We start from the raw sequence: 56,765 nt of genomic DNA, 5'->3' as shown, positions 1-56,765 counted from the left end.
AAAAAATTTACATAACGCTGTAGCGCCCGTCATCCGTACGCTCTGCTTTTTACTTTGAGCTACATCAAAAAAAGTTCAAACATCCTTGATGCAAAGCACTATATATAGACTTTAAAATGCGTCCCAACCCAATATGTTGTATTAATCGACTATAATTGCTACTACAGCTCCCCACGAAAAAGGTGCGGCGTTGTGGATAAGCGGATGGCGATTGCGGAAAGCACCGGAAAACGAAACGAAAAAACCGGAAAACGCCTTTCCCAATTTCTGTGGATAACCTGTTCTTAAAAATATGGAGCGATCATGACACCGCATGTGATGAAACGAGACGGCTGCAAAGTGCCGTTTAAATCAGAGCGCATCAAAGAAGCGATTCTGCGTGCAGCTAAAGCAGCGGAAGTCGATGATGCCGATTATTGCGCCACTGTTGCCGCGGTTGTCAGCGAGCAGATGCAGGGCCGCAACCAGGTGGATATCAACGAGATCCAGACCGCAGTTGAAAACCAGCTGATGTCGGGTCCATACAAACAACTGGCTCGTGCTTACATCGAGTACCGTCACGATCGCGACATTGAACGTGAAAAACGCGGTCGCCTGAACCAGGAGATCCGTGGTCTGGTCGAGCAGACCAACGCCTCGTTACTCAACGAAAACGCCAACAAAGACAGCAAGGTGATTCCAACCCAGCGCGACCTGCTGGCCGGGATCGTGGCTAAACACTATGCACGCCAGCACCTGCTGCCGCGTGACGTGGTGCAGGCACATGAGCGTGGCGATATTCACTATCACGATCTCGATTACTCGCCGTTCTTCCCGATGTTCAACTGCATGTTGATCGACCTGAAAGGCATGCTGACCCAGGGCTTTAAAATGGGGAACGCCGAGATTGAACCGCCGAAGTCGATCTCTACGGCAACCGCGGTAACTGCGCAGATTATTGCTCAGGTCGCCAGCCATATTTATGGCGGCACCACCATTAACCGTATCGATGAAGTGCTGGCGCCGTTTGTTACCGCCAGCTACAACAAACATCGCAAGACCGCAGAAGAGTGGAACATCCCGGACGCCGAAGGCTACGCAAACTCTCGTACCATCAAAGAGTGCTACGATGCCTTCCAGTCGCTGGAGTACGAAGTAAACACCCTGCACACCGCCAACGGTCAGACGCCGTTTGTAACCTTTGGTTTTGGTCTGGGCACCAGCTGGGAATCGCGCCTGATTCAGGAATCTATCCTGCGTAACCGTATCGCAGGCCTTGGTAAAAACCGTAAAACTGCGGTGTTCCCGAAACTGGTGTTTGCGATTCGCGATGGCCTGAACCATAAAAAAGGCGATCCGAACTACGACATCAAACAGCTGGCGCTGGAGTGCGCAAGCAAGCGCATGTATCCGGATATCCTGAACTACGATCAGGTAGTGAAAGTCACCGGTTCGTTTAAAACCCCGATGGGCTGCCGCAGCTTCCTCGGCGTGTGGGAAAATGAAAACGGCGAGCAGATCCACGATGGTCGTAACAACCTCGGCGTGATCAGCCTGAACCTGCCGCGTATTGCTCTGGAAGCAAAAGGCGATGAAGCCACCTTCTGGAAGCTGCTGGATGAACGTCTGGTGCTGGCACGTAAGGCACTGATGACCCGTATCGCTCGTCTCGAAGGCGTGAAAGCGCGCGTCGCCCCGATCCTCTATATGGAAGGTGCTTGTGGCGTACGTCTGAATGCTGACGATGATGTTTCTGAAATCTTCAAAAACGGTCGTGCGTCTATTTCGCTGGGTTACATCGGCATCCACGAAACCATTAACGCGCTGTTCGGCGGCGAGCATGTTTACGACAACGAGCAGCTTCGCGCGAAAGGTATCGCCATTGTTGAACGTCTGCGCCAGGCAGTGGATCAGTGGAAAGAAGAAACGGGTTATGGTTTCAGTCTCTACAGCACGCCGAGTGAAAACCTGTGCGACCGCTTCTGCCGTCTCGATACTGCTGAGTTTGGCGTGGTGCCGGGCGTGACCGATAAAGGTTACTACACCAACAGTTTCCACCTCGATGTGGAGAAGAAGGTGAACCCGTACGACAAGATCGACTTTGAAGCGCCTTACCCGCCGCTAGCGAACGGTGGTTTCATTTGCTACGGCGAGTATCCAAACATTCAGCACAACCTGAAGGCGCTGGAAGATGTCTGGGATTACAGCTATCAGCATGTACCGTATTACGGCACCAATACACCGATTGATGAGTGCTACGAGTGTGGCTTTACCGGTGAGTTCGAGTGCACCAGCAAAGGCTTCACTTGCCCGAAATGTGGTAACCATGACGCCTCCCGTGTGTCGGTGACTCGCCGCGTGTGCGGATATTTAGGTAGCCCGGATGCACGTCCGTTTAACGCTGGTAAGCAGGAAGAAGTTAAGCGCCGCGTTAAACATTTGGGGAATGGGCAGATAGGTTAATCTTCACTCTGCGCTAAGCAAATGCCGGATGCGGCGTAAACGCCTTATCCGGCCTACATTTGGCAACGGCTCCAGGCCTGATAAGACGCGACAGCGTCGCATCAGGCATTGATTACCGGATGCAGCCTACACGCGGACTGATAAGCCAGGCGAAATAATGAATTATCATCAGTACTATCCTGTCGACATCGTCAACGGCCCCGGCACTCGCTGCACCCTGTTTGTCTCCGGGTGTGTTCATGAATGCCCCGGTTGCTATAACAAAAGCACATGGCGGGTAAATTCTGGTCAGCCATTTACCAAAGCAATGGAAGACAAGATCATTAAAGATCTGAATGACACTCGTATCAAACGCCAGGGGATTTCCCTCTCCGGCGGCGATCCGCTGCATCCGCAAAACGTGCCGGATATTCTGAAACTGGTAAAACGCATCCGCGCCGAGTGTCCGGGTAAAGACATCTGGGTGTGGACAGGCTATAAACTCGACGAACTCAACGCTGCGCAAATGCAGGTTGTTGATTTGATTAACGTACTGGTCGACGGCAAATTTGTGCAGGATTTAAAAGACCCTTCCCTGATCTGGCGCGGCAGCAGCAATCAGGTGGTGCATCATTTGCGATGATAAGTTCCCTGTTACCTGAGTGCAGGCAACAGGGAAATGAGGAATTAACGATACTTCTGGTGATAGGCGTTGCGGGTCGTTTTCAGTTGCTCTGCAGCAGCCTGCGCTTCTTTTACTTTACCTTCATTTGCCAGCTTCAGCGCGTCGTCAATCTGACCGACCAGAATGTCGAAACCGTGGCGGAAATCTTTCATTTCCGGGCTGTCCGGTGATTTATCTTCGAGCTTCGGCGGCGTTGCTTTTTGCGCATCCAGCGCTGCGGCGCGCATCTTCGTTAACGCGTCTTTGACTTGCGCCGCGTTATCCGCTTTTTCGATCACTTTTAAATTGTCGTTGAGGGTTTCCATATTGTCTTCAAGATCAGCGGCAAACGACGCAGAACTGAATACCAACGAGGAGACTGCAAGAATAGCTAACAGGCTTTTACGCATTGCTCACTTCCTTTTTTATTTACACTTCATCCTTCACACTGCCTCATCGACGGCTACGCTCATTCGCCCGGGTCACGTACTGCGAGTACGCTCCCCGGCCCTCATTCACTTTCCGTCTCGATGCAGTGCGAATGATTTTGTGTAATTTTTTAGTTTATAGCGCGGCAGGTCGCGCCAGTTTTTTACTGCCCGGCGATTTTCATCTCCGGCAACAGCACAGAACCACACTGTATATTACTGCGTGTTTCAATATCGTTACCGACGGTGACAATATTGCGCCACATATCTTTTAAATTACCTGCGATGGTGATTTCACTAACGGGATACTGAATTTCGCCATTCTCTACCCAGAAGCCCGCTGCACCACGGGAATAATCACCGGTAATGGCACTCACGCCCTGGCCCATCAGCTCCGTCACCACCAGCCCGGTGCCCATCTCTTTGAGCATTTGTTCGAAGCTTAGCCCTTGTCCGGCAATCCGCCAGTTGTGAATACCGCCCGCATGTCCGGTGCTTTTCAGCCCCAGTTTCCGCGCCGAGTAGCTGGTCAGCAGCCACTGAGTCAGGATGCCATCTTTAATAATATCGCGACGCTCGGTGCGCACACCTTCGCTGTCGAATGGCGTCGACGCCAGCCCTTTCAGCAGATGCGGATGCTCTTCAATGGTCAGCCAGTCCGGCAGAATTTGTTTACCCAGCGAATCCAGCAGAAAGGTAGATTTACGGTAAACCGAGCCACCCGCTATCGCCCCCACCAGATGGCCAAAAAGCCCGGTTGCCACTTCATTGGCAAAAATGACTGGCGCTTTCATGGTGGAGAGTTTACGCGGTGACAGGCGCGATAAAGTACGGCGAGCACAGTCGGCCCCAACCCACTCTGGCGTTTGCAGATCGCTCATCGCACGACCAATGGTGTAGGCGTAATCACGCTCCATATCGCCATTTTCTTCGGCAATTACACAGCTGGAGAGTGAATGACGCGTAGAGCAGTAACCCTGCAACATGCCGTGGCTGTTGCCAAAAACTTTGACACCGTAGTGGCTGTTAAAACTGCCGCCTTCGGTATTGGTAATGCGTTTGTCCGCCTGCAATGCCGCCTGTTCTGCGCGGGCCGCCAGTTCAATGGCTTCATCCGGGGAAACTTCCGCAGGGTGGAACAAGTCGAGATCTGGTGCGTCAAAGGCCAGCAGCTCTTTGTCTGCCACGCCGGCACAGGGATCTGGCGAGGTATAACGGGCAATATCCAGCGCCGCCTGTACGGTGCGGGCAATGGCCTGCGGGCTTAAATCGGTGGATGATGCGCTACCTTTGCGGTTCTGGTGATAAACAGTGATCCCCAGCGCGCCATCGCTATTGAATTCAACATTCTCCACTTCACCATAACGCGTGCTTACGCTAATGCCGGTGGTCTTGCTGACGGCAACTTCCGCACCGTCCGATTTGCCTGAGGCCAACTCCAGCGCAGTGGAAACTGCTTCTTCCAGAATCTTGCGCTGCGCTTCAACTTGAGAGATTACTTTCATTGCAAGTGCCATAATGTAGAGAGTTTCTCTGAAGTCTAACAGAGAACCGTTTTTCAGTGCGCATCTTAACTGGTAACATTAGCCTCTTTTTTTAAGGAGCCTGAGATGACTAAGCAGCCCGAAGACTGGCTCGACGACGTTCCCGGTGATGACATCGAAGACGAAGACGATGAAATTATCTGGGTCAGTAAAAGTGAAATTAAACGTGATGCCGAGGAGCTAAAACGCCTTGGCGCGGAAATTGTTGATCTGGGGAAAAACGCGCTGGATAAGATCCCGTTAGATGCGGATCTGCGCGCGGCTATTGAGCTCGCCCAGCGTATTAAGATGGAAGGTCGCCGCCGCCAGTTGCAGCTCATCGGTAAGATGCTGCGCCAGCGCGACGTAGAGCCTATTCGTCAGGCGCTGGATAAGCTGAAAAACCGTCACAACCAGCAGGTGGTGCTGTTCCATAAACTGGAAAACCTGCGCGATCGTCTGATCGATCAAGGTGATGACGCCATCGCTGAAGTATTGAATCTGTGGCCCGATGCCGATCGTCAGCAGCTGCGTACTCTGATCCGTAACGCGAAGAAAGAGAAAGAAGGGAATAAGCCGCCGAAATCCGCACGCCAGATTTTCCAGTATCTGCGCGAACTGGCGGAGAATGAAGGGTAATTTTCGTTGTTGATGTGAGTATGGTTTGCCGGATGCGGTGCACCTGTAGGCCGGATAAGACGCATCAAGCGTCGCATCAGGCACTATGCTCAAATGCCGGATGCGGCGTAAACGCCTTATCCGGCAATGCTATATCAGGCTGAAGCCGAATTACTGCGCAGCTTCCGCCTTCTTCGCCAGACCATCCAGCAGTTTCTGATGGATCCCACCAAAACCGCCGTTGCTCATCACCAGAATATGGTCGCCAGGCTGAGCGGTTTTCACCACCATATCTGCCAGCGTATCCACATCGCCACTCCAGTGTGCAGGCTGAACGCAGGCTTCTGCCACTTCTGCCACCTGCCACGGAATATGCGCCGGTTGCAGCAGGAAGACTTCATCGGCACGACCTAATGAAGGTGCCAGATCGTCTTTGCAGATCCCCATTTTCATGGTATTCGAGCGCGGCTCCAGCACAGCAATAATGCGCGCCGTACCACCAACTTTGCCACGCAGCGCCGCAAGCGTTGCCAGAATTGCCGTCGGGTGATGGGCAAAATCGTCATATACCGTCACGCCATTCGCTTCACCACGCAACTCCAGACGGCGACGAGCGTTAATAAACGAACCCAGCGCGTTAGCGGCATCTGCAGGCGCTACACCAACATGGCGAGCCGCCGCAATCGCCATCAGGCCATTGTGCATATTATGTTCGCCCACCAGCGACCATTTCACTTCGCCCACTTTTTCGCCATCCAGCAAGACTTCCCATTCAGAAGCGTCAGTGGTCAGCTTTTTCGCCTGCCAGTGACCCTGCTCACCCACCAGCTCCTGCTCGCTCCAGCAGCCCATCGCCATGGTCTGTTTCAGGTTGATGTCATTTTCCGGCCAGATAATACGGCCCTGCCCCGGAACGATACGCACCAGATGGTGGAACTGTTTCTGGATCGCTTTCAGGTCGTCAAAGATATCGGCGTGATCGAACTCAAGGTTGTTGAGGATCAGCGTACGCGGGCAGTAATGGACAAATTTAGAGCGTTTGTCGAAGAAGGCGCAGTCATACTCATCCGCTTCGATAACAAAGAAGTCGCTTTCGCCCAGACGCGCCGAAACCTCAAAGTTCCCCGGCACACCGCCGATCACAAATCCCGGTTTGTAACCGCACTGTTCCAGAATCCAGGTCGCCATTCCCGCGGTGGTAGTTTTGCCGTGTGTACCGGCAACGGCCAGCACCCAGCGGTCGCGCAGCACAAAATCGTGCAGCCACTGTGGACCTGACATATAAGGGATGTTTTTTTCCAGTACCGCTTCCACACACGGATTTCCACGGGTCATGGCGTTGCCAATAATCACCAGATCCGGCTGCGGATCGAGCTGGCTGGCATCGTAACCCTGAATCAGCTCAATGCCTTGCTTCTCAAGTAAGGTGCTCATCGGCGGATACACATTGGCGTCCGAACCCGTTACTTCATGGCCTAACTGGCGCGCCAGCATCGCCAGACCGCCCATAAATGTGCCACAAATTCCTAAAATATGAATGCGCATACGTCACTATCCTTTTTTAATCTGCCGCTCATTTTACGCATATGTCGGGCAAGTGAGAAACGCATTTCAGGATAATCCGCAATTTGCTGGCGCGATTCACCTGAGCGCAACATTGAGATTATTTGTTAAGATTGTTGCGGTCGCTTTACTCCATAAACATTGCAGGGAAAGTTTTATGAAAACGTTAGGTGAATTTATTGTCGAAAAGCAGCACGAGTTTTCTCATGCTACCGGTGAGCTCACTGCTTTGCTGTCGGCAATAAAACTGGGCGCCAAGATTATCCATCGCGATATCAACAAAGCAGGACTGGTTGATATCTTGGGTGCCAGCGGTGCTGAGAACGTGCAGGGCGAGGTTCAGCAGAAACTCGACTTGTTCGCTAATGAAAAACTGAAAGCCGCACTGAAAGCACGCGATATCGTTGCGGGCATTGCCTCTGAAGAAGAAGATGAGATTGTCGTCTTTGAAGGCTGTGAACACGCAAAATACGTGGTGCTGATGGACCCCCTGGATGGCTCGTCCAACATCGATGTTAACGTCTCTGTCGGTACCATTTTCTCCATCTACCGCCGCGTTACGCCTGTTGGCACGCCGGTAACGGAAGAAGATTTCCTCCAGCCTGGTAACAAACAGGTTGCGGCAGGTTACGTGGTATACGGCTCCTCTACTATGCTGGTTTACACCACCGGATGCGGTGTTCACGCCTTTACTTACGATCCTTCGCTGGGCGTTTTCTGCCTGTGCCAGGAACGGATGCGCTTCCCGGAGAAAGGCAAAACCTACTCCATCAACGAAGGAAACTACATTAAGTTTCCGAACGGGGTGAAGAAGTACATTAAATTCTGCCAGGAAGAAGATAAATCCACCAACCGCCCGTATACCTCACGTTATATCGGTTCACTGGTTGCGGATTTCCACCGTAACCTGCTGAAAGGCGGTATTTATCTCTACCCAAGCACCGCCAGCCACCCGGACGGTAAACTGCGTTTACTGTATGAGTGCAACCCGATGGCATTCCTGGCGGAACAAGCGGGCGGTAAAGCGAGCGATGGCAAAGAGCGTATTCTGGATATCATCCCGGAAACCCTGCACCAGCGCCGTTCATTCTTTGTCGGCAACGACCATATGGTTGAAGATGTCGAACGCTTTATCCGTGAGTTCCCGGACGCGTAATCTCCTGCGCCTCTCCACACGGAGAGGCGTTTTTATCGCTGCGCAATGTTGACTCTTGTCACTGGCGAACTCTGACGATTCTCCCACAGCACCGTTAATCCACGCTGTAAGGCAATAAAAATGAACAGCAAAATGCCGATGGCGATTTTCGTCCACCAGGAACTCAGCGTACCGTCAAAGTTGATATAAGTCTGAATTAGCCCCTGAATCGCCACGCCAAAAAGCGTCCCTAATACCGTTCCAACGCCACCGCTCAAAAGCGTACCGCCAATTACCACTGAGGCGATAGCATCCAGTTCCACACCTACGCCCGCCAGCGCATATCCGGCCTGGGTATAAATCGAGAAGACAATCCCCGCCAGCGTTGCCAGTCCGGTGGAGAGCATATAAATGCGAATAGTGGTGCTGCGGGTAGAAATCCCCATCAGGTTTGCCGACGTTGCGTTGCCGCCAATGGCGTATACCTGATTACCAAAACGGGTACGATGCGCGAGGAATATGCCGATAACCACCACCGCCAGCATCAGCAGTCCCATCGCACTTAAGCGACCGCCGCCAGGGATTTTCCACGCAAGGCTTGAGAGCGTGTCATAAATGGGATGGTTTATCGGGATCGACTCTTCTGAAACGAGATAGCTGACGCCGCGCAAAAAGAACATTCCTGCCAGGGTAATGATAAATGCCGGGATCTTCAGGGCGTCGATCAAAAGCCCCATAAATGCGCCAAAGGCACAGCCCATCACCAGCACTAGCGGAAACGCCAGCAGCGGCGAGAGGCCGAAATCGCCAATCACTTTTGCCAGAAACACGCCAGTAAAGGCGATCACCGAACCGACGGAGAGATCGATACCGCCAGAGAGGATCACAAAGGTCATGCCAACGGCGATTATCCCAAGAAAGGCGTTATCGGTCAGGATATTGCAGATCACTCTTGTGGAAGCAAAACCGGGAAACTGGGTCAGGCAGTAGAGATAGCCCAGCACAAAGACGCCGATGGTGATCATCAGCGGCAAGTTACGTTTTATCATGGCTACGTACTCCTTTAATCAGACTGATAAAGCGTTGCGACTGAACAATCAGCACACAAAGCACCACCACCGCTTTTACGACCTGGTTCATCTCCGGCGGAAAGCCAGAAAGTAAAATTCCGGTGTTCATCCCCTGAATAATCAGCGCCCCCACGACTGAGAGCAGCAGGTTAAAGCGCCCGCCCATCAGCGATCCGCCGCCAATCACCACCGCAAGAATGGCGTCCAGCTCCAGCCATAACCCGGCGTTATTGGCATCGGCACCGCGAATATCCGCCGCCACGATAATGCCCGCAATCGCCGCACACAGCCCGCTCAACACGTAGGTGAGCATGACGATGATCCGCGTGTTTACCCCGGCATTTTTTGCCGCCCGAATGTTGATACCAACGGCTTCGATAAACATCCCCAGCGCCGTTTTGCGGGTCAACAGCCAGAACAGGAGAAGCGTCAGCACCGCGATAATGACCGGCGTTGGCAGGAACAACAGCGATCCGCTGCCAAACCATGAGAGATCCGGCGAGTTAAACGTGACGATCTGCCCGGCGGTGATCAGTTGCGCCACGCCGCGCCCGGCGACCATCAGGATCAGGGTGGCGACAAACGGCTGAATTTTGAGGATCGCTACCAGTATGCCGTTCCACAATCCCGCCAGGATGCCGGTGCCCAGGGCGCTTAACAAAACAATCGGCAGGCTGAATCCCGCGACCGTCATCGCAGCCGTTGTGGCTCCGGCGATAGCCATCACCGCCCCTACGGAGAGATCAATCCCACCGGTGGCGATCACCAGCGTCATACCAATCGCCAGTAACGCAACGGGAGCTGCACGGTTAAGAATGTCGATAGGGCTACCGAACAAACGCCCATCCTGAAGCACCACCTGCCAGAAATGCGGGGCTACCAGGCTATCGACCAGCAGCACCAGCAATAGCGCCGCCAGCTGCGGCATTCCCGTTGGCCAGCGAAAGCGCCTTTTCGGCGGCGTAGTGTCCGGGAGAGATTGAGGCATCACACTATTCTCCTTACGCCGCAATGGCGTTCATGATCGCCGGAACGGAAAGCTCTGCCAGCGGGATCTCCGCCACCTGTTTGCGATCGCGCATGATGATCACCCGATCGGCATAGCCCACCAGCTCTTCCAGTTCGGAGGAGATCACCAGCAGCGCCAGACCATCGGCGCATAGCGTTTCAATCAGGCGGATGATCTCGGCGTGGGCACCAACATCAATGCCGCGGGTTGGCTCATCGAGGATCAGAAATTGCGGTCGGGTCAGTAGCCAACGTGAAAGCAACACTTTTTGCTGATTGCCGCCAGAGAGAAATTCAATCGGTTGTTCAGTTGAAGGTGTGCGAATGCCAAGCTGGCGGATAAAGCGTTCGGCAATCTCTTGCTGCTCTTTGCGGGAAATGGGTCGTAGCCAGCCGCGCTGGGCCTGGAGAGCGAGGATGATATTTTCCCGTACCGAGGCGGCGGCGATGATGCCATCGGTTTTCCTGTCTTCCGGGCAGAAGCCGATACCCAGTACCGAAGCCTGATGTGGCGATCGCAGGTTTTGCTGTTTGCCTTTGATCAACGCCGTGCCGCTGTCAGCAGGTTTGATACCGAAGATCACTTCGGCGGTTTCGGTACGTCCGGATCCCAGCAAGCCAGCCAGACCGACGATCTCGCCGGGGCGAACTTCGAGATCAAACGGTGCTATCGTTCCTTTTTTGCCGTAATTTTTGAACGCGGCAACGGGTTTGTCGCTCAACAATGTTCGCCCGGCACGCTGTAGCGCGTGGGTATCCAGCTCGCGCCCCAGCATCATTTTTACCAGTTCGATCTGCGGTAGCTCGCGCGTTTCCCGACAGCCTACGAAACTGCCGTTGCGTAAGACAGTGATCCGATCGCTGACCTGATAGACCTGATCGAGAAAGTGAGTGACAAAGATCAGGCTGACGCCGCGATCGCGCAACTGACGCATCAGGACAAATAATAGCTCCACTTCCTGGGTGTCGAGGCTGGCGGTGGGTTCATCGAGGATCAGCACTTTGGCGGAGAGAGCGATAGCCCGGCAAATGGCGACGATTTGCTGCATCGCCACCGAAAAACGGTTAAGCGGTTCACGCACGTCGAGGGAGAAACCGTAAGATGTCATCAGTTCGGTGGCACGCTTTTCCATCTCTTTGCGGCGTAGAAAGCCGAAACGTTTGGGTTCGCGACCTATGAATAGATTATCAGCGACCGACATATTGGGTAGCAGGTTGACTTCCTGATAAACGGTTCCGATGCCGAGTTGTTGTGCATGGGCGGTATTTTTCGGTGAGATAGCCTGGCCTTCCAGCCAGATGGTGCCGCGATCGGCGTGGTATACACCGGTTAATGCTTTGATTAGCGTCGATTTTCCCGCCCCGTTTTCACCGAGCAGCGCCATGATTTCGCCACGGCGCAGGCTGAAATCAACGTTGTCTAACGCTTTGACGCCGGGGAAAAATTTACTTAATCCTTCGGTGCGGAGGATTTCCTGGTGTTGGTCGGTCGTCATGGTTTCCCCCTTAGCCACGCTCTAAAAGTCTGGGAATAGATCGTGCCTGATGTTAAGAGCTGCGCCGTTTGTCCCCCTCACCCTAACCCTCTCCCCGAAGGGGCGAGGGGACAGATTGTGCACGGTGTTAAGTCCGGTGTTGCACCACTGCCGGATGCGGCGTGAACGCCTTATCCGGCCTACACAGAGCACCGAACTCGTAGGCATGATAAGACGCGGTAAGCGTCGCATCAGGCTTCAGCGCACCACCGCCGGATGCGGCGCGAGCGCCTTATCCGGCCTACGAATCGGCATCAGGCATAGCAACCCTCAATACCCCATATTTTTCTTCTTCTCTAACTCTTCTTTTGCGGTATCAGGCAGATAAAGGGTGGATTTGGTCAGCGTCAGCTTTTCAGGCATGGTGCCGTCTTTTTTGTATTTCTCCAGCGCGTCGAAGGCGGGACCTGCCATATTCGGCGTCAGTTCAACACTGGCGTTCGCTTCGCCATCAATCATCGCTTTGTAGATATCGGGTACACCGTCAATGGAACCCGTGAGGATATCTTTGCCCGGTTTCAGGCCCGCTTCTTTAATTGCCTGAATTGCGCCAATCACCATGTCATCGTTATGGGCGTAAACCATGCAGATGTTTTTGCCGTTGTTTTCCGCTTTGATAAAGCTCTCCATAACTTCTTTGCCTTTACTGCGGGTGAAGTCACCTGACTGCGAGCGGATGATTTTGATATTTGGCGCATTCTTAATGGCTTCGGCAAAGCCTTTCTTACGGTCAATGGCGACGCTGGCCCCAACGGTGCCCTGCAGCTCCACCACGTTGCATGGTTTGCCATTCACTTCTTTTACCAGCCAGTCACCGATCAACTTACCTTCGAGGATGTTGTCGGCAGTAACGGTGGTCATATAGAGAGATTTGTCTTTCACATCGATGGAACGGTCGAGCAAGAAGACCGGGATTTCGGCATCTTTCGCCTCTTTTAATACCGGTTCCCAACCTGTCGCGACCACCGGAGCGATAAAGATCGCATCCACCCCTTGTGCAACGAAGGAACGTACCGCTTTAATCTGGTTTTCCTGCTTTTGCTGACCATCAGCAATTTTCAACGTAATTCCGCGTTTTTCGGCCTCACTTTTCGCTACATTGGTTTCTGCAGCGCGCCAGCCGGATTCCGATCCGACCTGCGAAAATCCTACGGTTAATGGAGCGGCCAACGCCATAGACGACATGGCTGCCGAGACTGCAGAGACTACAAGTAAGCGTTTCCACATAGGGTTGTCCTCGTCGGGGTAATTATTATTGGTGAAAAGATGTTCGCGAAAAAACTATAGACAATTCGTTATGTAACGGATTGCGTTACATCACACTTCAAAAAAGTAAATAAAACGTTAATCACAAGTTTGTAATCGCTTTCATCTCACTATGAAAAATGCGGCTACGGTTATGGATTTTCCTGCTCTGTATACCGTCTTAAAACTGGCGAAAAAGGAAAATGAAGACGAAAACAAGCAAAGACATTCGGCGCGAGTTGGCTATAATACTCGGCACTTGTTTGCCACATATTTTTAAAGGAAACAGACATGAGCTTACTCAACGTCCCTGCGGGTAAAGATCTGCCGGAAGACATCTACGTTGTTATTGAGATCCCGGCTAACGCAGATCCGATCAAATACGAAATCGACAAAGAGAGCGGCGCACTGTTCGTTGACCGCTTCATGTCCACCGCGATGTTCTATCCGTGCAACTACGGTTACATCAACCACACCCTGTCTCTGGACGGTGACCCGGTTGACGTACTGGTCCCGACTCCGTACCCGCTGCAGCCGGGTTCTGTGATCCGTTGCCGTCCGGTTGGCGTTCTGAAAATGACCGACGAAGCCGGTGAAGATGCGAAACTGATTGCTGTTCCGCACACAAAGCTGAGCAAAGAATACGATCACATTAAAGACGTTAACGATCTGCCAGAGCTGCTGAAAGCGCAGATCGCTCACTTCTTCGAGCACTACAAAGACCTCGAAAAAGGCAAGTGGGTGAAAGTTGAAGGTTGGGAAAACGCAGAAGCCGCTAAAGCTGAAATCGTTGCTTCCTTCGAGCGCGCAAAGAATAAATAAGTTCTTCTAGCGCAATAACCCTGAACGCCGGGCTTCGGTTAGTAAGGGTTTTTTTATGCCCGCGATAAATAAACTCTCTATTCCACCATCATTATTCTCAGCGGTTGCAAGGCTTGAACGGTAAGAACAAGCAAACCCGACCACCATTTTGCTGTTCATAGCCACTTGCTGGAAGTTAGCCGACCTCACTCATACTCACCGTTCAAAGCGTGCCCCCGTTTTACCCCTGCACATTTGTGAACGCCAGCAGAGTTTTTTATGCGATTGCAGATATGGAAAGCGGCTCGGAGAGAAAAGCAAAAGATGGAAAAGTTACAAAAAAAAATCGCGAGATACATCGCATAAAACAACGCCACCCGAAGGTGGCGTGCTTTTATTATTACTTATCCCTGTCTAACCAGTCGCCGCTTTCAATTAGCTTTAATCCATCGACGGGTCGTTGATAAACGTACATCCATGCACTCCCGTACGGCGTCTGAATCAACTGGCGCGCGTATTCACCGCCCCTGGTGCGCAAGGCATCAAGTTCGGCCAGCGTGGCGTTGTCAATACGATAAACTTCACCGTGTACTGTTCCGTTCCCCGGAACTGCGCCTGGATAGTGGCCCAGGCTATACAACTGGTAGTTATCGATACTGAAATCGCCCAGTAACTGGGCATTGGTCATCCAGTGACTGTTGCCTTGTTTGTGGCGTAAACTGCCGTAGACAAATATTCGCATTGCTAAAACTCGAACTGATAGAGCAAATCCAGTGCCTGGTCTACACCAGACACGGCTTCCAGATATAGCTTAGGCATCAGGCGATAACGTAACGTGAGTGTTGCTATAGAGTCAAATATACCCACGCCGTATTTCACTTGCAGACCTGGCAATACATAGCCGCTGACCACTACCTGGGAGGAGTCGCCTACTCCCTGGGTGTCGAGCGCTAAATTGCTTACGCCAAACGTCTCGCCGATTTTACCCACAATCTGGCCACTTTGCGCAACCCCCAGACCAATCAGCATCGAGGTCATTGCCGCACTGTCGCTCTGATCGCTCTCCAGCCCTTGTCCACGTAGCAAATAAGACAATGCAGCTTGTTGCGACATCGCCGGGTCAGAGAAGATCTCCGCTTTCGGTTCGTCCGCCAGACCAGTGACGCGAACTCCGGCGATTACGTCGTCTTCTGTAGCATCCGGGTTACGAATAGCTTCAATATTAAGATACGGTTGATCTGGCGGACCAGAGAACAGTAACTCACCCTTACGCACAATCAGATCCTGACCATAGGCATGGAAGCGCCCTTCAGGGATGTTGATCTGCCCGTTCAGGCCCAGCCCTTGTTTGTCCTGTACGACGTTAAGATCGCCCGTCAGCCGCGCTTTCAGGCCAAAGGCGTCAATGCGCACATTATTGCCAACGTGGACAATCAGGTTACTGTTAATCGGAATCGACGCCGTTTTCGGCTCTTCCGGTTGCAGGTTATCGTTAAGCATCACCACATCGCTGGAGACGCCTACTGCGCTTTCCGGCAGATCGTGCACCACGATGCGCGCCCAAGGGACATCCACGCGACCATCGAGGGTAAACAGGTTTGGTGTAGCCTCGAATACAACATCTGGCGATACATCCATTCGTACCATCGGCGGCACGGTGATCCGCACTTTACTGCCTTTCGCCGTTACCCGCGCCCGCCAGTTTTCAATTTGGCTCCAGTCGGCATCACCGTTCAGGTAGATTTCACCCTGCTGGGTCCGTACTGTACCGGCAAGCGTCGAGCGCATACCGTTAAAGTTGACCGCAAGCTGGCTCGGTTGCATATCAAACGGCATAAAGTTGCCGTCGATATCCACACCCGTAACCTGAAGCTGACCAAACAACTGCGGGCTTTGCACATCACCACCCAGACGCAAGTTGGCACTCACCATCCCCGCTGCTTTTTCCCCACGGGTAAAGATGGGGTTTATCATCGCAAGGTTGAAGTTACGGATATTGACGTTGCCACCAAGATTACGGCGGCCTTGCGGATCGGTCACCTGCACCTGTCCATCAAACTGGCCGTTATTGGTCAGGCGGATGGTCCAGCCCAATTCGGCACGGTTGTTACGCAATTCCGCCGTCAGATTCAGTGTCTGAAACGCCACCGGCAGCGCCGCATCGTTGACGGTTTGCGTTACCTGCACGTTACGCCCCGAAAGGGTGATACTGCCCTGCGGCAGCCCCTCTTTCGTGGTGTCCCAGGCAACATCCGCTTTACCCGTGAAGATACCGCTGGCCTGAGTGGTTTCTGGCATAAACGGTTTCAGCATGGCGAGGTCGAAGCGGTTGAGATTCACCACCGCACGCCCTTCGGCCCCCGCATCGATAGTTTGCGGCACGCACAATTCCGCATTCGGGTTAAGCCAACAGTGTGGCCCGATGCTGATTTTTTGCTCCTTATTGCGGTAATCCAGCGCAATATCGCGGGTCAGCGACCACGGGCCGACCGGCGTCTGGAAGCGGGTATTGCTAAGAGTTCCCTTCCAGCGTTCTTCTTTGCGATCAAAACTTCCTGCCAGATTAAGCTGCCCGGAAACCGGCTCGCCCTGAATCCGCAACTGTAACTCGTGCTGTTGTTCGCTGCCTTTGGCATTCAGGGTGACGAGGTTGATACTCACATCGGGCTGCGAGATTTGCTCAACGCGTACGTCAAGTTTACCCGCAATCTGATCGGTGGATTTGATATCGCCTTCCACGCGAACCTGCGCCACGGAAAGTTCCTGCCAGCGCAGGCCGCGCGCGGTGATATCTGCCAGTAGTTGTGGCGCTTCCACCGTGCCGCGTACTTTCACCAGCCCTTTCGCTGTACCGCCAAGCCCCGGCAGCGCGTTATCCAGCCCCGGCGCGTTGATGGTGGCATCAAGATTGAGATCTTTTACCCCCAGCTCGCCTTTCACTTCGGCACTGTTTGGCCCCAGTTCCAGATGCAGCCCTGGGATCATCCACTGCATATAACTGTTGCCTTTCAGCGTGCCGTCAACGTTCACTTTGTTCTGTTTGACGTTACCGGTCAGCTTCAGTTCTGGCACTTCCATCTGCCAGGTGCCGCCGTACAGGCTACCGCGGGTTTTAATCAAGCCATTGAGTTTCGACGGCCACTCCGGGAACTCTTTGGCGGTGTTAATGCCGTTAAGCGTTAGCTCACCGCGCCAGCTAATTGCCTGCTGCCAGTCGAGCAACGCTTTGAGTTCAGTTTTCCCTTCCAGCGCCGCGACGGTGAGTTTGTCGAGATTGACCTGCTGTTCATTACCTTTGGCATCAAGGGTAATGGTGGCTGGCGGGATCTCCTGTCCCTTCACTGCCGTACGCATAGAGAGCGTGTAATCGGTCATTTTACCGGTAAGTTTCAGTTTCAGATCATCCGCCTGATACTGCTTCTCTCCAGTGAACGGCCAGTAAAGCTGTTTGCTGTTCACTTCCACGTTGAGCGGCAATCCGGCTTCCGCCAGTCGCGTCTGGGCGCGTAAATCCATATCCACCGGACCAGAAAGGTTAACGCCTATCTCCAGCTGTTCGCGCAGCGCGCCGCCCACTTTCAGCTTCACTTTTTCACCTTTCAACGGCTCCACGTTCAGTGTGCTGTTGAGGGTAATATCCACCGGCCAGTTGTCTGACAGCTGCGCCGTGCCGCTGGCGTTGACGATCCCTTGACTGGAGTCGATATCCAGGGCGTCCAGTTTAGTATTACCGTCGATGCTGCTCACTTTCAGCAGCATGGTGCTCACGGTGATGTCCGTGTCACCCGTCACGCGCAGCTGCTCGCCCTTAAACTCTTCAATGTTCAGGTTAAGCGGCAAATGCACGTCGGTCATTTCCGGCAATACCGGGCGAGAAAAGAGATCTTTCAGCGTTTCGCCGAGCGGTTTTTCATCCGGCTGCGGATTTTCAATTTTCGGTTCGACAACTTCTTCCTGCGCCACTTCCGCCACTTTCGGCAAAGCAATCAACAGGCCTTTCAGCGACGTCGGTTTCAGGGTCAGGGTTTTCTCCTGCCAGTTCAGGCCGGAGGTGAAGTCCATCACCGACACCGTGGTGTCATCAATCTTGATGTTGACGTTGTCCAGCGCCACCCGTGTCAGGGTGATGGGATACGGCGTGGAGAGATCCAGCGGGCCGCTATCTTCCTCTTCTTCAACCTGTTCAGAAGGAGGCATTTTTTTACTGTCGATGTTGACCTGAATGTCTTTCAGCGCCAGGTCATTAATACAAACGCTACTGTTCCACAGGCACTCAAGCCCGACCGCCAGATGCAGATTGCCCGCTTTTACCGCTACGCCTGGCTGCTCATAACGAACGTCAGACAAGGTGAGATCACGCCAGCCGCCGGTGACCTTGCCAATATCCAGTCCTGGCACCCAGCGATCCGCCGCTTTAAATACCAGATGCAGGCCGCTGGTGGTGCCCACCAGAAACGCCACCGATCCCAGCAACAGTAAGATAACGATAACCACGCCGAGGCTGATTTTTTTCCATAAACTCATAATTCTGGCCCCAGACCGATGTAAAACTGTAACCCGTGTTCGTCTTTATCCGCGACCGGTACGGCAAAATCGAGTTTGATTGGCCCGACCGGCGATTCCCAGCGCACGCCGACCCCGGTACCGGTTTTAAAGTCGCTGCGGCGAATATCGCTTACCGCTTCGCCGCTATCGACAAACACCGCGCCCCACCATTTTCCGGTCACGTTGTACTGGTACTCCAGCGATCCGGTTATCAACTTCGAGGCCCCTTTCAGGTCACCGTTGGCGTATTTCGGAGCGATTGATTTGTATTTGTAGCCGCGAATACTGCGATCGCCCCCGGCGAAGAAACGCAGATCCGGCGGTACTTTGTCGAAATCACCCGTTTCAATCCAGCCCAGCGTGCCGCGTGTCACAAAACGATGGCGATCGTACAGTGTGCGGATCCAGACGTTCTGCGCCTGGAAAACGGAGAAATCGACATCTGAGCCCCAGGCCGTGTTGGAGTAGTCGATAGAGTAGCGTTGCGAGTCGCCCCAGGTTGGCATCAGGCCACCGCGAGAACGCGTGCGGCTAATCATCACCCCAGGATAAAACAGCATCGTGGTGTTGGTAATTTCACCCTGGGTAAAGTGGTCGAGACTCCAGCGCAGGTTAATGGCACGCTGCCAGCCGCTGGAGAGATCCCAGTAGCGAGAAGCCACCAGCGTAGTGGAGTCAGACTCGGTATCGTTCAGGTCAGTGCGCTTAAAACCGCCCTGCACCAGATAATATTGTTCCAGTGGATTCTTCAACAGCGGCATTTTATAGCTGAAGTCGAGGATCTGTTCCGGCGCGGAAATACTGGTACTGGTGGTCAGACTGTGACCATAAGAGTTCATCCACGGCTTTTTCCACGTCGCTTTCACGCGCGGTCCCACGTCCGTAGAGTAACCGACCCCGGTTTCGATGGTGTTTTCAGTTCGCGGCGAAACCACGCCCGTCAATGGTAATACTTTCGTTTCGCGCGATTTATCAAATTGTGGAGCCACTACGACCGAGTTAAACCAGCCGGTAGCAGAAAGTCGACGGTTCAGCTCTGCCAGATCTTTCGATTCGTACTCATCGCCCTCTTTAAACGGCACCAGATTTTGCAGGTATTCATCGCGGATTTGTGATCCTTCAAAGGTCACATGCCCAAAGCGGTAACGTTCGCCACTGTTATAATCAATATCCCAGAAGGCTTTATGCAGGCCGAGCGCAATGCCCAGCTGCGCTTTGGTAAATTCGCTATCGAAATAACCTTTACGCAACGCAATGCTGGTTAAGGACTTTTTGAAATTTTCATAATCGCCCTGGTTCAGTACCGTACCAATAGCCGGGCGAGTATCGAGCAATTTCAAATAGTCTTTATCGGTCCGCGCGCCGCCGCGCAATACCACATCGGTGCCGCCAATTAACACCGGCACGCCTGGCGTGACTTTGGCGATCAATACCTGCCGCCCTTTCTTTGGCGGTGGACGGAGATCAAATTCAATGGTCGGCTGGTAATAACCCAGCGCTTTCAGACCTTCGCGGATGGCATCATCGACGCGTGCGCGAAAGCGACGGTCTGGCGTCACTTCATCACTTTCAATCGTAGAAAGCTGCGCACGAACGTTCTTTTCCAGCTGTCCCGATAACCCCTCGACCTGTAGACGGACGTTCGCGGCGACGGCAGATCCGCTTAAGCAGAGTAAGCTTACACAGCATAACTGTCGGATATAGCGCACATTTTCTCCTGAATATCCTTTTTTCCTGCCCCTGGAACGCCGTTAAACGGCTTAACAAAAATCCAGTAATATGGATTAAAAAGCAGACTAAACCCCAAATATTTCTTATGTTTTACTTTAGACCTATTCACAGCGGTTATTGTGTGCAAATACGCCTCTTGTTACAACCTTAACCCCAATGACCGATTTTCGGGAGAGCGACACCATGAGTTTATTTGATAAAAAGCATCTGGTTTCCCCCGCCGATGCCCTGCCTGGACGTAACACCCCGATGCCCGTAGCCACGCTGCATGCGGTCAACGGTCACTCAATGACCAATGTACCTGACGGAATGGAGATTGCCATTTTTGCGATGGGTTGTTTCTGGGGTGTGGAGCGTCTGTTCTGGCAGTTACCCGGCGTTTACAGCACCGCCGCAGGCTATACCGGCGGCTATACGCCAAATCCGACTTATCGGGAAGTGTGCTCCGGCGATACTGGCCATGCCGAAGCGGTGCGCATTGTTTACGATCCATCCGTCATCAGCTATGAGCAGTTGCTACAAGTATTTTGGGAGAATCACGATCCCGCCCAGGGAATGCGTCAGGGCAATGACCACGGTACGCAGTATCGTTCAGCGATTTATCCTCTGACCCCAGAACAGGATGCCGCCGCTCGCGCCAGTCTGGAACGTTTTCAGGCGGCGATGCTTGCCGCCGATGACGATCGTCGCATCACCACGGAAATCGCTAACGCCACACCGTTTTATTATGCCGAAGATGACCACCAGCAATATCTGCATAAAAACCCGTATGGTTACTGTGGAATTGGCGGAATTGGCGTCTGTCTGCCGCCGGAAGCATAGCGTTACGGGTACAAATGTAGATTGTTGATAAAGTGCATTTTGTTTATGTCGGATACGGCGTAAACGCCTTGCCAGGCCTACAAAATCGTCCAAATTCAATATATTGCGGGGACTGCGTAGGCCTGTTCGGTATAGCGCATCAGGCAGTTTTTCATTTTTCAGCTGTCTGAATTTTAACCCTCTGGCGGCTTTACAGTACCTTACGCTATACTAGCCACTGAAAATGCCGGTTCACTTTCTTCGAATCGGCTTTCAATGTGTATTTCACACAAATTAATCAACTTCCCCTTCCGAGGATCTGGCCTGAAAGGTCGGATAAGATATGTTAAACAGTATTTTAGTCATACTCTGTTTGATCGCTGTAAGTGCGTTCTTCTCGATGTCCGAGATCTCGCTTGCCGCCTCACGCAAAATCAAACTTAAACTGCTGGCTGATGAAGGCAATATAAATGCCCAACGCGTTCTGAATATGCAGGAAAATCCCGGCATGTTCTTTACCGTGGTCCAAATCGGTCTGAACGCAGTGGCGATTCTCGGCGGTATCGTCGGTGATGCGGCATTTTCTCCAGCTTTTCACAGCCTGTTCTCCCGCTATATGTCGGCAGAACTCTCTGAGCAACTGAGCTTTATTCTCTCTTTCTCGTTAGTGACTGGCATGTTTATCCTGTTTGCGGATTTAACCCCGAAACGCATCGGTATGATTGCGCCAGAAGCTGTGGCTTTGCGTATCATCAACCCGATGCGCTTCTGCCTGTACGTTTGCACCCCGCTGGTGTGGTTCTTCAACGGACTGGCGAACATAATCTTCCGTATTTTCAAACTGCCAATGGTACGTAAAGATGACATCACTTCTGATGACATCTACGCGGTAGTGGAAGCCGGTGCGCTGGCGGGCGTGTTACGTAAACAGGAACACGAGCTGATTGAAAACGTCTTTGAGCTGGAATCCCGTACCGTTCCGTCTTCAATGACACCGCGTGAAAACGTGATTTGGTTTGATCTCCACGAAGATGAGCAAAGTCTGAAGAATAAGGTGGCGGAACATCCGCACTCTAAGTTTCTCGTCTGTAATGAAGATATTGACCACATCATCGGATATGTCGATTCTAAAGACCTGCTGAACCGCGTGCTGGCTAACCAAAGCCTGGCACTGAACAGCGGCGTACAAATTCGCAACACGCTGATTGTGCCGGATACGTTAACCCTTTCAGAAGCGTTGGAAAGTTTTAAAACCGCAGGTGAAGACTTCGCGGTGATCATGAACGAGTACGCGCTGGTAGTGGGGATCATCACCCTCAACGACGTGATGACCACGCTGATGGGCGATCTGGTCGGTCAGGGGCTGGAAGAGCAGATTGTCGCCCGTGATGAGAACTCATGGCTGATTGACGGCGGCACCCCGATTGACGACGTCATGCGCGTGCTGGATATTGACGAGTTCCCGCAGTCGGGCAACTACGAAACCATCGGCGGCTTTATGATGTTTATGCTGCGTAAGATCCCGAAACGCACCGATTCGGTGAAATTCGCCGGCTACAAATTTGAAGTGGTGGATATCGATAACTACCGCATCGACCAGCTGCTGGTGACCCGAATCGACAGCAAGGCCACCGCCCTTTCGCCAAAACTGCCTGACGCTAAAGATAAAGAAGAAAGCGTCGCGTAACCCCAGAAACATCAACGGCTCCCGAATCAGGAGCCGTCTTATTACTGCATAGCACTTTGGTTAAGCCATCTCTGTTTGCAGACGCATAACCTGACGGTTAACTTCGGACATCACTGACAAATGCAGCTTATCCTTCACTTTTGGGATAAGAATCTTACCCTTATCAAATTCAAAAGCGCCAACGTCCTTGATGTATAACCGTCCACGGAACAGGATCTTTACGTACTTCGCCACCTGAAGTGGGTTGTACCGTTGGAAAATTTTCATTGTTATCTCCTGCTGAGTATTACGCCTGTGCGGTGCCACAATCGGCCCAACGATTATGAGGCGCAAATTTTAATGCCTAGTGACTATAGACTATCCGGGCAATGTTTCCACCGCGTATAACTTTTTTTACCTAAAGGTTACAATTATTCAGAATTATCTTTTTACCGAAGCGCGGTCTTCAGTATAAGCATTCATTTTTCATATGATTTGTGCGCTTGACCGCAAACTGGCATCACACTTGCGGGAAATTCGATAAATAGCACATATGATTAAAACTCAGACCCAAGTGGTCGGATCACCTGCATATCATAAGAAGGAAACACCATGACCCTACGCAAGATTCTGGCACTCACCTGCCTGCTGTTGCCGATGATGGCTTCCGCACATCAGTTCGAAACCGGTCAGCGAGTGCCGCCGATTGGCATCACCGATCGTGGCGAGTTGGTGCTTGATAAAGATCAGTTTAGCTACAAAACCTGGAACAGCGCGCAGTTAGTGGGAAAAGTGCGAGTACTGCAACATATTGCTGGTCGCACCTCTGCAAAAGAGAAAAATGCGACGCTGATTGAAGCGATTAAATCAGCGAAGTTACCGCACGATCGTTACCAGACCACCACCATTGTTAACACCGACGACGCAATTCCGGGTTCCGGCATGTTTGTGCGCAGCAGTCTGGAGAGTAATAAAAAGCTTTATCCCTGGTCGCAGTTTATTGTTGATAGCAATGGCGTCGCACGCGGTGCCTGGCAGCTGGATGAAAAAAGTTCCGCTGTAGTGGTGCTGGATAAAGACGGTCGCGTGCAATGGGCCAAAGACGGGGCGCTTACTCAGGAAGAGGTGCAGCAAGTGATGGACCTGCTGCATAAATTAATTAATAAATAGACACTCTGAACCCCGGATTCAGGAACGACTCGCGCGGAGTGTAATCCAGCGGTTTACCCTGCCAGTCGTGAACGTGCGCTCCGGCAGCCGCAGCCACAGCATGACCAGCGGCGGTATCCCAAATATTCGTTGGCCCGAAACGCGGGTACAGCTGCGCCTGTCCTTCCGCCACCAGGCAGAATTTCAGCGAAGAGCCGATGGACGTGGTCTGATGTTCGCCAAGCTGTTGCAGATACTCTTTCAGCTCCGCATCTGCATGGGAACGGCTGATCACCACCAGCGGCGGGCGCGCATCGCGGACCTGAATCTGCTTGCGCACACCGCACTCTTCTTTCCACGCTTTGCCTTCTGCCGCGCTGTACATTACGTTCATTACCGGCGCATACACCACACCTAAAATCGGTTTGCCGTGGTCGATGAGCGCAATGTTAACGGTAAATTCGCCATTACGTTTAATAAACTCTTTAGTACCATCCAGCGGGTCTACCAGCCAGTAACGCTGCCAGTGCTGACGGACTTCCCAACCGGGAGGATCTTCTTCAGAAAGGACCGGAATATCCGGTGTCAGCGTACGTAAACCGTCCATGATAACGGTGTGAGCGGCAATATCCGCTGCCGTTACCGGAGAATTGTCCGCTTTGCTGACGACGTCCATCGGTTTCGTCCCGTCGTAGACCTGCATAATGGCATCGCCTGCATTCCGTGCAAGCTGGCATACTTGATCTAACATTTCTCCACCTCGTCTCTGTGAGCGGTGTTAACTTATTGTTTTACTTATACCCTATCGTTAATGAATGCGCCAACTGTGATAGTGTCATCATTTTCAAAGCGTAAAATTGTGGCATTCTTCACTGTTCTATAAGTAAGACGTTTATTCTCTCTTTTCTTTCGTATTCCCGATGATAAAAGGATGTCCCTGATGATTAAGTTTAGCGCAACGCTCCTGGCCACGCTGATTGCCGCCAGTGTGAATGCAGCGACGGTCGATCTGCGTATCATGGAAACCACTGATCTGCATAGCAACATGATGGATTTCGATTATTACAAAGACACCGCCACGGAAAAATTCGGACTGGTACGTACGGCAAGCCTGATTAACGATGCCCGCAATGAAGTGAAAAACAGCGTACTGGTCGATAACGGCGATTTGATTCAGGGGAGTCCGCTTGCAGATTACATGTCGGCGAAAGGATTAAAAGCAGGTGATATTCACCCAGTGTATAAGGCATTAAATACGCTGGACTATACCGTCGGCACGCTTGGCAACCATGAGTTTAACTACGGTCTGGATTACCTGAAAAATGCGCTGGCGGGAGCGAAATTCCCTTATGTAAATGCCAACGTCATTGACGCCAGAACCAAACAGCCAATGTTTACACCGTATTTAATTAAAGATACCGAAGTGGTCGATAAAGACGGAAAAAAACAGACGCTGAAGATTGGCTATATTGGCGTCGTACCGCCGCAAATCATGGGCTGGGATAAAGCTAATTTATCCGGGAAAGTGACGGTGAATGATATTACCGAAACCGTGCGCAAATACGTGCCTGAAATGCGCGAGAAAGGTGCCGATGTTGTTGTCGTTCTGGCGCATTCCGGGCTGTCTGCCGATCCGTATAAAGTGATGGCGGAAAACTCAGTTTATTACCTCAGTGAAATTCCGGGCGTTAACGCCATTATGTTTGGCCATGCTCACGCCGTTTTCCCAGGTAAAGATTTTGCTGATATCGAAGGAGCTGATATCGCGAAAGGCACGCTGAATGGTGTTCCGGCGGTAATGCCAGGCATGTGGGGCGATCATCTTGGTGTGGTCGACTTACAACTCAGTAATGACAGCGGTAAATGGCAGGTAACACAGGCGAAAGCGGAAGCACGACCGATTTACGACATCGCTAATAAAAAATCCCTCGCGGCGGAAGACAGCAAGCTGGTAGAAACACTCAAAGCCGATCACGATGCCACACGCCAGTTCGTCAGCAAGCCAATCGGTAAATCTGCCGACAATATGTATAGCTATCTGGCACTGGTGCAGGACGATCCGACCGTGCAGGTGGTGAACAACGCGCAAAAAGCGTATGTCGAGCATTACATTCAGGGCGATCCGGATCTGGCAAAACTGCCAGTGCTTTCAGCTGCCGCACCGTTTAAAGTTGGTGGTCGCAAAAATGACCCGGCAAGCTATGTGGAGGTGGAAAAAGGTCAGTTGACCTTCCGTAATGCCGCCGATCTTTATCTCTATCCCAATACGCTGATTGTGGTGAAAGCCAGCGGTAAAGAGGTGAAAGAGTGGCTGGAGTGCTCCGCCGGACAGTTTAACCAGATTGATCCTAACAGCACGAAACCACAGTCACTCATCAACTGGGATGGTTTCCGCACCTATAACTTTGATGTGATTGATGGTGTGAATTATCAGATTGATGTTACCCAGCCTGCCCGTTATGACGGCGAGTGCCAGATGGTTAATGCCAATGCGGAAAGGATTAAGAACCTGACCTTTAATGGCAAGCCGATTGATCCGAACGCCATGTTCCTCGTTGCCACCAATAACTATCGCGCTTACGGTGGCAAATTTGCCGGTACGGGCGACAGCCATATCGCTTTTGCTTCACCGGATGAGAACCGCTCGGTACTGGCAGCGTGGATTGCTGATGAGTCGAAGCGTGCGGGGGAAATTCACCCGGCGGCAGATAACAACTGGCGTTTAGCACCGATAGCTGGCGATAAGAAACTGGATATCCGTTTCGAAACCTCTCCGTCAGATAAAGCCGCGGCGTTTATTAAAGAGAAAGGACAATATCCGATGAAGAAAGTCGCGACCGATGATATCGGCTTTGCGATTTATCAGGTGGATTTGAGTAAGTAAAACACTTCTTTTTCGGCCTACAAATCATCAACCGCATCCGGCATTTATTGGCGGATGCGATGCTGTCGCATCTTATCCGCCCTACAAGTCATGAACCGTAGGCCGGATAAGCGCAGCGCATCCGGCTGTTATGCCGCACGTTCATCCCGCACTGCCAGCACCTCAGGCAAATTCAACTCAATCCAGTCCGCCAGTGCAGCAACCTTTTCGCTCACCTGCTCGCCCAGCGGCGTGAGGCTGTATTCCACATGCGGCGGCACCACCGGATAAGAGATACGGTTAAGAAACCCATCCTGTTCTAATGCCTGTAACGACTGCGCAAGCATCTTTTCACTCACCCCACCCATCTTGCGGCGCAGGTCGCTAAAACGGTGCGTACCTTCGCGAAGCGCGACCAGAATCAATACCCCCCAACGACTGGTGACGTGTTTCAACACCTCGCGCGACGGGCACTGTTCGGCGAAGAGATTTCCCTCTTTCAGTTGTTGCGACAGGCTAACCTGACTCATCTCATACTTACCTTTTTGTACGTACTTACTAAAAGTAAGTTTAGGTGTTAGCGTATTTAAACACAAGACAAACGATGGAGACTTCCTATGATCGCAATTACTGGTGCCACTGGCCAACTTGGTCACTATGTTATTGAATCCTTGATGAAAACGGTTCCTGCCAGCCAAATAGTGGCTATCGTTCGTAATCCGGCAAAAGCCCAGGCACTGACAGCACAAGGCATTACCGTGCGTCAGGCTGACTACGGCGATGAAGCCGCACTGACATCTGCACTTCAGGGAGTGGAAAAACTACTGCTGATCTCTTCCAGCGAAGTGGGTCAACGTGCCCCGCAGCATCGTAATGTTATTAATGCCGCAAAGGCGGCTGGTGTGAAATTTATCGCTTATACCAGTCTGCTTCACGCGGATAAATCTCCGCTCGGCCTCGCCGATGAGCACATTGAGACGGAGAAAATGTTGGCTGATTCTGGCATCGTTTACACCCTGCTGCGCAACGGCTGGTACAGCGAAAACTACCTCGCCAGCGCCCCGGCAGCACTGGAACACGGCGTATTTATCGGTGCGGCGGGCGATGGCAAAATCGCCTCAGCAACGCGGGCAGATTATGCGGCAGCTGCGGCACGCGTGATTAGCGAAGCCGGTCACGAAGGCAAGGTTTACGAACTGGCGGGCGATAGTGCCTGGACGTTGACACAGTTAGCGGCAGAGCTGACCAAACAGAGCGGCAAACAGGTTACCTATCAAAATCTGAGTGAAGCTGATTTCGCCGCGGCACTGAAAAGCGTCGGACTGCCTGACGGACTGGCGGATATGCTGGCGGATTCTGACGTTGGCGCATCGAAAGGTGGTCTGTTTGATAACAGCAAAACGCTTAGCAAATTGATTGGCCGCCCAACGACAACGTTAGCCGAAAGCGTAAGCCATCTTTTTAATGTTAATAACTAGTTAATTAAAGTGGCATCCTCCCGCATCCTCTCTGATAATGACGGGATGCCGGGAGCAATCATATCTGCTTCCTGAACGTTTCTTCTGACAGATCAATGGATGCCAGTAATGATTAGCGGCGTGCTGTACGCCCTGTTAGCAGGGTTGATGTGGGGGCTTATTTTTGTCGGGCCGTTGATCGTACCGGAATACCCGGCGATGTTGCAGTCGATGGGGCGTTATCTGGCGTTAGGGTTAATTGCGCTGCCCATTGCCTGGCTGGGACGCGTGCGTCTGCGTCAGTTGGCGCGTCGCGACTGGCTTACCGCCTTGATGCTCACTATGATGGGCAACCTCATCTATTACTTCTGCCTTGCCAGTGCCATTCAACGTACTGGTGCGCCTGTTTCCACGATGATTATCGGCACCCTGCCGGTGGTGATTCCCGTTTTTGCCAATCTGCTTTATAGCCAGCGCGACGGCAAACTCGCGTGGGGAAAACTCGCCCCGGCACTGGTTTGTATTGGCATCGGCCTGGCGTGTGTGAATATTGCTGAGTTAAACCACGGACTCCCCGATTTTGACTGGGCACGTTATACCTCTGGCATCGTGCTGGCGTTAGTTTCCGTGGTCTGCTGGGCATGGTATGCCCTGCGCAACGCCCGCTGGCTGCGGGAAAATCCCGACAAACATCCGATGATGTGGGCAACGGCGCAGGCGCTGGTCACGCTGCCGGTTTCTCTCATCGGCTATCTCGTCGCCTGTTACTGGCTGAATACGCAAACGCCGGACTTCTCCCTACCCTTTGGCCCCCGTCCGCTTTTATTTATTAGTCTGATGATTGCGATAGCCGTGCTTTGCTCATGGGTCGGTGCACTCTGCTGGAACGTCGCCAGCCAGCGATTACCGACCGTGATTCTCGGGCCGCTGATTGTTTTCGAAACGCTGGCAGGTTTGCTGTACACCTTTTTACTCCGCCAGCAAATGCCGCCGCTAATGACGCTAAGCGGTATCGCGCTGTTAGTGGTTGGCGTGGTCATTGCGGTCAGAGCAAAACCGGAAAAACCCTTAATTGAACCTGTCTCTGAAAGTTGACACGCTGGCAGTGAGTTAAATAAGCCTCTGCTACGTAAGGGTTATAGCATTCACCTTAAAGATGCATTTAAAATACATCTTATCTTATTAAGAATGAGGTATCAGCTATGGCTTATCGCGACCAACCTTTAGGTGAACTGGCGCTCTCTATCCCTCGCGCTTCGGCTCTGTTTCGTAAATATGATATGGATTACTGCTGCGGCGGTAAGCAAACGCTGGCGCGTGCGGCGGCACGTAAAGAACTGGATGTTGAGGTCATTGAAGCTGAGCTGGCAAAGCTTGCTGAACAACCGATTGAGAAAGACTGGCGTAGCGCCCCGCTGGCAGAAATCATCGACCATATCATCGTGCGCTACCACGATCGTCACCGCGAGCAACTGCCGGAGCTGATCCTGCAAGCGACTAAAGTCGAACGCGTTCACGCCGACAAACCGAGCGTGCCAAAAGGGCTGACAAAATACCTGACTATGCTGCATGAAGAGCTTTCCAGCCACATGATGAAAGAAGAGCAGATCCTCTTCCCGATGATCAAACAAGGCATGGGCAGCCAGGCAATGGGGCCAATCAGCGTAATGGAAAGCGAGCACGATGAAGCGGGTGAACTGCTGGAAGTAATCAAACACACTACCAATAACGTCACACCGCCGCCAGAAGCCTGCACCACCTGGAAAGCGATGTATAACGGCATTAATGAACTGATTGATGACCTGATGGAGCACATCAGCCTGGAAAATAATGTGCTGTTCCCACGCGCGCTGGCGGGTGAGTGATTTGTTCGATCAACGATCCTGACATGGGCAGGATCGTTGATTATTCAGTCATTCAGTGGAAATAATTCATTGTTGTAACTGGTGTACTCACCTTCAACGGTAAGCAAACTGCCGTTTTTATCAAGATGCGCCGCATCGAGTTGTCGAGTCTCATTACGCCGCTTCGCATCACGTACCAGTCCATCGCCTACGTAATAAATATAGTGGTCATCATGAGCAAAGGTATCTGATAATTGACCATTGGCGTATTTAAACCACGTCCATTGGCCTTTCAGTTCAAAATGCTCAACCGTGTCTTCATCAATAAAATACGTATAGCGATCGTCATGTGCTAAATAATTTAATGGTGTGCCATCGGGGCTTTTATACCACTGCCATTGCCCATTAATATCAAAAATAGTCACATCATCGCTCGCAATGAAATAAACTTTATCCCCTACAATATTAACACCTTCCTGTAATTCTTGTTGCGGGTCTGGTAAATGAATGACCGACAGCGTTTTTTCGACCGCAGAAACATACTTCACCAGATAGAGCGAATCTTTATATTGCGCCACATTCTCCGTCAGCGGGCGAAAATATTCCGGATCAACATCAGGAATAGTCGCAACCCGGCAGTCATTAGCACGCCTGGAAGCATCACGCGTCAACCATGTTACTTTATCCCGCTGCAGGTCAAACGTACTCCGACAATTTTTACCGAACGCATAACGTTTCTCCCCGTCTTTATCGCGATAAATTAGCAGTGAACCGGCTATCCAGCGCACAATATGAAAGGTATCCGGATCGGCGTTGATGGCATCTCCATTCACAAAGACCTGTGATTTAGTCCGCCAGATTGTATCCCAGGGTCCCGGATTACTTTTGCTTTGGCAGCTATTGGGGGAAAATAAAATAATTCGTCGGTCCCAGGATTTAACGCCAAGAATAGAATACCCTTGCGCACTGCCCAACCAGTGCCCCTGAAAGTAAATATTGTGACGATCTTTCAGCACATCCGCGGAATCACCTGAACCGCCGACTTGTTGCAACGAATCCATATCGACCTGCTTTTCGTCGCGATTATCATCCGTGCGTTCACCATCAAAATAGAGACTATCTTTATCGGCGGCAAAACGCCCCCACGCGCGGAATGTTGCAACATCAACTTTCGGTGTTCCCGGCGGGTTCTGGACTATTTTCCCTGCCCATAAAATATGGCGGCCATCGGTTAACCAGTCGAAACGCCAGCCGCCATTTGACCGATAGCCAGAGAAGGGAGCCACCCGCACAAAATCATTATTGATATCATCAGGTGAATCGTATTCACCATCAGTGCCGTTGGGTACGCGGCGAAGTTGTTTGAACTTTACCTGCGGCAAATGAATATCCGGAAAATCGATACCGTAACCGTCACTATCTTCAACGATATATTTTGTGCCTTGCCCCCACGGCTGGTAGTAAAACGCAGCATAAGGCACGCCGGAGCAGGCTATCGAAGCGGTTGAAAATAAAGCCAGTGCGAGACAAACGGGTTTAATTGGCAACATAGCATCATCCTGAAGCTGTTAGCGTGTAAGAGGTTATTTAAATAAGGGTTTCAGACCGCTCGGGGGTTGCTTCACCGTAGACCATTCTGCTGAAATGGGGTTGTAACGCAGCCATTCAGTTTGCTCGTAGTGTTTTCCGTCGATTGTGGTTAATCCACTAAGTTCGTGACTGTAGAGTTGCCCGTCTGTAGTGATATACATGTAGCCAGTTACCATGCTTTCCCTATCTAATAATTCAAAAACATCCTCTGGCTTGGGTGTTATCAGTTCACCTTCACCTAATGCATTGGTTTTAACCTTATAGAATTGATCTTTGTAATAGCCTACCGACCCGGTAAGTAAGGTAAAATATTCCGGATCAACTCCTTTAAGCGTTTCATAAACACAATCACTGCCCGCAGGCGTCGCTTCTTGTTTGAGCCTGGACACATTCTTCAAACCGATATTAAATAACGCACAACTGTGACCAATATCTTCCAACGTATAGTCATGCTCGCCGCTTTTATCGCGATAAACTAACCGTTCGCCAGGCATCCAGCGGATTATCTGAAAGGTTTTGCGATCGGCGGGCAGCGGCTTGCCATTAACAATCACCTGCGAATTTGTCATTACAACAAATTGCAGGGATGAATCATGCCGCAGGATTTGAAACCCGTCAGCGCTGCCCAACCAGTGCCCCTTATGCCAAAGACTATTTTTATCACGCAGTAAATTCCAGATGTCCGTCTCTTCAAGCGTTGACATATCCACCTGCTTATCACCGCTATTATCATCGGTACGCTGGCCGTCAAAATAGATACTGCGTTTATCAGCAGCGAAAGCGCCGAATGCCTTAAAACTGGCGGCATCGACATTAGGTTCACCGGATGGATTTTTCAGGACTTTGCCTGCCCAAAGGACAGAACGTCCATCGGTGAGCCAGGTATGCTGGCAATCCCCCTCGTCATCACAGTCGAACTTATCGGGATTAAAATCGGAGAGCAGCCGGGTTTCTTGTTTATTGGCTAAATTGGCAATGCGCCAGAGGCGGGAAAAATTAACGTCTGGTAATTCGGAGAGGATCTCATCTTCTTTTCCCTTCTGTTCGGCAACGTAAACCGTGCCTTTTTCATGCTGGCGGTAATAAAAATCCGCGCCCCAGGAAGGTGAAATGGAGAGAGGTAATGCGGCGATTAATAACCAACTGCGCTTAACCATAGTGAACTCTGCAACGAGTGGCAAAGATTCACGGTAAGCTCGCGCCTGAGGGCTGTCTATGATGGTAGATATTTTTAAGAATATATAAAGACAAAGGCACCCGCAGGTGCCTTTCAGAGCTATAAACGCAGCATTACTTCGCCATGCGTTTTTTACCAATAAACAACCAGCCCAGCCCCAGAGCGATAAACCACAGCGGGGTAACCAGCAGCGCCTGGCGGGTATCATCTTCCAGTGTCAGCAGCACGACCACGAACACAAAGAATGCCATACATACCCAGCACATCAGCTTGCCGAGCGGCATCTTGTAGATCGACTTATCATGCAGGTGTGGACGCTGTTTGCGGTACACCAGGTACGAGCAAAGGATAATCGTCCAGACGAACATAAACAGAATCGCGGAAACGGTTGTAATCATCGTGAACGCGCCAATCACGCTGGGATTCACATACAACATCACCACGCCGCCGAGCAGACAGATACAAGAGAAGGTCAGCCCTTTCGCGGGTACTGCGCGCTTAGAGAGTTTAGCGAACGCTTTCGGTGCCACACCTTCCTGCGCCAGACCAAACAGCATACGGCTGGTAGAGAAGACACCGCTGTTAGCGGAAGACGCCGCAGAGGTCAGCACCACAAAGTTGATCACGCTGGCAGCCGCAGGCAAACCTACCAACACAAACAGCTCAACGAACGGGCTTTTCTCCGGGACTACCGAACTCCACGGCGTCACGGACATAATCACAATCAACGCGAAGACGTAGAACATAATGATACGGATCGGAATGGAGTTAATCGCGCGTGGCAGTGATTTCTCTGGATCTTTGGTTTCCGCAGCTGTTGTACCTACCAGCTCAATCCCCACGAAAGCGAAAACCGCTATCTGGAATCCGGCAAAGAAGCCACTTAAACCTTTCGGGAACCAGCCGCCGTCATTCCACAAATGCGCGAATGACGCTTCTACACCGGTCGGTGACTGAAAGTGCATCGCCACCATGACCAGGCCGACGACTATCAGCGACACAATGGCGACGATTTTGATCATCGCAAACCAGAACTCCATCTCACCGAACATTTTCACGGTGGCGAGGTTGAGCGTCAGCAGCAGCACTATCACCGCCAGCGAGGCGACCCAGTCGGAGAGATCGGGGAACCAGAACTGAGCATAAGCCGTGATCGCCACCACGTCTGCCATACCGGTTACAACCCAGCAGAACCAGTAAGTCCAGCCGGTGAAATATCCTGCCCACGGCCCGAGTAAATCGGAAGCGAAGTCACTAAAAGATTTGTATTCCAGATTCGAAAGCAGCAATTCCCCCATTGCCCGCATCACGAAAAAGAGCATAAAACCAATGATCATATAAACAAAAATGATCGACGGCCCGGCAAGGCTAATCGTTTTGCCGGACCCCATAAACAACCCCGTACCAATGGCACCGCCAATGGCAATAAGCTGAATATGTCGGTTTGTGAGATTGCGCCGTAGCGACTGTTCAGCCGGAGCCTGATCATCGGCAACGACTTTTACCTGATCTACCATGTTTTTTTCTTCCTGTACCTGTCTGTGTTGTTCAGGCTCTACGGCCTTTAGTCAGTCTATGATACGACGAATCTGTATCGGGACTCATCGATATTAGGTAACAATACGCGGGATGAATACTAAGATTTAGATCTAATGTTAATTTTATGTTTAAAGTGAGTGTCATATCACGGTGATAACGCGAAACAGCTCACAAAAATACACGCTTACGGGGTCTTTGCAACACAAAATAGCGCCGTTTGGCAAACTGAAGGGTTTATTGCTGAATGCCTGCTCCCCTCTGGCTCGAGGGGAACAGAATGCGCTGCTTAGAGGATTTCCAGCAGTTCGACTTCAAACACCAGGGTGCTGAACGGAGGGATGGACGCGCCTGCGCCACGCTCACCATATGCCAGTTCCTGCGGGATAGTCAGTTCCCATTTAGAACCTACCGGCATCAGAGTCAGCGCTTCAATCCAGCCTGGGATCACGCCGTTAACCGGGAATTCAGCTGGCTCGCCGCGAGCAACGGAGCTGTCAAACACGGTGCCGTCGATCAGTTTTCCGGTGTAATGAACACGAACGCGGTCGGTACGTGCCGGAATTGCGCCTTCGCCCTGGTTGATCACGCGGAATTGCAGGCCAGATTCGGTGCTATTCACACCTTCTTTTTTGGCGTTTTCTTCCAGGTATTTCACACCTTCAGCAGCCATCGCCTGGAAACGCTGACGACGAACGGCATCGGCGCGTTCGTGGATTTCACGCAGCGCGCGGTGCACCACATCAACCGGAACAGCCGGATGTTTGCCTTCCAGCGCATCAGCAATGCCTGCAACCAGTGCTTCTGGCAGCAGCCCTTCCAGGCCAGATTCACTCAGTTGTTGCCCTACCTGCAAACCAATGCCGTAGCTTGCTTGCGCTTCGATGGTGTCAAAAGTTGGGGTGGTCATCGTATTTCCTTTCTTAGGGTATAAAGTAGCGGGCAGCATATCAGCCACACTTCTTTGGGTAAAACTTTGTCGCGGGAATGATGACAAATCCCGGGGAAAAAGAAACAATAGCAATATCCCGTATGAATATAATAAAGGCGGGTTTACCACGGACATCATAGCGTTAGCTTATTCATAGGCTATGATTGAGGAACAAGACGCGGAGCAGGAGGAAACCATGCCCGGGCGCTTTGAACTAAAACCAACCCTGGAGAAAGTCTGGCACGCGCCGGACAATTTTCGCTTCATGGACCCGCTGCCGCCGATGCATCGTCGGGGGATCATTATTGCCGCCATTGTATTGGTGGTCGGATTTCTGCTTCCATCTGATGATACGCCCAACGCGCCAGTGGTGACGCGTGAAGCGCAGTTAGATATTCAGTCGCAATCACAACCGCCGACAGAAGAACAGCTGCGGGCGCAGCTAGTTACGCCACAAAATGATCCTGATCAGGTGGCCCCGGTCGCTCCAGAACCTATACAGGAAGGCCAGCCAGAAGAGCAGCCGCAAACTACCCAAACGCAACCATTCCAGCCAGATAGCGGAATTGATAATCAATGGCGCTCTTACCGTGTCGAACCCGGTAAAACGATGGCGCAGCTGTTCCGCGACCACGGACTGCCCGCTACCGATGTCTATGCAATGGCGCAGGTAGAAGGCGCGGGTAAGCCGCTGAGTAATTTGCAAAACGGGCAGATGGTGAAAATCCGCCAGAACGCCAGCGGCGTGGTGACGGGCTTAACCATTGATACGGGGAATAATCAACAGGTCCTGTTTACCCGCCAGCCGGATGGCAGTTTTATTCGTGCGCGGTAGATGAAGGGTCAACCAAAAGCCAGCTAAGGATTGTCTCTTTGATGACCTTACGTCTGGCTTCCAGTGCCTGAGGTGAAACCATACTGATATGTTGACATCCTCCACGCCCTGAAGGACGTGGATCCCTGCTACGTTCAGGCTGTCGCCTAAATCATTTCGGGGGGTTCCTGCTTCAACGAGCGGCCTGACTGCACCATCTCTCCACAGGCAAGAACGGCGTGCCCCGCCGCTAAAATGTTACGAGCGCCATTTACATCGGCGTTCGCTGTATATCCACATGCCTGGCATCTGAATTTACTTTGTGACAGGCGATTTTCTTTCGCTGTATGACCACAGCACGCGCAACGCTGGCTTGTGTACGCTGGCGGAACAGCAAGCACCTGACCGCCACGCCAGAGCTGCTTGTACTCAAGCTGGCGGCGCATTTCATACCAGCCCTGATCCAGTATCGAACGGTTTAAACCTGATTTTGCCCGGACATTGCGCCCCGGCTGGCTGACCGTACCCGCTGCTGACTTTGACATGTTGCTGACCTTCAAATCCTCAATGACTATCATTGCGTGGTTTTTGCTGACGGTCGTTGTGACTTTGTGAAGGTAGTCCCTGCGGATATTTGCGATACAGGAATGCAGTCGCTGTATTTTGCGTTTCTGCTTCTGCCAGTTGTTGCTGAATTTGACCTTGCGGCTTAACTGTCGCTGAAGTCTCGCCAGCTTCTTCTGGTTTTTCTGAAAACTGTTTACAGGCTCAAAGACTGTGCCATCTGACAGCGTGGCGAGTTTAGCCACGCCAGCATCCAGCCCGACCATTGATGCTGAAGGGTGAACCGGAGTTGATACTTCATTTTCAGTCTGAATACTGATGTACCACTTACCGCAGGACTGGCTGACAGTGACATTTTTCACAACACCCGTGACCTGACGGCTATTCCGGTAGCGCATCCAGCCAAGTTTCGGCAGAAAAATACGGCTGTTTTCCTGATCGAGCTTAACGCCCTGCGGGTAGCGGAATGCATCATTCTGTCCCCGCTTTTTGAATCGGGGAAAAGCAGCCCGCTTCTGGAAGAAGTTTTTGTAAGCCCGCTCAAGGTCTTTCAGTGACTGTTGCAATGGCTGTGAGGGCGAATCTTTAAGCCATTGCGTTTCAGTGGCGTTTTTCCACTCAACCAGCCAGGAAGCCATTTTCCCGTAAGGGATGTATTTATTACCGGCCTCATGATTCTCATTCTGACGTGCCAGAGCACGATTGAAAACGAAACGACATGCGCCTGCGAAGCGCCTCATTTCACGCTCCTGTTGACCACCGGGTCTTAACTGGAATTTAAATGCCTGTAGTCGTTTCACAGGCCAAATGATACTTTGGTCTGTGAGAAAAGAAACCGATATCCGGCGTGGAAGGCATTGTGTTTTCCTGATGCATGTTCACCAGGTCTTTGTCACCAAATACCGACGTCAGATTTTTGACCATGACGCGACAGAAAAACTACGCACTTACTTTTCAAATGTATGTGCTGATTTTGAAGCTGAACTGGTTGAAATGGATGGCGAACCAGATCACGTCCATTTGTTAATTAACTATCCTCCCAAACTGGCGATATCCAGTCTGGTAAACAGCCTCAAAGGCGTATCGGGTAGGTTACTGCGACGAGATCGACCAGATATTGCAGTCAGGTATTACTACAAAGGCGTTTTGTGGAGTCCTGGCTATTTTGCCAGTAGCTGCGGAGGTGCGCCAATATCCGTCATCCGCCAATACATTGAACAACAGCAAACACCTGATCAGGTGGAAAACCGCGCCTTATATCCCCGCCCTGAAGGACGGGGTTTTACGGCGCACCGGATAAACCAGGCCAAGCGTATGCTGGTTGATCAAATAATATCCCCCAAGCGCAGCAATATTAATATTCACCTGCAATGGGTCGATATCTGGCTTAAAAATATTGTGTTTCCTCCCTTCATCCAATAAGGATTCCATTAACTGCAAGTGCGCATGATTAATTTCTAAGAGACGCTGTGATTTTGCATAATGCACACCTTTACTTTGGTTTTCACTATGCACAATTTTTAAAAACCAGGGATTAGCAATATAATAATCCCAGGTAAAATCGATGATTTTTTCAATGGCTTTTTGTGGCTGGTTAACCTGCTGATTAACAAACGCACCGATACCGACAGCGTAGAATAATTACATACCGCACAACAAGAATGTATGGTGTAAGGCGTTGTCAGTCATCTCCCTCCCTGGGTGCATCATTATATCCGTGATGAGCGATTTTTGATATTAATATCTTTCACCATCCGCTATTTTCACTACTTCAGAAAACAAACTTATTTTTATTAATATCGATTCTTTTTCTTTGAGCATTTAACTACGATATTTATAAAAAAATTAAACAGGCAAAAATACAATGACATTACCAACCACTATTTATTCATTTCCTGCATATTCACCCCGTTTTTCGTCCACCGACAAACCAGTAAAATTAAAATTTCATCAATACGCACGCGCTACATTACTTTCAAATCGTGGAAGAGATCATAATTGCGATGGCAGACATACTGTTGAGATCCACAAACTAGATCTCTCAGACTGGCAAGCATTCAATAAACTAGCGATGGCGTGTAATGCTTACGATGGAATAACAATGAATGGTGATAATTCTTTTGGATGGAACCATGAGGCTACATTAGATAATATTCACGCCCAGAAATACAATAAAGCTTACGCGGGTGCGAGGTTAACCGCAGAACTGAAATATTTATTGCAAGATGTCGAATCCTTCGAACCCAACAGTAAATACACAATACACGAGGTTGTTTTGGGTCCAGGTTATGGTACTCCAGACTATACCGGCCAAACGATAGGATACGTTGTAACCCTTCCTGCCCAAATGCCTAATTGCTGGTCATCTGAACTACCAACAATCGATCTTTATATCGACCAACTTCGCACTGTTACAGGCGTTTCTAATGCCCTCGGATTCATCATTGCTGCATTGCTAAACGCGTATTCTGATTTACCCCATGATTTGAAAATTGGTCTGCGTTCCTTATCAAGTTCAGCAGCAATCTACTCGGGTTTGGGTTTCGAGCGAGTGCCGCAGGACCGAGACATAAGGTGCGATCATATGCATCTAACGCCAGCAAACCATCCTGAATTATGGACACAAGAGAATGGTGAATGGATCTACTTACGAAACTAATACCTGACGAAAAATAGAAAGCAAAACGCCGACCACTGGTCGGCGTTTTTACGTCTCGTTGAATAACGAATTATTCAGCTACTACGTTTACGATCACTTTCGCGAATACTTCGCTGTGAACCTGGAAGCTCACTTCGTGTTCGCCAGTGGTACGCAGAACGCCGTTCGGCAGGCGAACTTCGCTCTTAGCCACTTCAACGCCAGCTGCAGTTACAGCGTCAGCGATGTCGCGAGTACCGATGGAACCGAACAGTTTACCTTCGTCGCCAGCTTTAGACGCGATGGTAACAGTTTCCAGTGCATTGATTTTCTCAGCGCGAGCATTAGCTGCTGCCAGAACTTCAGCCAGTTTAGCTTCCAGTTCAGCGCGACGTGCTTCGAAGAATTCAATGTTTTTCTTGGTAGCTGGAACAGCTTTACCCTGCGGTACCAGGAAGTTACGAGCATAGCCCGCTTTAACGTTTACCTGATCACCCAGGCTACCCAGGTTTGCTACTTTATCAAGCAGAATAACTTGCATTACCTTATCCTCTCAAAGTCGTATTAATGGACCGTGACCGATTACTGATGGCGATCAGTGTACGGCAGCAGGGACAGGTAGCGAGCGCGTTTGATAGCGCGAGCCAGCTGACGCTGGTATTTTGCACGGGTACCGGTGATACGGCTTGGGACAATCTTACCGCTTTCGGTGATGTAGTTTTTCAGCGTAGCGATATCTTTATAGTCGATCTCTTGAACGCCTTCCGCGGTGAAACGGCAGAACTTGCGACGACGGAAATAACGTGCCATATGGCTAGTCTCCAGAATCTATCAATTCAATCTGCTCGGCATGCAAAACCATTTTGCTCAGTCCGTTCTTTGCCTTGTGGCATGAAATGAACCCCTGAACGGTTATGCGACTGCCGACCGTTATACTGTGAGTAATGGCCTGGTTTTCGTGTCCGCTAACAATAACGGGCATTTGGCACCACGCCTGCCGGTGAAAACCGGCTTCCTCCTGCACAGAACGATGCTCAAGCACGAACTGGCAGTGAGGAATTCCTGATGGACTGACCTTTCGAAGGGGAGTCCTGCACACGGTGCCGGACAACACCAGACGGTTGGTCATCAGAAATTACTCTTCAGAATCCCCAGCTTCAGCATCATCAGTGGTTTCGTTTGCGAAATCATCGCGACGCTCACGGCGCTCGTCTTTCGCTTTAACCATCGGAGATGCTTCGGTAACAGCGTGCTTGGTACGCATAACCATGCTGCGGATAACGGCATCGTTGAAGCGGAAGGTAGTTTCCAGCTCATCGATCACTTCCTGCGGAGCTTCAACGTTCATCAGAACGTAGTGTGCTTTGTGCAGTTTGTTGATCGGGTAAGCCAGCTGACGGCGGCCCCAGTCTTCCAGACGGTGGATCTTGCCTTCTGCACCAGTGATGGCAGCAGTGTAGCGCTCGATCATGCCCGGAACCTGTTCGCTCTGGTCAGGATGGACCATAAAAACGATTTCGTAATGACGCATCGAATTGCTCCTTACGGATTATTCAGCCTCCTGTCTGGGTCAGCCGAATCCCGGGGAGGCAAGGAACGTGTTAAAGGTCGGCTGAAAAATGACGCGTTATAGTACTGACATACCCCGCTAAACTCAAGGCCAGCCGACAAATAAATCTCATCTTTCACCAAATCGTACTAACACGCTGATTTGAAGTTCATCACACTTCATCATGGTGTTTTTTTGAACAACTGCATCAGAAATGGTCACCATCAACTTCTTTATCATTGATTAAAATTAAATCAGAAGATCATCACAGAGGAGAGCACACAAAGTCAGCCGTTGAGGAGGTATCTATGTTCAGTCGTGTTTTAGCCCTTCTGGCTGTGCTTTTGCTAAGTGCAAATACATGGGCAGCCATTGAAATTAATAACCACCAGGCCAGAAATATGGACGATGTGCAAAGCTTAGGCGTGATTTATATCAACCATAACTTCGCCACTGAAAGTGAAGCACGTCAGGCATTAAATGAAAAGACAGATGCGCAGGGCGCAACGTACTACTATCCGATCCTGATACGGGAACCGGGAAGTAACGGCAATATGCACGCCAGCGCGGATATTTATCGCTAGCACCAGGTATAACCAACGAAACATTGCCATAGTTTGCTTTGCCCCCTTCGCAGGGGGCTTTTTTTTGAAAAACGGCTGCGGAATTAGACCAGTTATCTCCCGAAGAAGGAAATTTCCGCAGCGCGTGTTTTACTTCTGCCCGTAATAAGCGTTGGGACCATGCTTACGCATGAAGTGTTTATTCATCAGGTAGCTGTCGATGTGATTCAGTTGTGGGTTAATGCCGCGGGCAATCCACGCCATTTTTGCCACTTCTTCCATCACCACCGCATTATGCACCGCATCGTGGGCATCTTTCCCCCAGGCGAACGGCCCGTGCTGGTACACCACAATCCCCGGTGTATGCAGAGGCTCGGCGTTGCCCAGCGTTTCGATAATCACTTTGCCGGTGTTCAGTTCATACTCGCCCTGCACCTCTTCTTCGCTTAACCCGCGCGTACACGGGATATCGCCAAAGAAGTAGTCGGCGTGCGTGGTGCCTAACGCCGGGATCGCCAGCCCCGCCTGCGCCCATGCGGTAGCATGAGTGGAGTGGGTATGGACAATGCCGCCAAGCGACGGATAACGACGGTAGAGTTCGAGATGCGTCGCAGTGTCGGAAGACGGACGATACTCCCCTTCCACCACCTTACCGCTCATATCGACCACCACCATATCGTCTGCTTTCATGGTTTCGTAGGCGACACCGCTGGGCTTGATCACCACCAGCCCGCGTTCGCGGTCAATGGTGCTGACGTTGCCCCAGGTAAAGGTCACCAACCCATAGCGCGGCAGATCCATGTTGGCTTCAAACACCTGCTGTTTTAGCTTTTGCATTATGCCGCCTCCACCATGCCTGCTTTGGCCATGCGCGCTTTCACCCAATCACGCGCTTTCGCCACTTCTGCCGCCGGGTCTTCCGCCGTTTCGCTCCACATCTCAATCAGGTACGGCCCGCAATAGCCACTCTGTTTGAGCGTTTCGAAGCAACGTTCGAAATCCACTACACCCTCACCAAACGGCACGTTTTTGAAGACGCCCGGTTTGGTGTCTTTCACATGCACCGCGACGATATGCCCGATTCCGGCCTGCAACTCCATCTGCACGTCGTTATCCCACGCCGACAGGTTGCCGATATCCGGGTAGAGCTGGAACCACGGGTTGTTGAGATAGTGCGTGTAACCCAACGCCTTACTGATGGAGTTCATCAACGGGTAATCCATGATCTCCATCGCCAGCGTCACCTGCGCGCGGCTTGCCATCTCAACGCTCTCTTTCAGCCCGTCACGGAAACGACGACGCGTTTCGTTATTGGCTTCCTGATAGTAAACGTCATAGCCCGCCAGCTGGATCACGCGAATACCGACGTCCTGGGCGAACTGGATAGCTTTGCGCATAATCTCCAGCCCCTGCGCCCGTACCGCGTCATCTTCGCTGCCCAGCGGGAAACGACGATGAGCAGAAAGGCACATGGACGGCACGCGCACGCCAGTTTCAACAATCGCATTCACCAGCGCCAGACGCTGCTCGCGGCTCCAGTCGAGGCGCGACAGGCGATCGTCAGTTTCATCTACCGACATCTCGACAAAATCGAAGCCTAACGTTTTTGCCAGTTGCAGCCGTTCCAACCAGCACTCCCCGGCGGGGAGCGCTTTTTCATAGATGCCAAGCGGGATTTGTTTGGACAACATATCCGCTCCTTAGCCCCACAGTTCGGCGATGGAACGTTTGAACTGACGCGCGGCTTCAACCGGAGAAGCGGCATCACGGATACTGCGACCAGCGATAAACACGTGAATCGGAATGCCTTTGAACAGCGGCAGATCTTCCAGCGCCAGGCCACCGGTGACGGTCACTTTGAAGCCCATATCGGAAAGACGTTTGATCGCGGTAATGTCCGCTTCGCCCCACGCCACGCCTGCGGCCTGTGCGTCACGGCTGCGGTGATAAACCACCTGTTGAATGCCTGCGTCGCGCCACTGTTGCGCCTGTTCCCAGGTCCAGTAGCCGGTCAGCTCGATCTGCACGTCGCCGTTAAACTCTTTTGCCACGTCCAGCGCACCTTTGGCGGTGTTGATATCCGCACAGCAAATCACGGTCACCCAGTCAGCGTTGGCTTCAAAGCACATACGAGAAAGGATTTTGCCCGCATCGGCAATTTTGGCGTCTGCCAGTACGATTTTGTGCGGGTAAAGCGCTTTCAGATCGCGAACCGCACGCACGCCTTCGCCCACGCACAGAATGGTGCCCACTTCGATAATGTCGACTTCTTCGGCAATCTGGCGAGTGGTTTCGTAGGCGCTATCCATAGTCTGGTTGTCCAGCGCGACCTGCAACATCGGTAATGACATTTTCAATTCCTTCTTAAGCTGCCGCGTTGGTGCGGTCAATGAGATCCAGTACTTCCTGCTCGGTACGGCAGGCACGTAAACGGTCGAAATTCTCTTCATCTTCAAACAGATTGACGATCTGCATGATGCCCACTTCCTGGTGAGTGTTGGCATCGACCGCCGCCATGGTGATGAGGATATCCACCGGATCGTTATCTTCGTGGTTGAACTCCAGCGGCTTTTTCAACGTTACCAGAGAGAAACCGGTTTTCTTAACGCCCTCTTCCGGGCGACCGTGCGGCATTGCCAGGCCTGGTGCGATAACGAAATAAGGACCAAACTGTTCAACGCCATCCAGAATCGCCTGGTAGTAACGCGGCTCTACCACATCTGCCGCTACCAGCAGGTCAACACCGATTTTCACCGCTTCCTGCCAGGTATTTGCTTCGGCCTGCAGGCGGATAGATTTATTTTCAGCCAGCGAATCACGTAATTTCATGGCGCGTCCTTACTTCACATCCTGCGGGAAATGCGCTTTGATCACTTCCAGCAGTTTCGGGCCAAAGTCAGCAGGAGAGAGCATGTTGCGCACGCCAACCACATATTTGTTGCCGGTCACGGTGATTTCGCCCGCAATGTGCGTAGAAGCGATGATGATATCCGCGCCGCTCAACTCGCTTTTGTATTCGCCAACCGCGCAGCTGTTTACCGTGTGGTCAATGTTTGATTGGGTTAAAAACTGGTCCACTTTCATTTTCATGATCATGGAACTGCCTTGTCCGTTGCCACACACAGCCAGAATACGTACGGTCATAATCAAAACTCCTTATTAAGCAGACTGTTCTGCCAGTTGTTTTTCTGCATCTTCTTCTGCGCGCAGCGCGCGGCCAGCGAAGAACATATAAGCCAGTGCAATTACAATGATGACGGCCATAAAGGCGATACCGATGGAGAAGAAGCCCTGCATCATCGGTGGTGCCAGAATCGACCAGTCCGCCATGCCCATCCAGGCACTCATACCGGTGAGTTTCACCGCCCAGACGCAACCAAAGATTTCGATCATCCCCATCACCAGACAAATCTTCAGCGCCGCACGCCAGCCGCCGAAGTGGTTAGCGAACACGCCGATGGTGGCGTTGGAGAAGAACATCGGGATAAAGCCGGGAATAATCAGGATCGAGGAACCGCAGGCGACCAGGATGCCAACTGCAATCAGCTGACCGATGGTGCCCCACATAAAGCCCCAGACCACGGCGTTCGGCGCGAAGCTATAGATAGCCGCACAGTCAATCGCCAGAACCGCACCTGGGATCAGGCGCTGGGAAATGCCGTTAAATGCTTCAGAGAGTTCCGCCACAAACATGCGCACACCCTGAGTGATGATGAAGATCGCCACCGCGAAGGAGAAACCAGTTTGCAGGATGTAGACCGTCCAGTTCACTTTGCCTGCCATCGCCTGCACGGTGTCGATACCGAAGGAGAGCAGAATGGCACCAAAGAAGATGGTCATGACAATCGCCGTGGAGACGATGTTGTCGTGGAAAATATTCAGCCAGCCTGGCAGTTTGAGGTCTTCAACGCTTTCCTCTTTTTTGCCGAGGAACGGCGCAACTTTATAGGCAATCCATGATGCAAACTGTTGCTGGTGACCGATGGAGAAACCGCAGCCGTCCGTCACTTCCTGAGTCGGCTTGTACATCATGTTGGAGGTAATGCCCCAGTAGAGCGAAACCAGAATCGCCGTGCAGATAATGGTCGCCCACATGGAGTAGCCGAAAATAAACAACGTAACGGCAATCAGCCCCGCCTGCTGGAACATGATATGACCAGTCAGCATGATGGTACGAATACCGGTAATGCGACGCAGCAGCACGTAACAGATGTTCAGCGCCAGCGCTAACAACACCGCGTAACCTACCCAGCTATAGGCATCGCCCATGCGGTCGATGGTTGCCATCATCGACGCGTAAGTATCGGAAATTGCGCCGTTAATGCCGTAGACTTCGGACATTTTCGCCACCACCGGTTTGAAGGTGCTGGTGAGGATGCCGGACCCTGCCTGCAACAACATGAAACCAATTATGGTTTTAATCGTGCCTTTAATAATAACGCTGACACTTTTGCGCAGTAGGATGTAGCCCAGACAGGTCACAATACCCAGCAACAACGGGGCATTGGTCATGACCTGGTTAAAAAACACGGTAAAGATGTTGTAGAGGATCTCCATAACGATCTCCTGAAGAAGAGGTAACCGGGTATTCCACACACCCGGAATGTTGTGCACTCACTCTAATTTTCAAAAGTAATCACAACAAGATTATTTATGATTAAATGTGACGCGACCCGCAAATAATTCCTCATGGATAGAGTGGGATTCACACAACGAAATAATTATTCATTTAAATTCATTTAGTTAATTGAATTACACATTCCATTAAATCTTTCCACACTCAAAATCAACAACAACTTCCCTGGCAAAAAGTCAAAAAATGGTCATTGCCTTCCTGAAAAAATAGTGTCAGGATTAATCAAAACCAATCACATGTTGATTCGAATTGAACTATCATGAAGGTAAATGGCGATGAGTAAAGTGAAAAGTATCACCCGAGAATCCTGGATCCTGAGCACTTTCCCGGAGTGGGGTAGCTGGCTGAATGAAGAAATTGAACAAGAGCAGGTCGCCCCTGGCACATTTGCGATGTGGTGGCTAGGCTGCACCGGGATCTGGCTGAAATCAGAAGGTGGCACCAACGTTTGCGTTGATTTCTGGTGCGGCACTGGCAAACAAAGTCACGGTAACCCGTTAATGAAACAGGGTCACCAGATGCAGCGCATGGCTGGCGTGAAAAAACTGCAGCCAAACCTGCGCACCACCCCGTTTGTTCTTGATCCGTTTGCAATTCGCCAGATCGACGCGGTACTGGCGACTCACGATCACAACGATCATATCGACGTTAACGTCGCTGCTGCCGTGATGCAGAACTGTGCTGATGACGTACCATTCATTGGACCGAAAACCTGCGTTGATTTGTGGATTGGCTGGGGCGTACCGAAAGAGCGTTGCATCGTGGTCAAACCGGGCGATGTTGTAAAAGTGAAAGACATTGAAATTCATGCGCTTGACGCTTTCGACCGTACTGCACTGATCACCCTACCAGCGGATCAAAAAGCGGCTGGCGTACTGCCAGATGGCATGGACGATCGCGCAGTAAACTACCTGTTCAAAACCCCTGGCGGTTCCCTGTATCACAGTGGCGATTCCCACTACTCTAACTATTATGCGAAGCACGGTAACGAACATCAGATCGATGTGGCGTTAGGATCGTATGGTGAGAACCCGCGCGGTATTACCGACAAAATGACCAGCGCCGATATGCTGCGTATGGGTGAAGCCCTGAATGCGAAAGTGGTTATCCCGTTCCACCACGACATCTGGTCAAACTTCCAGGCCGATCCGCAAGAAATCCGCGTGCTGTGGGAGATGAAAAAAGATCGTCTGAAGTATGGCTTCAAGCCGTTTATCTGGCAGGTGGGCGGCAAATTTACCTGGCCGTTGGATAAAGACAACTTCGAGTACCACTATCCGCGTGGTTTCGATGATTGCTTCACTATTGAACCGGATCTGCCGTTCAAGTCATTCCTGTAATCTGTCGTTTATACCGGATAGCGTGGAGTAGTTCGCGCTATCCGGCGTAGTATTTCCTGGCTATTTCAAATATCATCTAAAAAAATCAAATTTTATCGGAATAGCTCATGACTGAAGCACAAAGACATCAAATCCTCCTGGAAATGCTCGCACAATTGGGCTTTGTGACCGTTGAGAAAGTCGTTGAGCGTCTGGGAATTTCGCCTGCCACTGCGCGACGCGATATCAATAAACTCGACGAAAGCGGCAAACTGAAGAAAGTGCGCAACGGCGCCGAAGCGATTACCCAGCAGCGCCCACGCTGGACGCCGATGAATCTGCATCAGGCGCAGAATCACGATGAAAAAGTACGTATTGCTAAAGCGGCCTCGCAGCTGGTTAATCCGGGCGAAAGCGTAGTCATCAACTGCGGCTCCACCGCGTTTCTGCTTGGGCGGGAAATGTGTGGCAAGCCAGTGCAAATCATCACTAATTATCTACCGCTGGCAAATTACCTGATCGATCAGGAGCATGACAGCGTGATCATTATGGGCGGACAATACAACAAAAGTCAGTCCATCACTTTAAGCCCGCAAGGCAGCGAAAACAGTCTCTATGCCGGGCACTGGATGTTTACCAGCGGCAAAGGGCTGACAGCAGAAGGGTTGTATAAAACCGATATGCTGACGGCAATGGCAGAGCAGAAGATGCTAAGCGTGGTAGGGAAACTGGTGGTACTGGTTGATAGCAGTAAGATTGGCGAACGCGCGGGAATGCTTTTTAGCCGTGCCGATCAAATCGATATGCTGATCACCGGCAAAAATGCTAACCCAGAAATCCTGCAACAACTGGAAGCGCAAGGGGTCAGCATTCTGCGTGTTTAAAGATGCTGGCGGAAAAATGTCACGGCAGCATCTAACGCCTCAGGCGTAATGCGGTGACGCACGCCTGGCTGCCATGAACAGGTTAGCAGTTTATCTCGTCCCGTCTCGCTTAAGGCCTGCTGCAAACGTAGTGATTCGTCGGCAGGCACGACGTCATCGTCAAGGCCATGCCACAGCAGTAGAGGTCTGTCACCAAGTTGTTCCAGGTGGTTTGTCGCTTCCCACTCTGCCAGCGGCGCGACAATGTTATTGAATTCATTCTGCTGTGCTGCCGTTTCAGGTATCAGCGGTGGAAACAGTGAACGGGCGAGCGATGTAAAATAGCCCGATCCCATCATGCTGGCGGTACATTTCACCGTGGGGTGGCGAGCGGTAATTCCCAGTGCCGTCATCGCGCCCATCGACGCGCCACCGACTGCCAGACGGTCATCACGCAGCCAGTTTTCTTCGGCTATTGCCGCACGTAAGGTAGTGAATTCCTGCATACTTTGTAGCAAGATTTGCCAGAATTGATTTAACCGCCGCGCTGCGTCGCCACTAAAACGACTACCGTGATCGGGCGCATCCGGCATGATCACCCGCAAACCAGCCTGCGCCAGCGCAACGGCAAAATAGCTATACACCAGACTGGACGAAGTAAAGCCGTGATAAAAAATCGCGCACGGTAACGGGGTATCTTTTTGCCCGACAGGATAAGCATGAAGAACGGGAATATCTGCCAGCTCGCGTGATTCTATTTCAATCATCTGTCTCTCCTTTTTGTCTGGTATGACATGAAGAAATCCTTAGCACAAGTTTCTGCTGGCGGTATTAGTTCATAATGTTGAGATGTGGGTTACGCTTTCATCACGTTTTCATTCGAAAATCGCGTACCAGGTAACAATTCGGGAACATTCCCCCAAAGTTAAATTAATAAGGCACTACACTATGGTTAGCAGGAAACGTAATAGCGTTATTTACCGGTTTGCCAGTTTATTATTGGTGTTGATGTTAAGTGCCTGTAGCGCACTGCAAGGTACGCCACAGTCAGCACCGCCAGTAACGGACCATCCGCAAGAGATTCGCCGCGACCAGACGCAAGGGTTACAGCGAATAGGTAGCGTAAGCACGATGGTTCGGGGTTCTCCGGATGACGCATTAGCAGAAATCAGAGCGAAAGCTGTCGCTGCAAAAGCTGATTATTACGTTGTCGTCATGGTGGACGAAACCATCGTGACAGGACAGTGGTATTCACAAGCCATTTTGTACCGTAAATAAATCAGACAACTTACATAGTCAGCTTTACATTGCTTTGCGTCCCTATGCGTTTACCTGTGCACAATAAATTACCGGCTGGAAGCTCGGGCGTTTATTACCGCGATGGAATGCCCTGCAACATGTGGGGAAACGAAAAATGGAGCTGACGATGAAACAATTACTTGCCTCACCCTCGCTGCAATTAGTGACTTATCCTGCGAGCGCCACGGCACAGTCTGCAGAATTCGCCAGTGCTGACTGCGTGACAGGCCTGAATGAAATAGGTCAGATCTCAGTTAGCAATATTTCAGGGGATCCGCAGGACGTGGAACGTATCGTGGCGTTAAAGGCCGATGAACAAGGTGCGTCATGGTACCGCATTATTACCATGTACGAAGACCAGCAGCCTGATAACTGGCGCGTACAGGCGATACTGTATGCATGAGTGTCATCTACAGCAAATGAACAATGCCGGATGCGGCGCGAGCGCCTTGTCCGGCCTATAATTTTCACATATTTCATTGAGTTAATTGAAACCAGCGTTGCATCAGTCGTATACGCTTACACACACACTCCCCCCGTCGCCCGCAGCAATAAATCATTCTGGATCTGCTCTGACAACCGTACGCCGCCGCGCGTATCTAACATCACCTGACACCACGCCTGCGCCATTGGCGGAGAGGCATATTTCAACATTTGCGCACCGCAGCCCAGCAGGAATAGCTGATGAGTAATCTCTCGCCCCAGTTCTTCAGCAGGCTTACGCAGCTGCTGCTGTAAACGACGTACCGCGCGATCAAAATAGCGATCCTGCCCTTTCACTTCCACAAATGCTTCCGACAATAAGTCGTATACACCCGCTTGCTTATTGAGCACGCGCAGTACATCCAGGCACATAATATTACCGGAACCTTCCCAAATACTGTTTACCGGCATCTCCCGGTAAAGCCGCGGCAGCTCGCTCTCCTCGCAATAACCAATGCCGCCCAGCACCTCCATCGCTTCGGCCACAAACGGCATACCTCGTTTGCAGATCACAAATTTCGCCGCAGGCGTAAATAAACGCGCCCACAGAGCTTCTTTGGCATCGGCACGCCGGTCCCACGCTCGCGCAAGACGAAACAGCAACGCCGTTTGCCCTTCAAGCTGAAGTGCCATGCGACTTAAGACATGACGCATAAGGGGCTGTTGGATCAATGGATTACCAAAAACATGGCGTTGATGTGCATGATAAATCGCTAGCGAAAATGCACGGCGCATCATGGCATGGCTACCCAGGGCGCAATCAAAACGCGTCATCCCACCCATTTTCAGGATCAGACGAATTCCTTCCCCTTCCTGCCCCAACAACCAGCCAATGGCATCCTGAAACTCCACTTCGCAGCTGGCGTTAGAGCGATTACCCAGCTTATCTTTCAGCCGCTCGAGGCGAATCGCGTTGCGTTGCCCGTCAGGCAAAAAGCGCGGCACAAAAAAGCAGGACAAACCGCCCGTAGTCTGCGCCAGCACCAGATGCGCATCGCTTTGCGGCACCGAGAAAAACCATTTATGCCCCACCAGCCGATAAGAGCCATCTTCCAGGCGCTCTGCGCGGGTGGTGTTGCTCATGACATCGGAACCGCCCTGCTTTTCCGTCATTCCCATGCCAATCAACAAACCGCGTTTTTGCCCACCTGGCAATAAGTGAGAATCGTAGCGATCGCTCAACAGCGGCGTGGTCCAGTCCTGAAACGGCGCGGGTAACATCTGTAACAGCAATGGCATGGCGGCAAAGGTCATCGTTATCGGACATAACGACCCTGCCTCAACCTGTGCGTGCAACATAAAACGCGCCGCGCGCGCCACAAATGCGCCGGAGCGAGCGTCTTCTTCCCAGGCAAGATTGTGCACCCGATTGGTACATAGCGCCTGCATCAGCAGGTGCCAGGCGGGGTGAAAACGCACATCGTCCAGACGCCGCCCCTGGGCATCGTAGCGCAATAATTCAGGCGGATTCACATTCGCCAGCCGCCCCAGTTCAAGGGATTCAGCCGTCCCTAACTGCTGACCAATACTGGCTAGAAAATCGCTATCCCAGCCAGCACCTTCACGCGTTACCGCTTCGCAGAGCGCGCCATCAGACAGGTATAAGTTGCTGTTATTTAATGGCATAGGTTGATTAAAAACGGTGTGAGTTTGCCAGTGCACTGTGTCTCCCTCCATCAATGGCAGTCACCATTAGTATGGTCACTGCCATGGATTCATGACAGAAAGAGATTGCTAAAACATTCTTATCCAGCAATGTAATGCGGAACGAAACGTGAGGTGTCTTTGGTGATCAGCGTGTTATCTTCACGGATCCCCATTCCGCACGCTTCATCATCGACAATCCAGCTACCGATGAGTGTGTAGCTATCGCCAAATCGCGGCAGAGGTTGAAACGCCTGGTAGATCATCGGTTCATCGGCGTAATCACCATCAGCGTGGTCAACGACGTTATTCTGACCGTCGAAAATGGTGACATTGCCGCCTTCGCGCGAGTAGATCGGTTTACGCACATAGCTTTCGCCAGCGGCAATCTGCGATTTTTCACCCTCAAACCAGGATGCAAGAAGGTTAGGATGACCAGGGAAGAAGCGCCAAAGCAGTGGCATTAGCCCTTTATTACTCAAGATACTTTTCCATAACGGCTCCACCCATTGCTCGCGACGCTTGCGCAGCAGCGGACCGTTATCGTCACGCATCATCCACTCTAGCGGATACAGCTTAAATGCACGCTGGATGACATTATCATCAAGATCGGTCAGTACGCCGCCGACGCCCAAACCGAGATCTTCAATGTAGATAAACCGCGACTCCTGCCCTGCCTGCTGGGCGCAGTCCTGCAAGTACAGCACGGTACTCCTGTCTTCATCGGTGTCCTGACAGCAGCAAAAATAAAACGGTTCCCGACTGTAAAGCTCGCTAAAGCGTGAAATCAGGCGTTCCTGAATGGCATTGTACTGATCGGCATCACGCGGAATAATGCCGCTGCGCCGGGCATCCTCCAGCCACAGCCACTGGAAATAAGCCGATTCATACAACGAGGTTGGCGTATCGGCGTTGTACTCCAGCAGCTTCACCGGCGCATTGCCACACCAGGCAAAATCCATCCGGCCATACAGCGAAGGATCGCGTGCGCGCCAGCTTTCAGCGATCACATCCCAGTACAACGGAGGGATCGCCAGTTGCGTCAGGATCTCTTCGTCTTTAACCGCGCGATCCACCACCTCAAGGCACATCTGATGCAGTTCCGCAGTCGGTTTTTCGATCTGCTCTTCAATCTGGCGCAGAGTAAAACGGTAAGCCCGACTCTCGTCCCAATAGATTTCATTGTCGATGATATGAAAGTCGAAACCGTTGTCAGCGGCGATCTGGTCCAGATCCCGCCGCACAGGAACGTTGTGCCTCAGCATGATTAGCCTCCCCAATGCCCACGGGCGCTGGAAGAACGACCATAGCCGCCGCGAGAAACGGTTGACGCTTTTTTGGTGGTAAAGCCGCCCGAAGAGTAAGACTCTTTTTTGCCAGAACCGGAGCGCCAGGAGTAATCACCAGAAGTGTTGCGCCAGACGGGGCGCGAAGCAAAAGAGGAACCGCCGCTGTTATAAACAAACTGCTCATCACGATCTTTACGTATAACCCGGCTTAACAAAAATCCAGAAACGACCGGGATCCAACTCTGTTCAACGTTGTCGTAGTAACAATTTTCATACTTAGACTGACAATTCTGCTGAGTCATATTCTTCGGAACATCGGCATAAAACGCCGCTTTGGCGTTGTTCCAGCCATGAGCACAGATATCTGAATTATTACCGTCATCAATACAATCCTGCACAGTCGAGTAAAACGTTCCGTCGCCGTCGTTATCGACATCGCCACTATCGCCACAACCTTTCAATACGAAAAAAGCGGCACCGCCCATTAGCGCCAACGTTAAGTATTTTTGTGCGTAACGATTGCGACGCGGTTCAAAAGGATTATTCGGTCTACCAATGCGACTGATCGCTCCGTGACCAATTTTACTGTTATTTCTTGATTTGCGTTTTCTGGCCATGATCGTCCATTACCATGTCATACAAGCTGCGTTAAAAATACCGCCAGCCAGTGCGGCGGTTCCCATAAACATTCCTGCTGCGGTATTGTGATTAATAATTTTTTCGCTTAATGCGGGCATATAAAGTCTGACGCCAGCAAAAACGAGTAACTGAATCACCAGTGCGATCCCGCCCCAGGCGAAATAGTCTGGAATACTCACCGCATTGATTGCCGCACTGGATAACGGGATCACGTAACCCAACAATGTACCGCTGAACGCCAGTGACGCCGCGGTATTATTGTTTTTGATTAACTGCCATTCGTTGTGCGGTGTAATTTTGGAGTAGATAAACAGAAAAATAATCACCATAGCCACGCCAATAAAAAAATAGGCACTAAAGGCAAGAAGTGAATCCAGTATATGCATTGTAAACGTCCTTGTAATTAACCAATAATATGAAGTGATGTCAGCGGGATATCGACACCCAACGCGCGCGAAAATAACCACTCTGGCTCGCCGAGATCGTTAAAAGATTCCTCACCATTTAGCAGCAAATATTCGTAAGTATCTTCGGTTACTTGCCGTTGGTAGCCTATGGTAAAATTATGGACCTCCCATTTGGCATGGTTTTGATTTTCTACTTTTTCCAGCATGTAGACGGGTTCGATATTTCCCGGCTCTTCACTGTTAAAAAATCGCTGCCAGCGTTTTTCCTGCCAGTTTAAGGTTATAGCCCCCATCGCTTTGGCGTTGATCGCCTCGCGCCAGTGGCTCTCTTTACTGATACCGTAGCTCTCTTCATAGACAAAGAGCTTAATATCATCAATGTCATCAATATCTTCACCGCCGGTGGTATTGATTTGCAGAAATTCATCGCCCGAAGTGTAGTAGCGGAAAATCTGGCTACCGCCGCCCAGATCGATGCGGCTGACGGCAGCTACCGTAAATTCCTCACCCGGCAGCGCAATCAGCAATTCATCTTCCAGCAAACGAAACGCTAACGTGTCGAGCGTAAAGCCACTATTGAGATGAAGTCCCAGAGGACCGCGAGCGATAGCAGGCTTATTATCCTTGCCAAACAGACGCTGGAAAAAACCAGACATATTTTATCCTTAAAATAGTTGCCAGCCTTGCAGTGAGGCTGGCAAAAAAATTACTCGCCCTGTTGGCGTTGCAGTCTTGCTAATACATCCTGGGCGCTACTTTTATTGCTACCGCCTATTCCGGCTTCCGCCAGCTTTTCATCAAGATCGCGACCGTCTGCGACTTTTTCCAACTGTGCAGCAGCATCCAGGCGAGCCTGACGTTCGGCCTGACGCGTTTGCAGGCGTTTTAAGGATTCTGCCGCTGTCGAAACGCTGGAAGATGCGCCAACGGTAGAGGTCGTTACAGCCTGTTGTGCACGCTGCATGGCTTCAGTAGCTTTAACGACTTCCATTTGCTGCTCAAACTGAGCGATACGCTGCGCTGTCGCTGTAACTGCTTTTTCCACGCCATCACGAGAGACTTCCAGATTCGACAACACTTGCTCTTCAGCGGTAATGAGATTCTCAAGGCGCGCGATTTCTTCAGCAACTTCGTTAATCAACGACGGATTAACGTTCTTGCTTAACGCTTCCAGCGCACGGGCTTCCAGACTGGCTTTGCGCTCACGTAAATCTTTCAGCTTATCGTGACTTAATTTCACCCGCGCCAGCAGATCAACGCGAGATTTTCCGGCTTTATCGAGTTCAGCTTTAGCGTCACGAATATGCTGTTCCAGCATGCGCACGCCCTGGGTTTCTTCAATGGATTCTTCCGCCTGAGAGATAAACGATTTCCCCAGCGTAAATAAACTTTTTAAAATTCCCATAAATACCCGTCCTTGTAATTAGTGTGAATATTCTTCTGTAATTTCAGCCAGATCCAATGCGTTATCTACCAGCGAGGTTATCTCAAGCAGGATATCTTTAAGAGAAGATTTAAGCGATAACGCACCGAAAACAATGTAATACTCTTCATGTTGCACGCTGGAGATCCCTACCGATGACAACGGCATCATCTTCTGATTTCTTAATAAGAAGGTATTAAATTCATCTGGATTGCTGATACTACTTACCGGACAAATAAAGGTTTCGATAATCATTTGGCAGGAAGTAAATAGAATATTGATTTGCAAATCGCCATAATCATTCATTTTAATAATTAATGCGTTCTCGCCATTTGTTACATCAATATTTTGTTCAGGTACAGTTTGCAGCGCCGTCGCCAGCGCCAACGGATTCCATGTCATATATTATTCCATATAAATTAAGTTTAAATATTAATAAAATGAATATTTGCAGTACGTAATTATCTTACCAGCTATAGACAAAAAAAAACCATCCAAATCTGGATGGCTTTTCATAATTCAGAGGAACTAGCTGCGCTGTCGCACCGCTTCAAATAAGCAAATCCCTGTCGCCACAGAAACGTTCAGGGAAGAAACGCTTCCTGCCATTGGGATGCTGATCAACTCGTCGCAATGTTCACGAGTCAGGCGACGCATACCTTCACCTTCCGCGCCCATCACCAGTGCCAGCCGTCCGGTCATTTTGCTCTGATAAAGTGTATGATCCGCCTCACCTGCCGTACCGACGATCCAGATATTCTCTTCCTGCAACATACGCATGGTGCGCGCAAGGTTAGTCACCCGAATCAGCGGAACACTTTCTGCCGCGCCGCAGGCTACTTTTTTCGCCGTGGCGTTGAGCTGTGCGGAGCGATCTTTCGGCACAATCACCGCATGAACACCAGCGGCGTCCGCGCTACGCAGGCACGCGCCGAGGTTGTGCGGATCGGTTACACCGTCGAGGATCAGCAGGAACGGTTGATCGAGCGAAGCGATCAGATCCGGCAGATCGTTTTCCTGATACTGCCGTCCTGGCTTCACACGGGCGATAATGCCCTGATGCACGGCACCGTCGCTTTTCTCGTCGAGATACTGACGGTTCGCCAACTGGATAACCACGCCCTGGGACTCAAGGGCGTGAATCAGCGGTAACAGACGTTTATCTTCACGGCCTTTTAAAATAAAGACTTCCTGAAAACGTTCAGGGGCGCGCTCCAGCAGGGCCTGCACTGCGTGGATGCCGTAAATCATTTCGCTCATTAATGTACTCGTTGTTTACGTTTTGCCGGGAGCGCCACGCTTGCCCGGCCTACGGATAATTCACCCTCTTCTGT

At 51.2% G+C, this 56,765-nt stretch carries 57 protein-coding genes and 2 pseudogenes; 20 read left to right on the top strand and 39 right to left on the bottom strand.

Going from position 1 to position 56,765, the window contains the following annotated elements:
- Nucleotides 1-303: 303 nt before the first annotated feature.
- On the top strand, nt 304-2,442 hold the full coding sequence (gene nrdD / locus G434_RS07125; protein ID WP_000187778.1) for an anaerobic ribonucleoside-triphosphate reductase: 2,139 nt from the start codon (nt 304-306) through the stop codon (nt 2,440-2,442).
- Nucleotides 2,443-2,599: 157 nt separating this feature from the next.
- Complete coding sequence (nrdG, locus tag G434_RS07130; RefSeq protein ID WP_001106222.1) at nt 2,600-3,064, top strand: anaerobic ribonucleoside-triphosphate reductase-activating protein; 465 nt, start codon at nt 2,600-2,602, stop codon at nt 3,062-3,064.
- A 44-nt stretch (nt 3,065-3,108) separates the two neighbouring features.
- Here nrdG and cybC read toward each other — a convergent pair whose 3' ends face one another.
- Nucleotides 3,109-3,495: a cytochrome b562 gene (gene cybC, locus G434_RS07135; protein WP_001232240.1), complete on the bottom strand. Its 387-nt coding sequence runs from the start codon at nt 3,493-3,495 to the stop codon at nt 3,109-3,111.
- Between the two features lie 182 nt (nt 3,496-3,677).
- Complete coding sequence (gene pmbA, locus G434_RS07140) at nt 3,678-5,030, bottom strand: metalloprotease PmbA (RefSeq protein WP_001162171.1); 1,353 nt, start codon at nt 5,028-5,030, stop codon at nt 3,678-3,680.
- Between the two features lie 93 nt (nt 5,031-5,123).
- Between pmbA and yjgA the strand changes: the two genes are divergently transcribed.
- Nucleotides 5,124-5,675, top strand: coding sequence for a ribosome biogenesis factor YjgA (gene yjgA, locus G434_RS07145; protein WP_000166270.1), 552 nt, complete (start codon nt 5,124-5,126; stop codon nt 5,673-5,675).
- Between the two features lie 150 nt (nt 5,676-5,825).
- On the opposite strand, the gene mpl is transcribed toward yjgA, so the two are convergent.
- The gene (mpl, locus tag G434_RS07150; protein WP_001219792.1) at nt 5,826-7,199 is read right to left on the bottom strand and encodes a UDP-N-acetylmuramate:L-alanyl-gamma-D-glutamyl-meso-diaminopimelate ligase; all 1,374 of its coding nucleotides are present in this window, start codon (nt 7,197-7,199) and stop codon (nt 5,826-5,828) included.
- Nucleotides 7,200-7,374: 175 nt separating this feature from the next.
- On the opposite strand from mpl, the gene fbp reads away from it, so the two are divergent.
- A complete protein-coding gene (gene fbp, locus G434_RS07155) occupies nt 7,375-8,373 on the top strand; it encodes a class 1 fructose-bisphosphatase (protein WP_000853753.1) in 999 nt (332 codons plus the stop codon).
- A gap of 32 nt (nt 8,374-8,405) precedes the next feature.
- On the opposite strand, the gene yjfF is transcribed toward fbp, so the two are convergent.
- The 4 genes from yjfF to ytfQ all read right to left on the bottom strand — a co-directional run bounded on the left by yjfF (nt 8,406) and on the right by ytfQ (nt 13,192).
- Nucleotides 8,406-9,401, bottom strand: coding sequence for a galactofuranose ABC transporter, permease protein YjfF (gene yjfF, locus G434_RS07160; protein ID WP_000596015.1), 996 nt, complete (start codon nt 9,399-9,401; stop codon nt 8,406-8,408).
- Nucleotides 9,388-10,410, bottom strand: a complete 1,023-nt coding sequence (ytfT, locus tag G434_RS07165; protein ID WP_001296689.1) for a galactofuranose ABC transporter, ATP-binding protein YtfT — start codon at nt 10,408-10,410, stop codon at nt 9,388-9,390. The genes yjfF and ytfT overlap by 14 nt, the downstream gene beginning before the upstream one ends.
- A 13-nt stretch (nt 10,411-10,423) precedes the next feature.
- Complete coding sequence (ytfR, locus tag G434_RS07170; protein ID WP_016238973.1) at nt 10,424-11,926, bottom strand: galactofuranose ABC transporter, ATP-binding protein YtfR; 1,503 nt, start codon at nt 11,924-11,926, stop codon at nt 10,424-10,426.
- A gap of 309 nt (nt 11,927-12,235) precedes the next feature.
- On the bottom strand, nt 12,236-13,192 hold the full coding sequence (gene ytfQ, locus G434_RS07175) for a galactofuranose ABC transporter substrate-binding protein YtfQ (RefSeq protein ID WP_000265933.1): 957 nt from the start codon (nt 13,190-13,192) through the stop codon (nt 12,236-12,238).
- A 309-nt stretch (nt 13,193-13,501) separates the two neighbouring features.
- Here ytfQ and ppa point away from each other — a divergent pair, with 309 nt between their 5' ends.
- A complete protein-coding gene (gene ppa / locus G434_RS07180) occupies nt 13,502-14,032 on the top strand; it encodes an inorganic diphosphatase (protein ID WP_000055072.1) in 531 nt (176 codons plus the stop codon).
- Nucleotides 14,033-14,411: 379 nt separating this feature from the next.
- On the opposite strand, the gene G434_RS07185 is transcribed toward ppa, so the two are convergent.
- From G434_RS07185 to tamA, 3 genes are read right to left on the bottom strand one after another with little or no spacing between them, the layout of a single operon-like run.
- The gene (locus G434_RS07185) at nt 14,412-14,753 is read right to left on the bottom strand and encodes a gamma-glutamylcyclotransferase family protein (protein WP_001219160.1); all 342 of its coding nucleotides are present in this window, start codon (nt 14,751-14,753) and stop codon (nt 14,412-14,414) included.
- Between the two features lie 2 nt (nt 14,754-14,755).
- The gene (gene tamB, locus G434_RS07190) at nt 14,756-18,535 is read right to left on the bottom strand and encodes an autotransporter assembly complex protein TamB (RefSeq protein WP_000060914.1); all 3,780 of its coding nucleotides are present in this window, start codon (nt 18,533-18,535) and stop codon (nt 14,756-14,758) included.
- Complete coding sequence (gene tamA / locus G434_RS07195; protein ID WP_001269337.1) at nt 18,532-20,265, bottom strand: autotransporter assembly complex protein TamA; 1,734 nt, start codon at nt 20,263-20,265, stop codon at nt 18,532-18,534. Before tamA ends, tamB begins: the two co-directional genes overlap by 4 nt.
- Before the next feature lie 205 nt (nt 20,266-20,470).
- Between tamA and msrA the strand changes: the two genes are divergently transcribed.
- Together msrA and G434_RS07205 are read left to right on the top strand one after the other, a co-directional pair.
- On the top strand, nt 20,471-21,109 hold the full coding sequence (gene msrA / locus G434_RS07200; RefSeq protein ID WP_001305659.1) for a peptide-methionine (S)-S-oxide reductase MsrA: 639 nt from the start codon (nt 20,471-20,473) through the stop codon (nt 21,107-21,109).
- Nucleotides 21,110-21,431: 322 nt separating this feature from the next.
- The gene (locus G434_RS07205) at nt 21,432-22,775 is read left to right on the top strand and encodes a polyamine export protein PaeA (protein ID WP_000935036.1); all 1,344 of its coding nucleotides are present in this window, start codon (nt 21,432-21,434) and stop codon (nt 22,773-22,775) included.
- Between the two features lie 60 nt (nt 22,776-22,835).
- Here the strand turns inward: G434_RS07205 and G434_RS07210 are convergent, their stop codons facing one another.
- The gene (locus tag G434_RS07210; protein ID WP_000689228.1) at nt 22,836-23,042 is read right to left on the bottom strand and encodes a DUF1107 domain-containing protein; all 207 of its coding nucleotides are present in this window, start codon (nt 23,040-23,042) and stop codon (nt 22,836-22,838) included.
- A 324-nt stretch (nt 23,043-23,366) separates the two neighbouring features.
- On the opposite strand from G434_RS07210, the gene G434_RS07215 reads away from it, so the two are divergent.
- Nucleotides 23,367-23,924 carry a YtfJ family protein gene (locus G434_RS07215; protein ID WP_000175289.1) on the top strand — a complete coding sequence of 186 codons (558 nt, stop codon included), beginning with the start codon at nt 23,367-23,369 and terminating at the stop codon, nt 23,922-23,924.
- Here the strand turns inward: G434_RS07215 and cysQ are convergent.
- Complete coding sequence (cysQ, locus tag G434_RS07220; RefSeq protein WP_000886909.1) at nt 23,914-24,654, bottom strand: 3'(2'),5'-bisphosphate nucleotidase CysQ; 741 nt, start codon at nt 24,652-24,654, stop codon at nt 23,914-23,916. The genes G434_RS07215 and cysQ overlap by 11 nt on opposite strands.
- 189 nt (nt 24,655-24,843) lie before the next feature.
- Here cysQ and cpdB point away from each other — a divergent pair, with 189 nt between their 5' ends.
- Nucleotides 24,844-26,787, top strand: coding sequence for a 2',3'-cyclic-nucleotide 2'-phosphodiesterase (cpdB, locus tag G434_RS07225; RefSeq protein ID WP_000589436.1), 1,944 nt, complete (start codon nt 24,844-24,846; stop codon nt 26,785-26,787).
- Nucleotides 26,788-26,915: 128 nt separating this feature from the next.
- Here the strand turns inward: cpdB and G434_RS07230 are convergent, their stop codons facing one another.
- Nucleotides 26,916-27,296: a winged helix-turn-helix transcriptional regulator gene (locus G434_RS07230; RefSeq protein ID WP_000084623.1), complete on the bottom strand. Its 381-nt coding sequence runs from the start codon at nt 27,294-27,296 to the stop codon at nt 26,916-26,918.
- An 87-nt stretch (nt 27,297-27,383) separates the two neighbouring features.
- Here G434_RS07230 and qorB point away from each other — a divergent pair, with 87 nt between their 5' ends.
- The 3 genes from qorB to ytfE all read left to right on the top strand — a co-directional run bounded on the left by qorB (nt 27,384) and on the right by ytfE (nt 30,088).
- Nucleotides 27,384-28,244: an NAD(P)H:quinone oxidoreductase gene (gene qorB / locus G434_RS07235; RefSeq protein ID WP_000560581.1), complete on the top strand. Its 861-nt coding sequence runs from the start codon at nt 27,384-27,386 to the stop codon at nt 28,242-28,244.
- 108 nt (nt 28,245-28,352) lie between these two features.
- Nucleotides 28,353-29,318, top strand: coding sequence for a DMT family transporter (locus tag G434_RS07240; RefSeq protein WP_001305661.1), 966 nt, complete (start codon nt 28,353-28,355; stop codon nt 29,316-29,318).
- Between the two features lie 107 nt (nt 29,319-29,425).
- Entirely contained in the window at nt 29,426-30,088 is a 663-nt protein-coding gene (gene ytfE, locus G434_RS07245; RefSeq protein ID WP_000331457.1) for an iron-sulfur cluster repair protein YtfE, read from the top strand.
- 44 nt (nt 30,089-30,132) lie between these two features.
- Here ytfE and G434_RS07250 read toward each other — a convergent pair whose 3' ends face one another.
- From G434_RS07250 to fklB, 4 genes are all read right to left on the bottom strand, one after another.
- Nucleotides 30,133-31,617, bottom strand: a complete 1,485-nt coding sequence (locus G434_RS07250) for a hypothetical protein (RefSeq protein ID WP_000936773.1) — start codon at nt 31,615-31,617, stop codon at nt 30,133-30,135.
- A gap of 33 nt (nt 31,618-31,650) precedes the next feature.
- Nucleotides 31,651-32,814: a DKNYY domain-containing protein gene (locus G434_RS07255; RefSeq protein ID WP_000240846.1), complete on the bottom strand. Its 1,164-nt coding sequence runs from the start codon at nt 32,812-32,814 to the stop codon at nt 31,651-31,653.
- Nucleotides 32,815-32,947: 133 nt separating this feature from the next.
- On the bottom strand, nt 32,948-34,351 hold the full coding sequence (cycA, locus tag G434_RS07260; protein ID WP_000228342.1) for a D-serine/D-alanine/glycine transporter: 1,404 nt from the start codon (nt 34,349-34,351) through the stop codon (nt 32,948-32,950).
- 308 nt (nt 34,352-34,659) lie between these two features.
- Nucleotides 34,660-35,280: a BamJ family beta-barrel-assembly machinery protein gene (gene fklB, locus G434_RS07265; protein WP_000211225.1), complete on the bottom strand. Its 621-nt coding sequence runs from the start codon at nt 35,278-35,280 to the stop codon at nt 34,660-34,662.
- A 217-nt stretch (nt 35,281-35,497) separates the two neighbouring features.
- Here fklB and ytfB point away from each other — a divergent pair, with 217 nt between their 5' ends.
- Nucleotides 35,498-36,136, top strand: coding sequence for a cell division protein YtfB (ytfB, locus tag G434_RS07270; protein ID WP_001119478.1), 639 nt, complete (start codon nt 35,498-35,500; stop codon nt 36,134-36,136).
- Here ytfB and G434_RS28060 read toward each other — a convergent pair.
- A pseudogene (locus G434_RS28060) lies at nt 36,120-36,227 on the bottom strand (TetR/AcrR family transcriptional regulator); the annotation flags it as partial. The gene ytfB and the pseudogene G434_RS28060 overlap by 17 nt on opposite strands.
- A 55-nt stretch (nt 36,228-36,282) precedes the next feature.
- Nucleotides 36,283-37,479 (bottom strand): RNA-guided endonuclease InsQ/TnpB family protein, encoded by a 1,197-nt coding sequence (locus tag G434_RS07275; protein WP_001309930.1) that lies wholly within the window; start codon nt 37,477-37,479, stop codon nt 36,283-36,285.
- A 7-nt stretch (nt 37,480-37,486) separates the two neighbouring features.
- Between G434_RS07275 and tnpA the strand changes: the two are divergent.
- A pseudogene (tnpA, locus tag G434_RS28055) lies at nt 37,487-37,912 on the top strand (IS200/IS605 family transposase); the annotation flags it as partial.
- A gap of 21 nt (nt 37,913-37,933) precedes the next feature.
- On the opposite strand, the gene G434_RS30360 reads toward tnpA, so the two are convergent.
- Nucleotides 37,934-38,221 (bottom strand): hypothetical protein, encoded by a 288-nt coding sequence (locus tag G434_RS30360; RefSeq protein ID WP_230278486.1) that lies wholly within the window; start codon nt 38,219-38,221, stop codon nt 37,934-37,936.
- 322 nt (nt 38,222-38,543) lie between these two features.
- Here G434_RS30360 and G434_RS07280 point away from each other — a divergent pair, with 322 nt between their 5' ends.
- Nucleotides 38,544-39,338: a DUF2686 family protein gene (locus tag G434_RS07280; protein WP_001305664.1), complete on the top strand. Its 795-nt coding sequence runs from the start codon at nt 38,544-38,546 to the stop codon at nt 39,336-39,338.
- Nucleotides 39,339-39,408: 70 nt separating this feature from the next.
- Here G434_RS07280 and rplI read toward each other — a convergent pair whose 3' ends face one another.
- The 4 genes from rplI to rpsF are packed head-to-tail and all read right to left on the bottom strand — an operon-like array spanning nt 39,409 to nt 40,848.
- On the bottom strand, nt 39,409-39,858 hold the full coding sequence (gene rplI, locus G434_RS07285) for a 50S ribosomal protein L9 (protein WP_001196062.1): 450 nt from the start codon (nt 39,856-39,858) through the stop codon (nt 39,409-39,411).
- 41 nt (nt 39,859-39,899) lie between these two features.
- Entirely contained in the window at nt 39,900-40,127 is a 228-nt protein-coding gene (gene rpsR, locus G434_RS07290; protein ID WP_000135199.1) for a 30S ribosomal protein S18, read from the bottom strand.
- Nucleotides 40,128-40,131: 4 nt separating this feature from the next.
- Nucleotides 40,132-40,446 carry a primosomal replication protein N gene (gene priB, locus G434_RS07295; protein WP_001296681.1) on the bottom strand — a complete coding sequence of 105 codons (315 nt, stop codon included), beginning with the start codon at nt 40,444-40,446 and terminating at the stop codon, nt 40,132-40,134.
- A 6-nt stretch (nt 40,447-40,452) separates the two neighbouring features.
- Nucleotides 40,453-40,848 carry a 30S ribosomal protein S6 gene (gene rpsF / locus G434_RS07300; protein WP_001216677.1) on the bottom strand — a complete coding sequence of 132 codons (396 nt, stop codon included), beginning with the start codon at nt 40,846-40,848 and terminating at the stop codon, nt 40,453-40,455.
- A 326-nt stretch (nt 40,849-41,174) separates the two neighbouring features.
- Between rpsF and yjfY the strand changes: the two genes are divergently transcribed.
- A complete protein-coding gene (gene yjfY / locus G434_RS07305) occupies nt 41,175-41,450 on the top strand; it encodes a DUF1471 family protein YjfY (RefSeq protein WP_000492918.1) in 276 nt (91 codons plus the stop codon).
- A gap of 129 nt (nt 41,451-41,579) precedes the next feature.
- Here yjfY and ulaF read toward each other — a convergent pair whose 3' ends face one another.
- Genes ulaF through ulaA form a run of 6 tightly spaced genes read right to left on the bottom strand, consistent with a single transcriptional unit; the run spans nt 41,580 to nt 45,986 of the window.
- The gene (gene ulaF, locus G434_RS07310) at nt 41,580-42,266 is read right to left on the bottom strand and encodes an L-ribulose-5-phosphate 4-epimerase UlaF (RefSeq protein ID WP_001170835.1); all 687 of its coding nucleotides are present in this window, start codon (nt 42,264-42,266) and stop codon (nt 41,580-41,582) included.
- A complete protein-coding gene (ulaE, locus tag G434_RS07315; RefSeq protein WP_000949501.1) occupies nt 42,266-43,120 on the bottom strand; it encodes an L-ribulose-5-phosphate 3-epimerase UlaE in 855 nt (284 codons plus the stop codon). Before ulaE ends, ulaF begins: the two co-directional genes overlap by 1 nt.
- A gap of 9 nt (nt 43,121-43,129) precedes the next feature.
- Nucleotides 43,130-43,780, bottom strand: coding sequence for a 3-keto-L-gulonate-6-phosphate decarboxylase UlaD (ulaD, locus tag G434_RS07320; RefSeq protein WP_000056771.1), 651 nt, complete (start codon nt 43,778-43,780; stop codon nt 43,130-43,132).
- Nucleotides 43,781-43,793: 13 nt separating this feature from the next.
- Nucleotides 43,794-44,258, bottom strand: a complete 465-nt coding sequence (ulaC, locus tag G434_RS07325; RefSeq protein WP_000776521.1) for a PTS ascorbate transporter subunit IIA — start codon at nt 44,256-44,258, stop codon at nt 43,794-43,796.
- A gap of 9 nt (nt 44,259-44,267) precedes the next feature.
- Complete coding sequence (gene ulaB / locus G434_RS07330; RefSeq protein ID WP_000218360.1) at nt 44,268-44,573, bottom strand: PTS ascorbate transporter subunit IIB; 306 nt, start codon at nt 44,571-44,573, stop codon at nt 44,268-44,270.
- A 15-nt stretch (nt 44,574-44,588) separates the two neighbouring features.
- Nucleotides 44,589-45,986 carry a PTS ascorbate transporter subunit IIC gene (gene ulaA / locus G434_RS07335; RefSeq protein WP_001323091.1) on the bottom strand — a complete coding sequence of 466 codons (1,398 nt, stop codon included), beginning with the start codon at nt 45,984-45,986 and terminating at the stop codon, nt 44,589-44,591.
- Between the two features lie 354 nt (nt 45,987-46,340).
- Between ulaA and ulaG the strand changes: the two genes are divergently transcribed.
- On the top strand, nt 46,341-47,405 hold the full coding sequence (ulaG, locus tag G434_RS07340) for an L-ascorbate 6-phosphate lactonase (protein WP_001295191.1): 1,065 nt from the start codon (nt 46,341-46,343) through the stop codon (nt 47,403-47,405).
- 107 nt (nt 47,406-47,512) lie between these two features.
- The gene (ulaR, locus tag G434_RS07345) at nt 47,513-48,268 is read left to right on the top strand and encodes an HTH-type transcriptional regulator UlaR (protein ID WP_000133631.1); all 756 of its coding nucleotides are present in this window, start codon (nt 47,513-47,515) and stop codon (nt 48,266-48,268) included.
- On the opposite strand, the gene yjfP is transcribed toward ulaR, so the two are convergent.
- Nucleotides 48,265-49,014, bottom strand: a complete 750-nt coding sequence (yjfP, locus tag G434_RS07350) for an esterase (RefSeq protein ID WP_000569688.1) — start codon at nt 49,012-49,014, stop codon at nt 48,265-48,267. The two genes, ulaR and yjfP, sit on opposite strands and share 4 nt — an antisense overlap.
- A gap of 181 nt (nt 49,015-49,195) precedes the next feature.
- On the opposite strand from yjfP, the gene bsmA reads away from it, so the two are divergent.
- Together bsmA and yjfN are read left to right on the top strand one after the other, a co-directional pair.
- Nucleotides 49,196-49,525 (top strand): biofilm peroxide resistance protein BsmA, encoded by a 330-nt coding sequence (bsmA, locus tag G434_RS07355; RefSeq protein ID WP_000254644.1) that lies wholly within the window; start codon nt 49,196-49,198, stop codon nt 49,523-49,525.
- A gap of 148 nt (nt 49,526-49,673) precedes the next feature.
- Nucleotides 49,674-49,949, top strand: coding sequence for a DUF1471 family protease activator YjfN (gene yjfN / locus G434_RS07360; RefSeq protein WP_000811566.1), 276 nt, complete (start codon nt 49,674-49,676; stop codon nt 49,947-49,949).
- Between the two features lie 116 nt (nt 49,950-50,065).
- Here the strand turns inward: yjfN and G434_RS07365 are convergent, their stop codons facing one another.
- The 8 genes from G434_RS07365 to rlmB form a co-directional block, all read right to left on the bottom strand.
- On the bottom strand, nt 50,066-51,691 hold the full coding sequence (locus G434_RS07365) for an isovaleryl-CoA dehydrogenase (protein WP_001309151.1): 1,626 nt from the start codon (nt 51,689-51,691) through the stop codon (nt 50,066-50,068).
- An 83-nt stretch (nt 51,692-51,774) separates the two neighbouring features.
- On the bottom strand, nt 51,775-52,938 hold the full coding sequence (locus G434_RS07370; RefSeq protein ID WP_000943963.1) for a glutathionylspermidine synthase family protein: 1,164 nt from the start codon (nt 52,936-52,938) through the stop codon (nt 51,775-51,777).
- A gap of 2 nt (nt 52,939-52,940) precedes the next feature.
- A complete protein-coding gene (locus tag G434_RS07375) occupies nt 52,941-53,579 on the bottom strand; it encodes a DUF1190 domain-containing protein (protein ID WP_000101676.1) in 639 nt (212 codons plus the stop codon).
- Nucleotides 53,580-53,588: 9 nt separating this feature from the next.
- A complete protein-coding gene (locus tag G434_RS07380; protein WP_000547760.1) occupies nt 53,589-53,987 on the bottom strand; it encodes a DUF350 domain-containing protein in 399 nt (132 codons plus the stop codon).
- Between the two features lie 17 nt (nt 53,988-54,004).
- Nucleotides 54,005-54,664 carry a YjfK family protein gene (locus G434_RS07385; RefSeq protein WP_000012564.1) on the bottom strand — a complete coding sequence of 220 codons (660 nt, stop codon included), beginning with the start codon at nt 54,662-54,664 and terminating at the stop codon, nt 54,005-54,007.
- A 50-nt stretch (nt 54,665-54,714) separates the two neighbouring features.
- Nucleotides 54,715-55,413 carry a PspA/IM30 family protein gene (locus tag G434_RS07390; RefSeq protein WP_000511955.1) on the bottom strand — a complete coding sequence of 233 codons (699 nt, stop codon included), beginning with the start codon at nt 55,411-55,413 and terminating at the stop codon, nt 54,715-54,717.
- Nucleotides 55,414-55,431: 18 nt separating this feature from the next.
- Nucleotides 55,432-55,833: a YjfI family protein gene (locus G434_RS07395; RefSeq protein WP_000220120.1), complete on the bottom strand. Its 402-nt coding sequence runs from the start codon at nt 55,831-55,833 to the stop codon at nt 55,432-55,434.
- 126 nt (nt 55,834-55,959) lie between these two features.
- Complete coding sequence (gene rlmB, locus G434_RS07400; RefSeq protein WP_001293282.1) at nt 55,960-56,691, bottom strand: 23S rRNA (guanosine(2251)-2'-O)-methyltransferase RlmB; 732 nt, start codon at nt 56,689-56,691, stop codon at nt 55,960-55,962.
- Between the last annotated feature and the right edge of the window lie 74 nt (nt 56,692-56,765).

This window comes from Escherichia sp. KTE172 (assembly GCF_000408845.1).
Lineage (GTDB): Bacteria > Pseudomonadota > Gammaproteobacteria > Enterobacterales > Enterobacteriaceae > Escherichia > Escherichia coli.
This window is presented reverse-complemented; position numbering and strand designations above follow the sequence as displayed.

Bases quoted from the DNA above. Each gene is read 5' to 3' on its own strand.
- ytfB (WP_001119478.1), top strand. From the start codon at position 35,498: ATGCCCGGGCGCTTTGAACTAAAACCAACCCTGGAGAAAGTCTGGCAC.
- nrdD (WP_000187778.1), top strand. From the start codon at position 304: ATGACACCGCATGTGATGAAACGAGACGGCTGCAAAGTGCCGTTTAAA.
- yjfN (WP_000811566.1), top strand. From the start codon at position 49,674: ATGAAACAATTACTTGCCTCACCCTCGCTGCAATTAGTGACTTATCCT.
- G434_RS07250 (WP_000936773.1), bottom strand. From the start codon at position 31,617: ATGTTGCCAATTAAACCCGTTTGTCTCGCACTGGCTTTATTTTCAACC.
- ppa (WP_000055072.1), top strand. From the start codon at position 13,502: ATGAGCTTACTCAACGTCCCTGCGGGTAAAGATCTGCCGGAAGACATC.
- nrdG (WP_001106222.1), top strand. From the start codon at position 2,600: ATGAATTATCATCAGTACTATCCTGTCGACATCGTCAACGGCCCCGGC.
- tamB (WP_000060914.1), bottom strand. From the start codon at position 18,535: ATGAGTTTATGGAAAAAAATCAGCCTCGGCGTGGTTATCGTTATCTTA.
- pmbA (WP_001162171.1), bottom strand. From the start codon at position 5,030: ATGGCACTTGCAATGAAAGTAATCTCTCAAGTTGAAGCGCAGCGCAAG.
- cycA (WP_000228342.1), bottom strand. From the start codon at position 34,351: ATGGTAGATCAGGTAAAAGTCGTTGCCGATGATCAGGCTCCGGCTGAA.
- G434_RS07255 (WP_000240846.1), bottom strand. From the start codon at position 32,814: ATGGTTAAGCGCAGTTGGTTATTAATCGCCGCATTACCTCTCTCCATT.
- ulaR (WP_000133631.1), top strand. From the start codon at position 47,513: ATGACTGAAGCACAAAGACATCAAATCCTCCTGGAAATGCTCGCACAA.
- G434_RS07240 (WP_001305661.1), top strand. From the start codon at position 28,353: ATGATTAGCGGCGTGCTGTACGCCCTGTTAGCAGGGTTGATGTGGGGG.
- fklB (WP_000211225.1), bottom strand. From the start codon at position 35,280: ATGACCACCCCAACTTTTGACACCATCGAAGCGCAAGCAAGCTACGGC.
- yjfP (WP_000569688.1), bottom strand. From the start codon at position 49,014: ATGATTGAAATAGAATCACGCGAGCTGGCAGATATTCCCGTTCTTCAT.
- ulaE (WP_000949501.1), bottom strand. From the start codon at position 43,120: ATGTTGTCCAAACAAATCCCGCTTGGCATCTATGAAAAAGCGCTCCCC.
- G434_RS07210 (WP_000689228.1), bottom strand. From the start codon at position 23,042: ATGAAAATTTTCCAACGGTACAACCCACTTCAGGTGGCGAAGTACGTA.
- fbp (WP_000853753.1), top strand. From the start codon at position 7,375: ATGAAAACGTTAGGTGAATTTATTGTCGAAAAGCAGCACGAGTTTTCT.
- G434_RS07215 (WP_000175289.1), top strand. From the start codon at position 23,367: ATGACCCTACGCAAGATTCTGGCACTCACCTGCCTGCTGTTGCCGATG.
- msrA (WP_001305659.1), top strand. From the start codon at position 20,471: ATGAGTTTATTTGATAAAAAGCATCTGGTTTCCCCCGCCGATGCCCTG.
- cpdB (WP_000589436.1), top strand. From the start codon at position 24,844: ATGATTAAGTTTAGCGCAACGCTCCTGGCCACGCTGATTGCCGCCAGT.
- G434_RS07390 (WP_000511955.1), bottom strand. From the start codon at position 55,413: ATGGGAATTTTAAAAAGTTTATTTACGCTGGGGAAATCGTTTATCTCT.
- ulaB (WP_000218360.1), bottom strand. From the start codon at position 44,573: ATGACCGTACGTATTCTGGCTGTGTGTGGCAACGGACAAGGCAGTTCC.
- ulaD (WP_000056771.1), bottom strand. From the start codon at position 43,780: ATGTCATTACCGATGTTGCAGGTCGCGCTGGACAACCAGACTATGGAT.
- G434_RS07375 (WP_000101676.1), bottom strand. From the start codon at position 53,579: ATGGCCAGAAAACGCAAATCAAGAAATAACAGTAAAATTGGTCACGGA.
- yjgA (WP_000166270.1), top strand. From the start codon at position 5,124: ATGACTAAGCAGCCCGAAGACTGGCTCGACGACGTTCCCGGTGATGAC.
- G434_RS07385 (WP_000012564.1), bottom strand. From the start codon at position 54,664: ATGTCTGGTTTTTTCCAGCGTCTGTTTGGCAAGGATAATAAGCCTGCT.
- ytfR (WP_016238973.1), bottom strand. From the start codon at position 11,926: ATGACGACCGACCAACACCAGGAAATCCTCCGCACCGAAGGATTAAGT.
- rpsR (WP_000135199.1), bottom strand. From the start codon at position 40,127: ATGGCACGTTATTTCCGTCGTCGCAAGTTCTGCCGTTTCACCGCGGAA.
- ulaA (WP_001323091.1), bottom strand. From the start codon at position 45,986: ATGGAGATCCTCTACAACATCTTTACCGTGTTTTTTAACCAGGTCATG.
- rplI (WP_001196062.1), bottom strand. From the start codon at position 39,858: ATGCAAGTTATTCTGCTTGATAAAGTAGCAAACCTGGGTAGCCTGGGT.
- ulaG (WP_001295191.1), top strand. From the start codon at position 46,341: ATGAGTAAAGTGAAAAGTATCACCCGAGAATCCTGGATCCTGAGCACT.
- G434_RS07395 (WP_000220120.1), bottom strand. From the start codon at position 55,833: ATGACATGGAATCCGTTGGCGCTGGCGACGGCGCTGCAAACTGTACCT.
- G434_RS07185 (WP_001219160.1), bottom strand. From the start codon at position 14,753: ATGCGAATATTTGTCTACGGCAGTTTACGCCACAAACAAGGCAACAGT.
- mpl (WP_001219792.1), bottom strand. From the start codon at position 7,199: ATGCGCATTCATATTTTAGGAATTTGTGGCACATTTATGGGCGGTCTG.
- qorB (WP_000560581.1), top strand. From the start codon at position 27,384: ATGATCGCAATTACTGGTGCCACTGGCCAACTTGGTCACTATGTTATT.
- cybC (WP_001232240.1), bottom strand. From the start codon at position 3,495: ATGCGTAAAAGCCTGTTAGCTATTCTTGCAGTCTCCTCGTTGGTATTC.
- ulaC (WP_000776521.1), bottom strand. From the start codon at position 44,258: ATGAAATTACGTGATTCGCTGGCTGAAAATAAATCTATCCGCCTGCAG.
- G434_RS07280 (WP_001305664.1), top strand. From the start codon at position 38,544: ATGACATTACCAACCACTATTTATTCATTTCCTGCATATTCACCCCGT.
- rlmB (WP_001293282.1), bottom strand. From the start codon at position 56,691: ATGAGCGAAATGATTTACGGCATCCACGCAGTGCAGGCCCTGCTGGAG.
- yjfY (WP_000492918.1), top strand. From the start codon at position 41,175: ATGTTCAGTCGTGTTTTAGCCCTTCTGGCTGTGCTTTTGCTAAGTGCA.
- priB (WP_001296681.1), bottom strand. From the start codon at position 40,446: ATGACCAACCGTCTGGTGTTGTCCGGCACCGTGTGCAGGACTCCCCTT.
- G434_RS07230 (WP_000084623.1), bottom strand. From the start codon at position 27,296: ATGAGTCAGGTTAGCCTGTCGCAACAACTGAAAGAGGGAAATCTCTTC.
- rpsF (WP_001216677.1), bottom strand. From the start codon at position 40,848: ATGCGTCATTACGAAATCGTTTTTATGGTCCATCCTGACCAGAGCGAA.
- ytfE (WP_000331457.1), top strand. From the start codon at position 29,426: ATGGCTTATCGCGACCAACCTTTAGGTGAACTGGCGCTCTCTATCCCT.
- yjfF (WP_000596015.1), bottom strand. From the start codon at position 9,401: ATGATAAAACGTAACTTGCCGCTGATGATCACCATCGGCGTCTTTGTG.
- ytfT (WP_001296689.1), bottom strand. From the start codon at position 10,410: ATGCCTCAATCTCTCCCGGACACTACGCCGCCGAAAAGGCGCTTTCGC.
- G434_RS07205 (WP_000935036.1), top strand. From the start codon at position 21,432: ATGTTAAACAGTATTTTAGTCATACTCTGTTTGATCGCTGTAAGTGCG.
- bsmA (WP_000254644.1), top strand. From the start codon at position 49,196: ATGGTTAGCAGGAAACGTAATAGCGTTATTTACCGGTTTGCCAGTTTA.
- cysQ (WP_000886909.1), bottom strand. From the start codon at position 24,654: ATGTTAGATCAAGTATGCCAGCTTGCACGGAATGCAGGCGATGCCATT.
- ulaF (WP_001170835.1), bottom strand. From the start codon at position 42,266: ATGCAAAAGCTAAAACAGCAGGTGTTTGAAGCCAACATGGATCTGCCG.
- G434_RS07370 (WP_000943963.1), bottom strand. From the start codon at position 52,938: ATGCTGAGGCACAACGTTCCTGTGCGGCGGGATCTGGACCAGATCGCC.
- G434_RS07380 (WP_000547760.1), bottom strand. From the start codon at position 53,987: ATGCATATACTGGATTCACTTCTTGCCTTTAGTGCCTATTTTTTTATT.
- ytfQ (WP_000265933.1), bottom strand. From the start codon at position 13,192: ATGTGGAAACGCTTACTTGTAGTCTCTGCAGTCTCGGCAGCCATGTCG.